This is a genomic window from Vibrio sp. CAU 1672 (assembly GCF_029223195.1).
Taxonomy (GTDB): Bacteria; Pseudomonadota; Gammaproteobacteria; order Enterobacterales; family Vibrionaceae; genus Vibrio.
In genome coordinates this window covers 1-57,671 of the sequence record NZ_JARHUF010000007.1, presented here as the reverse complement: position 1 = coordinate 57,671, position 57,671 = coordinate 1, and the positions used below count along the sequence as shown (strand labels likewise).

The 57,671-nt window shown below is 50.2% G+C and carries 56 protein-coding genes (1 of these 56 running past the window's edge); 7 read left to right on the top strand and 49 right to left on the bottom strand.

Annotated elements, in window-relative coordinates:
• A protein-coding gene (gene smrB, locus P2G85_RS08670) for an endonuclease SmrB (RefSeq protein ID WP_275863702.1) crosses the window boundary here: on the top strand, positions 1 to 424 show its 3' portion. The gene continues 107 nt to the left of window position 1, outside the view; 424 of the gene's 531 nt are visible here — the last part of the coding sequence; the start codon falls outside the window, past its left edge; the stop codon is at positions 422 to 424.
• Positions 425 to 544: 120 nt separating this feature from the next.
• On the opposite strand, the gene sixA is transcribed toward smrB, so the two are convergent.
• A complete protein-coding gene (gene sixA / locus P2G85_RS08665; protein WP_275863701.1) occupies positions 545 to 1,009 on the bottom strand; it encodes a phosphohistidine phosphatase SixA in 465 nt (154 codons plus the stop codon).
• 451 nt (positions 1,010 to 1,460) lie between these two features.
• Here sixA and P2G85_RS08660 point away from each other — a divergent pair, with 451 nt between their 5' ends.
• Positions 1,461 to 4,238, top strand: coding sequence for an insulinase family protein (locus P2G85_RS08660; RefSeq protein ID WP_275863700.1), 2,778 nt, complete (start codon positions 1,461 to 1,463; stop codon positions 4,236 to 4,238).
• 54 nt (positions 4,239 to 4,292) lie between these two features.
• Positions 4,293 to 4,547: a CG2 omega domain protein gene (locus tag P2G85_RS08655; protein ID WP_275863699.1), complete on the top strand. Its 255-nt coding sequence runs from the start codon at positions 4,293 to 4,295 to the stop codon at positions 4,545 to 4,547.
• Between the two features lie 62 nt (positions 4,548 to 4,609).
• Here P2G85_RS08655 and fadJ read toward each other — a convergent pair whose 3' ends face one another.
• Positions 4,610 to 6,721: a fatty acid oxidation complex subunit alpha FadJ gene (gene fadJ / locus P2G85_RS08650; protein WP_275863698.1), complete on the bottom strand. Its 2,112-nt coding sequence runs from the start codon at positions 6,719 to 6,721 to the stop codon at positions 4,610 to 4,612.
• A complete protein-coding gene (fadI, locus tag P2G85_RS08645; RefSeq protein WP_275863697.1) occupies positions 6,721 to 8,028 on the bottom strand; it encodes an acetyl-CoA C-acyltransferase FadI in 1,308 nt (435 codons plus the stop codon). The genes fadJ and fadI overlap by 1 nt, the downstream gene beginning before the upstream one ends.
• A 455-nt stretch (positions 8,029 to 8,483) precedes the next feature.
• Between fadI and P2G85_RS08640 the strand changes: the two genes are divergently transcribed.
• From P2G85_RS08640 to P2G85_RS08625, 4 genes are all read left to right on the top strand, one after another.
• Complete coding sequence (locus tag P2G85_RS08640) at positions 8,484 to 9,059, top strand: sigma-70 family RNA polymerase sigma factor (protein ID WP_275863696.1); 576 nt, start codon at positions 8,484 to 8,486, stop codon at positions 9,057 to 9,059.
• Complete coding sequence (locus tag P2G85_RS08635) at positions 9,052 to 9,783, top strand: DUF3379 domain-containing protein (protein WP_275863695.1); 732 nt, start codon at positions 9,052 to 9,054, stop codon at positions 9,781 to 9,783. The genes P2G85_RS08640 and P2G85_RS08635 overlap by 8 nt, the downstream gene beginning before the upstream one ends.
• A 292-nt stretch (positions 9,784 to 10,075) precedes the next feature.
• Complete coding sequence (locus tag P2G85_RS08630; protein ID WP_275863694.1) at positions 10,076 to 11,323, top strand: porin; 1,248 nt, start codon at positions 10,076 to 10,078, stop codon at positions 11,321 to 11,323.
• Positions 11,324 to 11,632: 309 nt separating this feature from the next.
• Positions 11,633 to 12,946: an outer membrane protein transport protein gene (locus tag P2G85_RS08625; RefSeq protein ID WP_275863693.1), complete on the top strand. Its 1,314-nt coding sequence runs from the start codon at positions 11,633 to 11,635 to the stop codon at positions 12,944 to 12,946.
• Positions 12,947 to 13,083: 137 nt separating this feature from the next.
• On the opposite strand, the gene P2G85_RS08620 is transcribed toward P2G85_RS08625, so the two are convergent.
• The 46 genes from P2G85_RS08620 to P2G85_RS08395 form a co-directional block, all read right to left on the bottom strand.
• Positions 13,084 to 13,860 (bottom strand): MlaA family lipoprotein, encoded by a 777-nt coding sequence (locus tag P2G85_RS08620; protein WP_275863692.1) that lies wholly within the window; start codon positions 13,858 to 13,860, stop codon positions 13,084 to 13,086.
• A gap of 119 nt (positions 13,861 to 13,979) precedes the next feature.
• Positions 13,980 to 15,197, bottom strand: a complete 1,218-nt coding sequence (gene ccmI, locus P2G85_RS08615) for a c-type cytochrome biogenesis protein CcmI (protein ID WP_275863691.1) — start codon at positions 15,195 to 15,197, stop codon at positions 13,980 to 13,982.
• Entirely contained in the window at positions 15,197 to 15,682 is a 486-nt protein-coding gene (locus P2G85_RS08610; RefSeq protein ID WP_275863690.1) for a cytochrome c-type biogenesis protein, read from the bottom strand. Before P2G85_RS08610 ends, ccmI begins: the two co-directional genes overlap by 1 nt.
• On the bottom strand, positions 15,679 to 16,233 hold the full coding sequence (locus tag P2G85_RS08605; protein ID WP_275863689.1) for a DsbE family thiol:disulfide interchange protein: 555 nt from the start codon (positions 16,231 to 16,233) through the stop codon (positions 15,679 to 15,681). Before P2G85_RS08605 ends, P2G85_RS08610 begins: the two co-directional genes overlap by 4 nt.
• 1 nt (position 16,234) lies before the next feature.
• On the bottom strand, positions 16,235 to 18,217 hold the full coding sequence (locus tag P2G85_RS08600; protein WP_275863688.1) for a heme lyase CcmF/NrfE family subunit: 1,983 nt from the start codon (positions 18,215 to 18,217) through the stop codon (positions 16,235 to 16,237).
• Positions 18,214 to 18,699, bottom strand: a complete 486-nt coding sequence (gene ccmE, locus P2G85_RS08595; protein ID WP_275863687.1) for a cytochrome c maturation protein CcmE — start codon at positions 18,697 to 18,699, stop codon at positions 18,214 to 18,216. Before ccmE ends, P2G85_RS08600 begins: the two co-directional genes overlap by 4 nt.
• On the bottom strand, positions 18,696 to 18,902 hold the full coding sequence (gene ccmD, locus P2G85_RS08590) for a heme exporter protein CcmD (protein ID WP_275863686.1): 207 nt from the start codon (positions 18,900 to 18,902) through the stop codon (positions 18,696 to 18,698). The genes ccmE and ccmD overlap by 4 nt, the downstream gene beginning before the upstream one ends.
• An 11-nt stretch (positions 18,903 to 18,913) precedes the next feature.
• Positions 18,914 to 19,657 (bottom strand): heme ABC transporter permease, encoded by a 744-nt coding sequence (locus tag P2G85_RS08585; protein ID WP_275863685.1) that lies wholly within the window; start codon positions 19,655 to 19,657, stop codon positions 18,914 to 18,916.
• A 103-nt stretch (positions 19,658 to 19,760) separates the two neighbouring features.
• Entirely contained in the window at positions 19,761 to 20,429 is a 669-nt protein-coding gene (gene ccmB / locus P2G85_RS08580; protein ID WP_275863684.1) for a heme exporter protein CcmB, read from the bottom strand.
• 1 nt (position 20,430) lies between these two features.
• Positions 20,431 to 21,048, bottom strand: coding sequence for a cytochrome c biogenesis heme-transporting ATPase CcmA (gene ccmA / locus P2G85_RS08575; protein WP_275863683.1), 618 nt, complete (start codon positions 21,046 to 21,048; stop codon positions 20,431 to 20,433).
• 193 nt (positions 21,049 to 21,241) lie between these two features.
• Positions 21,242 to 21,733: a DUF2802 domain-containing protein gene (locus tag P2G85_RS08570; protein ID WP_275863682.1), complete on the bottom strand. Its 492-nt coding sequence runs from the start codon at positions 21,731 to 21,733 to the stop codon at positions 21,242 to 21,244.
• Entirely contained in the window at positions 21,733 to 22,227 is a 495-nt protein-coding gene (locus P2G85_RS08565; RefSeq protein ID WP_005438733.1) for a chemotaxis protein CheW, read from the bottom strand. Before P2G85_RS08565 ends, P2G85_RS08570 begins: the two co-directional genes overlap by 1 nt.
• Before the next feature lie 34 nt (positions 22,228 to 22,261).
• Positions 22,262 to 23,353 (bottom strand): chemotaxis protein CheW, encoded by a 1,092-nt coding sequence (locus tag P2G85_RS08560; protein WP_275863681.1) that lies wholly within the window; start codon positions 23,351 to 23,353, stop codon positions 22,262 to 22,264.
• Entirely contained in the window at positions 23,343 to 24,122 is a 780-nt protein-coding gene (locus tag P2G85_RS08555) for a ParA family protein (protein ID WP_275863680.1), read from the bottom strand. Before P2G85_RS08555 ends, P2G85_RS08560 begins: the two co-directional genes overlap by 11 nt.
• 8 nt (positions 24,123 to 24,130) lie before the next feature.
• Positions 24,131 to 25,240 (bottom strand): chemotaxis response regulator protein-glutamate methylesterase, encoded by a 1,110-nt coding sequence (locus P2G85_RS08550; protein WP_275863679.1) that lies wholly within the window; start codon positions 25,238 to 25,240, stop codon positions 24,131 to 24,133.
• 29 nt (positions 25,241 to 25,269) lie between these two features.
• Positions 25,270 to 27,522: a chemotaxis protein CheA gene (locus P2G85_RS08545; RefSeq protein ID WP_275863678.1), complete on the bottom strand. Its 2,253-nt coding sequence runs from the start codon at positions 27,520 to 27,522 to the stop codon at positions 25,270 to 25,272.
• Positions 27,523 to 27,531: 9 nt separating this feature from the next.
• Positions 27,532 to 28,272, bottom strand: a complete 741-nt coding sequence (locus tag P2G85_RS08540) for a protein phosphatase CheZ (RefSeq protein ID WP_275863677.1) — start codon at positions 28,270 to 28,272, stop codon at positions 27,532 to 27,534.
• A gap of 117 nt (positions 28,273 to 28,389) precedes the next feature.
• On the bottom strand, positions 28,390 to 28,758 hold the full coding sequence (gene cheY, locus P2G85_RS08535) for a chemotaxis response regulator CheY (RefSeq protein WP_275863824.1): 369 nt from the start codon (positions 28,756 to 28,758) through the stop codon (positions 28,390 to 28,392).
• 45 nt (positions 28,759 to 28,803) lie between these two features.
• Positions 28,804 to 29,538 carry an RNA polymerase sigma factor FliA gene (locus P2G85_RS08530; protein WP_275863676.1) on the bottom strand — a complete coding sequence of 245 codons (735 nt, stop codon included), beginning with the start codon at positions 29,536 to 29,538 and terminating at the stop codon, positions 28,804 to 28,806.
• Entirely contained in the window at positions 29,531 to 30,418 is an 888-nt protein-coding gene (locus tag P2G85_RS08525) for a MinD/ParA family protein (RefSeq protein WP_275863675.1), read from the bottom strand. Before P2G85_RS08525 ends, P2G85_RS08530 begins: the two co-directional genes overlap by 8 nt.
• Positions 30,419 to 30,432: 14 nt before the next feature.
• Positions 30,433 to 31,944, bottom strand: a complete 1,512-nt coding sequence (gene flhF, locus P2G85_RS08520; protein WP_275863674.1) for a flagellar biosynthesis protein FlhF — start codon at positions 31,942 to 31,944, stop codon at positions 30,433 to 30,435.
• Between the two features lie 28 nt (positions 31,945 to 31,972).
• On the bottom strand, positions 31,973 to 34,072 hold the full coding sequence (gene flhA, locus P2G85_RS08515) for a flagellar biosynthesis protein FlhA (RefSeq protein ID WP_275863673.1): 2,100 nt from the start codon (positions 34,070 to 34,072) through the stop codon (positions 31,973 to 31,975).
• Between the two features lie 214 nt (positions 34,073 to 34,286).
• The gene (flhB, locus tag P2G85_RS08510; RefSeq protein WP_275863672.1) at positions 34,287 to 35,417 is read right to left on the bottom strand and encodes a flagellar biosynthesis protein FlhB; all 1,131 of its coding nucleotides are present in this window, start codon (positions 35,415 to 35,417) and stop codon (positions 34,287 to 34,289) included.
• 9 nt (positions 35,418 to 35,426) lie between these two features.
• Positions 35,427 to 36,209 (bottom strand): flagellar biosynthetic protein FliR, encoded by a 783-nt coding sequence (gene fliR / locus P2G85_RS08505; RefSeq protein WP_275863671.1) that lies wholly within the window; start codon positions 36,207 to 36,209, stop codon positions 35,427 to 35,429.
• Positions 36,210 to 36,221: 12 nt separating this feature from the next.
• Positions 36,222 to 36,491 carry a flagellar biosynthesis protein FliQ gene (fliQ, locus tag P2G85_RS08500; RefSeq protein ID WP_275863670.1) on the bottom strand — a complete coding sequence of 90 codons (270 nt, stop codon included), beginning with the start codon at positions 36,489 to 36,491 and terminating at the stop codon, positions 36,222 to 36,224.
• Positions 36,492 to 36,519: 28 nt separating this feature from the next.
• A complete protein-coding gene (gene fliP / locus P2G85_RS08495; protein WP_275863669.1) occupies positions 36,520 to 37,389 on the bottom strand; it encodes a flagellar type III secretion system pore protein FliP in 870 nt (289 codons plus the stop codon).
• The gene (gene fliO / locus P2G85_RS08490; RefSeq protein WP_275863823.1) at positions 37,376 to 37,792 is read right to left on the bottom strand and encodes a flagellar biosynthetic protein FliO; all 417 of its coding nucleotides are present in this window, start codon (positions 37,790 to 37,792) and stop codon (positions 37,376 to 37,378) included. The genes fliP and fliO overlap by 14 nt, the downstream gene beginning before the upstream one ends.
• A gap of 2 nt (positions 37,793 to 37,794) precedes the next feature.
• Complete coding sequence (gene fliN / locus P2G85_RS08485; RefSeq protein ID WP_275863668.1) at positions 37,795 to 38,205, bottom strand: flagellar motor switch protein FliN; 411 nt, start codon at positions 38,203 to 38,205, stop codon at positions 37,795 to 37,797.
• A 23-nt stretch (positions 38,206 to 38,228) separates the two neighbouring features.
• On the bottom strand, positions 38,229 to 39,275 hold the full coding sequence (gene fliM, locus P2G85_RS08480) for a flagellar motor switch protein FliM (RefSeq protein WP_275863667.1): 1,047 nt from the start codon (positions 39,273 to 39,275) through the stop codon (positions 38,229 to 38,231).
• A 7-nt stretch (positions 39,276 to 39,282) separates the two neighbouring features.
• Positions 39,283 to 39,780, bottom strand: coding sequence for a flagellar basal body-associated protein FliL (gene fliL, locus P2G85_RS08475; protein WP_275863666.1), 498 nt, complete (start codon positions 39,778 to 39,780; stop codon positions 39,283 to 39,285).
• A gap of 68 nt (positions 39,781 to 39,848) precedes the next feature.
• Positions 39,849 to 41,816 carry a flagellar hook-length control protein FliK gene (locus P2G85_RS08470; protein ID WP_275863665.1) on the bottom strand — a complete coding sequence of 656 codons (1,968 nt, stop codon included), beginning with the start codon at positions 41,814 to 41,816 and terminating at the stop codon, positions 39,849 to 39,851.
• A 212-nt stretch (positions 41,817 to 42,028) separates the two neighbouring features.
• Positions 42,029 to 42,472 (bottom strand): flagellar export protein FliJ, encoded by a 444-nt coding sequence (gene fliJ / locus P2G85_RS08465; RefSeq protein ID WP_275863664.1) that lies wholly within the window; start codon positions 42,470 to 42,472, stop codon positions 42,029 to 42,031.
• Positions 42,473 to 42,478: 6 nt separating this feature from the next.
• Complete coding sequence (fliI, locus tag P2G85_RS08460; RefSeq protein WP_275863663.1) at positions 42,479 to 43,798, bottom strand: flagellar protein export ATPase FliI; 1,320 nt, start codon at positions 43,796 to 43,798, stop codon at positions 42,479 to 42,481.
• Positions 43,799 to 43,801: 3 nt separating this feature from the next.
• Positions 43,802 to 44,596 (bottom strand): flagellar assembly protein FliH, encoded by a 795-nt coding sequence (gene fliH, locus P2G85_RS08455; RefSeq protein ID WP_275863662.1) that lies wholly within the window; start codon positions 44,594 to 44,596, stop codon positions 43,802 to 43,804.
• Between the two features lie 174 nt (positions 44,597 to 44,770).
• On the bottom strand, positions 44,771 to 45,829 hold the full coding sequence (fliG, locus tag P2G85_RS08450) for a flagellar motor switch protein FliG (RefSeq protein ID WP_275863661.1): 1,059 nt from the start codon (positions 45,827 to 45,829) through the stop codon (positions 44,771 to 44,773).
• Positions 45,822 to 47,564 carry a flagellar basal-body MS-ring/collar protein FliF gene (gene fliF, locus P2G85_RS08445; RefSeq protein WP_275863660.1) on the bottom strand — a complete coding sequence of 581 codons (1,743 nt, stop codon included), beginning with the start codon at positions 47,562 to 47,564 and terminating at the stop codon, positions 45,822 to 45,824. The genes fliG and fliF overlap by 8 nt, the downstream gene beginning before the upstream one ends.
• 14 nt (positions 47,565 to 47,578) lie before the next feature.
• Positions 47,579 to 47,890, bottom strand: a complete 312-nt coding sequence (gene fliE / locus P2G85_RS08440; protein WP_275863659.1) for a flagellar hook-basal body complex protein FliE — start codon at positions 47,888 to 47,890, stop codon at positions 47,579 to 47,581.
• Between the two features lie 124 nt (positions 47,891 to 48,014).
• Entirely contained in the window at positions 48,015 to 49,424 is a 1,410-nt protein-coding gene (locus tag P2G85_RS08435; RefSeq protein ID WP_275863658.1) for a sigma-54 dependent transcriptional regulator, read from the bottom strand.
• 31 nt (positions 49,425 to 49,455) lie between these two features.
• Complete coding sequence (locus P2G85_RS08430) at positions 49,456 to 50,487, bottom strand: ATP-binding protein (RefSeq protein ID WP_275863657.1); 1,032 nt, start codon at positions 50,485 to 50,487, stop codon at positions 49,456 to 49,458.
• 143 nt (positions 50,488 to 50,630) lie between these two features.
• On the bottom strand, positions 50,631 to 52,097 hold the full coding sequence (locus tag P2G85_RS08425) for a sigma-54 dependent transcriptional regulator (protein ID WP_275863656.1): 1,467 nt from the start codon (positions 52,095 to 52,097) through the stop codon (positions 50,631 to 50,633).
• A gap of 278 nt (positions 52,098 to 52,375) precedes the next feature.
• The gene (gene fliS, locus P2G85_RS08420) at positions 52,376 to 52,786 is read right to left on the bottom strand and encodes a flagellar export chaperone FliS (RefSeq protein WP_275863655.1); all 411 of its coding nucleotides are present in this window, start codon (positions 52,784 to 52,786) and stop codon (positions 52,376 to 52,378) included.
• 12 nt (positions 52,787 to 52,798) lie between these two features.
• Entirely contained in the window at positions 52,799 to 53,101 is a 303-nt protein-coding gene (locus tag P2G85_RS08415) for a flagellar protein FliT (protein ID WP_275863654.1), read from the bottom strand.
• A 6-nt stretch (positions 53,102 to 53,107) separates the two neighbouring features.
• Positions 53,108 to 55,141 (bottom strand): flagellar filament capping protein FliD, encoded by a 2,034-nt coding sequence (fliD, locus tag P2G85_RS08410; RefSeq protein WP_275863653.1) that lies wholly within the window; start codon positions 55,139 to 55,141, stop codon positions 53,108 to 53,110.
• Positions 55,142 to 55,161: 20 nt separating this feature from the next.
• Positions 55,162 to 55,590 carry a flagellar protein FlaG gene (flaG, locus tag P2G85_RS08405; protein ID WP_275863652.1) on the bottom strand — a complete coding sequence of 143 codons (429 nt, stop codon included), beginning with the start codon at positions 55,588 to 55,590 and terminating at the stop codon, positions 55,162 to 55,164.
• A gap of 79 nt (positions 55,591 to 55,669) precedes the next feature.
• Positions 55,670 to 56,800, bottom strand: coding sequence for a flagellin (locus P2G85_RS08400; RefSeq protein ID WP_275863651.1), 1,131 nt, complete (start codon positions 56,798 to 56,800; stop codon positions 55,670 to 55,672).
• 318 nt (positions 56,801 to 57,118) lie between these two features.
• A partial coding sequence (locus P2G85_RS08395; protein ID WP_275863650.1) for a flagellin occupies positions 57,119 to 57,671 on the bottom strand: 553 nt, incomplete at its 5' end.

Sequence of the window (57,671 nt, the reverse complement as noted above, 5' to 3'; positions counted from 1 at the left end):
AAATACTAAACAGAAAGAAGTCACCCGGAGCCGGCGAGAAGCCAGCGATGCCGAGTTCTACTTCTCCGATGAGTTTGTCCCTTTACTCAGTGACGAGGGACCGACCCGCTACGCCCGCGATGACGTATCGCAATATGAAGTCAAGCGTTTGCGGCGCGGTGTGTACGTGCCGGACGTTTTCCTCGATATGCACGGCATGACCCAGCAGGAAGCCAAACGCGAGCTAGGGGCGATGATCGCTTACTGTATCAAAAACGATGTGCATTGTGCTTGCGTACAGCACGGCATCGGGAAACACATTCTTAAACAAAAAGCCCCGCTGTGGCTGGCTCAGCACCCTGACGTGATGGCGTTCCACCAGGCTCCGCTGGAGTTTGGTGGCGACGGCGCGTTACTGGTGTTGCTGTCAATCCCGGAAAAATAACCGCCGTCGGAAAAACACAAAGGCAGGAATATACCCTGCCTTAGTTTATGCTTTCCCGTGCGAGATAAACCCTGTCAACCTGAGAATGCTGCGGCTGAACTTACTCCCACCAATATTTTTTTACGGTGTAATATGCCAGAGCAGTTCGCCATTACCGGTGTAAGGATCGTACTCCAAACACACCAAACCAGAGGTCGGAAACATCGGTGGCGCCATGTCCTTAACAAATTCTGCGGTTAAGTAACCGACCAGCGGCAGGTGTGAAACCAGCAATAGTGAATCCAGATTACCAATTTCAATCAAAGCGTTAGTGTAGTCAAACACCACATCCGATTGACCATAAGGGGTAATGTCTTCACAAGTTTCAATTTCTGCGGAAGAGAAATAGGCACTGATTTCCTGCCAGGTTTGTTGTGCACGAACATATGGGCTGACCAGCACTTTATCAAACTGGGCAAACCCCTGCTCTTTGCATGCCCGCGCTACCGCTTCTGATTCTGAACGGCCTCTCTGGGTAAGTTGCCTTTCTGCGTCAGAGTCAGCAAAATGCTCTGCTTCACCATGACGCATAATGAATATTTTCATGTTGTTTCCTAGGGATAGCTAACGCTACCAAAAGGTTGACTGCTATCTTTAATGATAGTTGGGCTAAAATACTGATAAATTTGTTGGCGTATTATACCAATTCGCTTGCCAAAGATAGCGACTTTCTTAACAATCTATTTAAAAGATGACGTTCAGTAAGTCACAAACTGCCCGGCTGGCGATGATGAAATGACATCAAGCACAGCAGGTGAGTGGCAAAACTGAGAGGCAAGGCACAGTCTTAACGCCCTCTCTGTAACAAAGTGATACGCGACATCAGCCAGTGAGGATGCAATATTGTACGCATCACCTTGAGTGATCACCGCGCATTCCTCAGCAGCAACCCAACGCCATTAGCACAGACCAATGGTTACCAGTAAAAGCAGTACTCTTATAAATAACAAATACGCGGCAAGCTGTTATTGTCGAAAGCGAACTCTGGAGACGCATCGTGCATTTAAGTCCTAACGATTCAAATCAATACCGCTACCTTACATTAAGTAATGCCCTGCGCGTGTTGCTGATTCAATCTGACAAAGCCAAACAGTCGGCGGCAGCACTGGCGGTTAATGTCGGGCACTTTGATGATCCTACGGATCGTCAGGGGCTCGCACACTATCTTGAGCACATGCTTTTTTTGGGTACGGAAAAATACCCTAAAGTGGGCGAGTTTCAAAGTTTTATTAGCCAGCATGGCGGAACAAACAACGCCTGGACAGGCACCGAACACACCTGCTTCTTTTTCGACGTGTCGCCCAACGCCTTTGAAAAAGCACTTGATCGTTTCAGCCAGTTCTTTACTGCGCCACTTTTTAACGAAGAAGCGCTGGACAAAGAGCGCCAGGCCGTCGATTCGGAATATAAACTCAAGCTGAATGATGATTCGCGGCGCTTGTACCAGGTAAGCAAAGAGATCGTCAACCCTGACCATCCGTTTGCCAAATTTTCGGTCGGCAACATTGAAACTCTCGGGGACCGCGAGGGTCAGTCGATTCGCGATGAGATCGTCGAGTTCCACCGCAACCTGTATTCAGCTGATTTAATGACCTTAACCTTGTTCGGGCCACAGACACTGGATGAGCAACAGGCGTGGGTTGAGACGATGTTTGCCGATATAACCAACCACCAGCTCAGTCCAAAATCCATTCAGGTTCCGGTTACCGGCGATAACAGTACCGGGGTACACATTCAGGTTGAGCCACTCAAAGAACTGCGCAAGCTGATCCTGACTTTCCCGATGCCAGGGATGGATCAGTATTACGCCATCAAGCCCCTGTCGTACTTCGCCCACCTGCTGGGTTATGAAGGGGAAGGCAGCCTGATGCTCCAGCTAAAAAATAAGGGCTGGATCACCTCACTCTCAGCAGGAGGGGGGGCCAGTGGCAGCAACTACCGCGACTTTACCATCAGTTGTGCCCTCACACCTGAGGGACTCAGCCATGTCGACAGCATCGTCCAGGCGGTTTTCCAGTACCTGGCAATGATTAGGCAAGATGGCTTTGCCGAATGGCGCTATCTGGAAAAGCAAGCCGTGCTGGAGTCGGCCTTTCGCTTCCAGGAGCCATCGCGGCCACTGGATTTGGTCAGTCACCTGGTGATTAATATGCAGCATTACCAGCCGCAGGACATCATTTATGGTGACTATAAAATGTCTCACTATGACGAAGAGTTACAACGCTCGCTGCTGGAATACCTGACGGTCGACAATGTGCGGACTACGCTGATTGCCAAAGGGTTAGACTACGACCGCACCGCACAGTGGTACTTTACCCCTTATTCAGTGACCCCTTTTTCCGCCGAGCAGCGCCGTTTCTATCACCATATTGACCCAGGCTGGCAGTTTGTTCTGCCGGACAAGAACCCCTATATCTGTTACCAGCTTGACCCTCAACCACTTGAAGAAGGCAGTTCACTTCCCGAACTGATCGAAGATCTCGAAGGGTTCCGCTTATGGCATCTGCAAGACGATGAATTCAGGGTGCCCAAAGGGGTATTATACGTCGCGATCGACAGCACCCATTCTGTCGCCTCGCCAAAGAATATTGTCAAGACCCGCCTGTGCGTCGAGATGTTTCTCGACTCATTAGCCAAAGAGACCTATCAGGCCGAAATTGCCGGCATGGGCTACAACATGTACGCGCATCAGGGGGGCGTCACTTTAACCCTGTCCGGTTTCAGCCAGAAGCTGCCTCAACTGCTGGAAATGATTCTGCGCCGCTTTGCCATGCGGGAGTTCAGCCCCGCTCGGTTTGATACCATCAAACAACAATTACTGCGTAACTGGCGCAACGCCGCTCAGGATCGTCCGATTTCACAACTGTTTAATGCATTAACCGGGCTGCTACAACCGAATAACCCGCCATTTTCCACCCTGGTGGAAGCGTTAGAAGAGATTGAAGTGGATGAACTCTCAGTGTTTGTCGAATCGGTACTGGCTGAGTTGCACGTTGAGATGTTTGTCTATGGTAACTGGCAGCGGCAGCAAGCCCATGACATGGCTACCACGCTCAAAGATGCACTGCGTGTGAAGGAGCAGCGCTATGAAGAGTCACTGCGCCCATTGGTCATGTTGGGTGAACACGGCAGTTTCCAGCGTGAAGTGCATTGCGACCAGCAAGACTCAGCGGTAGTGGTTTACCACCAATGCACCGACATCAAACCGCGTAGTATTGCGCTCTATTCTCTGGCCAACCATTTGATGTCTGCCACCTTCTTCCATGAAATTCGCACCAAACAGCAACTCGGTTATATGGTCGGTACCGGTAACATGCCTCTCAACCGCCATCCCGGAATCGTTCTGTATGTCCAGTCACCCAATGCAGCACCTGCCGAACTGGTAACCTCGATCGACGAGTTCCTTAATGCTTTTTATATGGTGTTGCTCGAGCTGAACGAATACCAGTGGCACAGCAGTAAACGGGGATTGTGGAACCAGATCGCCACCCCGGATACCACCTTACGCGGGCGTGCCCAGCGGCTTTGGGTCGCGATCGGTAATAAGGATTATGAGTTTAACCAGCGGGATAAAGTGTTGGCAGAACTCAAAGCTTTGACCCGGACAGATATGATCCGTTTTGTGGTCAATGAACTCAAACCACGCACTGCGAACCGCCTGGTCATGCATACTCAAGGTATTGCCCACGCTGATGCCGCGCGTATTCATCTTGGCCAGGAGATCGGCTCCATCGAAGAATTTCAGTTGAGGCCGACAGACTGTGGCCTGGGATAAACCATCCGGCGTAGGTTTACCTGCGCGTTCACTCACCAGACAGATGAGGACATGATGAAAAACCTACTTTTAATCGCGGCCCTGCTTGTTCCTGTGGCAACGGCGTCTGCTGAGGTCAAGGTGTCAGGAAAAGGCATCGAACTGAGCAAAGACTGCGTTCGCGTTGAGGGCGAGAATGTATCGATCAAATCCGATGACTGTAAGTCTGGCAAGTACGGTGACCGGGAACACGAAAACCGCAGTATTCATGGTGACAACAACCCGGGACAAGGTCACAACAAAGATAAAAAAGGCAAGAAAGATAAATAGCCCGGCGCACTGTGCGCTGAGACAAAATGAAAAGGCTTGCCGGAGCAAGCCTTTTTTATCGGTTAATAGAAGGTTTGATCTTCACCAGCCCGAGTCAGCAACCCGTCACATGGCGCATAACGATCGCCATATTTCGCTGCAAACTCATTCATTTTCTCCACCAGTTCTTTCAGGCCAAACTGGTCCATATAACGGAATGGGCCGCCTGAGAACGGAGGAAAACCAATACCAAAGATTGCACCAATATCGCCGTCTCGTGGTGAACGGATGATCCCTTCATCGAGGCAGCGTACCGCTTCATTGAGCATCGGCAGTACGCAGCGTAAGGCGATTTCACTGTCAGCCAGTTTTGACTCTGGCTTCAATTTCAATAGCTTATAAACGGACTTATCCACCTGCTTCTTCTTACCTTTATAGGTATAGAAACCTTTGCCGCTTTTACGCCCTTTTCGGCCATCATTGAGCAAGGTATCGAAGACATCCGGCCCCTTGAAGCGCTCGCCCAGTTCATTGACCAGAATCGGCATGATTTTCGCGCCAATATCGACCCCCACCTCATCAAGCAAAGTGATCGGTCCGACCGGGAAACCGAAATCAAGCAGAGCACCATCCAGTGCTTCGATCGGCTCATTAGCCAGCAGGATATGCGCGGCTTCATTCATGTACGGAGCAAGAATACGGTTGACATAAAATCCGGCCTTGTCTTGCACCACAATCGGAGTTTTCCCCTGTAGCTTGGCCAGTGAAACCACGGTTGAAATGGTTTCATCCGAGGTGGTTTCATGCGGGATCACTTCCACCAACGGCATTTTTTCCACCGGGCTGAAGTAATGCAAACCGACTATATTTTCCGGCCGCTCCGCTTTTTCAGCGATCTTGTGGATCGGCAATGAGGAAGTATTGGTGGCAAAAATGGTATTTGCCTGCGCGTTGGCTTCGATATCCGCGACCATTTGTTGCTTGAGATCCAGATCTTCAAATACGGCTTCAATCACCACATCGGTATGATTAAAACTGGTAAAATCAACACCACCCGACAACTGCAGCATTTTAGCCTGCAGCCCGGCTTTAGAAATAATCCGCCGTTTGCGCTGCTTGTCAAACAGCTTGAAGTTGTAATTGAGTGCATTCAGCACGCCATCATTACTGACATCTTTGATCCGTACCGGAATCTTGGCCTTGGCCACAGTAACATGACTGATCCCGGCCCCCATCAAACCGCCGCCCAGCACACCAACATGTCGCACCTCGGCCGGCTCAGCGTCACTGCCATGCTCTTTTTTCATCTCGGTGGTGGCAAAAAAGATCGAACGCAGCGCTCTCGACTCCGGGCTCATCACCAGCTCACCAAAGCGTTTGGTTTCCAGAGCCAGCCCCTGATCAAAACCTTTTTCCAAGCCATGCTGAATCACTTCAAGGATCGCCACGGTCGCCGGATAGTTACCGCGGGTTTTTTGCTCAGTTTTTTTAGCCGCCTGTTCAAAGACAAACTTACGCCCGAGACTGCTGCCTGACATCAGTTTCTCTTTGGTGGTTTGCTTTTTCTTACCCTTATTCTTACCTTTATCCAGCAACTGTTTTGCTACGTCCAGCAAAATACTTTCCGGTACACATGCGTCTACGACACCAAGCTTCTTGGCTTTCTTAGCCCGCAACTGCTTACCGGTCAGGATCAAATCCAGCGACGGCAGCAGGCCAATCAGGCGCGGCAAGCGCTGAGTCCCGCCAGAGCCGGGTAATAGCCCCAATTGCACTTCCGGTAATCCCAGACGGGTTTTATCCGATTCAGTACACACGCGGTAATCACAGGCTAATGCCAGCTCCAAACCACCGCCCAGGCACGGGCCGTGAATAGCCGCCACTACCGGGTAAGGCAAATCAGACAACTGTTGAAACAGCTCTTGCCCCTGCCTGGCCAGGGCTTCGGCTTCTGCGGCGCTGGTGCAGGCTTCTAGCATCCGCACATCCGCACCAGCAACAAAATTATCCGGCTTGAGGGAATGAATGATCAGGCCTTTGATACCACTGGTGTCATTAAGCTGAGCGAAAATTTCGTTCATCTCATCAGCAAATGCGGCCTGCAAGGTGTTCATCTTTTCGTTCGGCACATCAATGGCCAGCCAGGCAATGTTCTGCTCGTCAATGTCTAGGCTAAATGCTTTCTGCTCGCTCATTATTCCACCTCCAAAATCATTGCTGCGCCCAGGCCGCCTGCGGCACAAGCGGTATTTAATGCCAGCCCGCCACCACGACGTTTTAACTCTCGCAGGGTCTGTGTCATCATCCGTGCCCCTGTCGCCGCAAACGGGTGACCATAGGCGATAGAGCCCCCCAGGACATTAAACTTGTCCATGTCTATCTCACCGATCGCTTGCGAGCGGCCCAAATTTTGTTGGGCAAACTTATCCGATCCAAACATTTTCACATTGGCCAGCGCCTGCGCCGCAAACGCTTCATGCATATCAATCAACGTCAGATCAGAGAGTGCCAGACCAGTATTATCTAATACTTTGGCCGTGGCATACGAAGGTCCCATCAACATATCCATCTCCACACCAATTGCCGAGAATGCATAGCCGCGGATATAGCCCAGGATTTCCATCCCCAGTTCTTTGGCTTTGCCTTCACGCATCAGCATGACGGCTGCGCCACCGTCGGTCAGCGGCGTACTGTTCGCTGCGGTGACACTGCCATACTGGCGATCAAAGGCCGGGCGCAGTTTGGCATAGCCTTCAACTGTTGAATCATGGCGAATGTTATTGTCTTCAGCGATCCACTGCTTATAAGGTTCAGGAAAAGCCGTCATCACCTCGCCCTGGATTTTGCCTTCTTGCCAGGCTTGTGATGCGAGAGTGTGAGAGCGGTGGGCCAGTGCATCTTGGTCCGTTCGGGAAATATTGTGCGATTTCGCCATCTGCTCCGCCGTTTGTCCCATCGACAACCCCGTGGAGTACTCGGCGACCGCCGGTGGTACCGGCAATAAATCTTTCAAGCTGAGATTTTTAAGGATATTGAGCTTTTGGCCCAGTGTTTTAGTTTTACTCAGGGCCAACAAATTGGCAGCCAGCTTCTTAGATACTCCAATGGGCAGAACTGAAGAGGAGTCTGCCCCTCCGGCGATGCCGATATCAATATTGCCGGCCATAATGCTTTCCGCCACATTTACCGCCGCCTGGAAACTGGTCGCGCAGGCGCGCGTGACGCTATAGGCATCGGTATGGATATCCATCCCGGTACCCAATACGATTTCACGCGCGATGTTGGGCGCTTCCGGCATCTGCACAACCTGACCAAACACCACTTGTTCAATTAACTTCGGGTCGATGTCTGTGCGAGCAAGCATTTCGCTTACTACCATTTTGCCTAAATCGACCGCCGGCACTTGGCTGAATGCGGTACTTTGACGCGCAAATGGAGTCCGAAGCCCCGCGACAATAGCAACACGTTCACCCTGACGTGTTTTCACTTCCTGCTTGCCCATTATTTCTCCTTAAACACAAGAGGTCTGACCTGATGCATTGTAATCAGTTTGTTAAAATTATCAAACATGCGTTTAAATAAACGTGAGGCGAGTAGATCTATTGTTCTAATTGATTGATTTTATTTAACTGGACTATAGTTAAGACAACCAGAAATGATTAAGTAAGGGCAAAAATGAAGCAAAAAAAAACCACACAGAACTGTGTGGTCGGAATATCTATAAAACAATTAACTTACGCCAATTGATAAATAATCAGTTTCCTGATTAGGAGAAAGTAAAGTCAGCCTTCAAAAGGAAGTGTCATCTTGCTCAACATGTCGGTCACAAAGACCAACTAGATGACAAGATGTACTATAGCCCCTTCACTATAAGAGATTTTGAAATAGATCAATTTTATAGTGATTTTACGATTACCCAGGCGACACAATAACAATAAATGCATTCACAGAGCGAATATGGAGGCTCGTGTGGCGATTTTTACCCTGTTTGGAAAGAAAAATTCCGATCGTCCGGTCAACTCAGATATGGACAAACAAAGAAAATATGAAGCGCTTGTTCGCGGCTATCACAGAGACTTGTATCGCTACGCTTACTGGTTATGCAAGGATAAGACGGTTGCAGAAGATCTGGTTCAGGAAACCTGTCTGCGTGCATGGAAGTCTCTCGACAGCCTGCAAGACGAAAAGGCGGCCAAATCCTGGCTGATTACAATTTTGCGCCGAGAAAATGCTCGCCGCTTCGAACGTAAACAGTTTGATCTGGTTGATATCGATGATTATGGCAATGATGCTAAAGTCAATGACGATCCTCATCATCAGCAGGAGTGGCTTCAGGCCCAGATCATGAAGCTCGATGTCGAGTACCGTGAACCCCTGTTTCTTCAGGTTGTGGCAGGGTTCAGCGGTGAAGAGATCGGTGCGATCCTTGAACTGAACAAAAACACGGTGATGACACGGTTATTTCGTGCGCGCAACCAACTAAAAGAGATGTTGGATTCTCAAGATACTCAGAGAGGACAAAAAAATGGATGATCTCGAATTTCGTCGTCGTATTTTGTCGGATCCAAAGCACCGGGATAAAGAGGTTTTGCAGGCTTTGGCTGGTAGCGACGCCAACAATAAGTTTGTTGAGGACGTTTTGGATCTCGACATAAAAATCAAGCAGGCGATGAACATCGACGTACCGGAAGATTTGGCGGATAAGATTTTGTTCAGCCAGACCTCCAGCACTCTTGACAGCAAAGTGCTACGCCCCAACTTCATGAGAAAGGCGATGGCACTCGCCGCTTCTGTCGCCTTTACCGCTGGTTTGTTGGTGGGTCAGATCAACTGGGGCGAGCTGGTTACTCCTCCTGCCTATGCCAGTTTGGCTGATACCGCAATCGAGCATGTGATCACTGAAAGCCCGTTCGTCAACACGCTTGATGAAAATGTCAGCCATGGTCAGCTCAATACCAAATTGCAGCCTTTCCACTACCAGTTTAGTGGCGGGTTTCCCTACCATGTCTACTATCTCAACCACTGCGGTTTTGGTGAAGAGAACGCCATTCACTTAGTTTTTCAGGGAGAAAAAGGCAAAGTCACGTTATTCCTCACCGGGATACCAAGCGATAAGCCATTCGACTTCAATCAGCAAGGCATGATCGGTATCGTACAGCCTGTCGGTGAAGCAAGCATGATCCTGGTAGGCAACCAAGGTGAAGATATGGCAGCCATAGCAAGTACGCTAATCCCGTTGATTCAGCCGATGAACTAATTGCATTATATTGCTGATATATACTAAAAATGCTGCCTTATCACCGACAATGGCAGCATTTTTATTATCACTTACCACCTTTACATAAACCCCACCAATAACTAATAGAGTCAATACTCTAATTTTTGCACTTTAGTCACCACTTCACGACATTTAGCCGTCATTTCTTATATTTTTGTTTATTTTTAGCCAATGGTCGGATTTGTCTTAGCGGTGCAAAAGACTACTATCAGCGCCACTGAGTAAAAGCTCAAACTATCGCCCACAGAGGCGAAAAAATAGGAATAAGAAAATGACTCAAAAAATGCGTCTGTTTAACAAAACTCTCCTGGCGACGACCGTCGCACTCGTCTCCGGTCAAACCATGGCAGCCGGCTTCCAGCTGAATGCCCAATCGGCGACCGGTATCGGCCGTGCGTTCGCCGGCGATGCAGTAATTGCCGACAACGCCTCTGTAATGGCACGTAACCCGGCAGCAATGGCACTGTTTGATAAAATGGAACTGTCGTTGGGTTTTGAAAGCATCACCTCAATGATTGAAGTTAGCGACGCCAAGTACTGTGGAACAGCTTGCCAAGCAGGCTTTGGGCAGCCTCAAGAGGCTAACTATGATGATGCGGGTGATACCTCTATTGCGCCCAATATCCATCTTATTGTGCCAGTAAACGATAAGTTCGCCTGGGGTATCAACGCCTACTCAAACTTTGGTACCAAAACTGAGTTTTCAGACAGCTATGTCGCTAGAGAATACGGCGGCTTAACCGATGTTAAGAGCGCAAACTTTGGTCTTGCCGGCTCTTACCGTTTGAATGACCAGTGGAGCTTTGGTGCCGGCCTGGACATCATCTATGGCCAGGGGACGATGAAGCGTGAGCATGCTCAGATTGGTACTTTAATCGATGTCGATAAAGCTGACGGCTGGGCGCTGGGCTTTAACCTTGGTACCGTCTACGAGCTCGATGAAAACAACCGCTTTGGCCTTTCATACCGTTACAGCCCGGAAATGGAAGCGAAAGACGATAAAGGCCAGAAGATCACCCTGCCGTTGCCAGATATGGCAGAGTTCTCCGGTTTCCATAAAATGGCAGACAAGCCATTTGCGCTGCACTACAGCATCCAATACATTGGCTGGAGCGCGTTTAATCAAATCGAATTCCGTAACCTGCAAGGCTCACCGCTTGGTGCTAGCTACGACAAACAGTACCAGTGGCAAGACGGCTGGCACTACTCTATCGGTGGTACTTACTACATGAACAGCGACTGGACCCTACGCGCCGGCTACATGTACGACACCAGTGCCCAAGATAAGCTGACTTCGGTATCGGTTCCTGATTCAGACCGTCAGTGGTTCTCGGCAGGTTTTACCTACCATCTGAGCAGCAAGTCTAACCTTGACTTTGGCTTTACCTATTTGATGGGTAAAGACGTTGAGGTAAATGAAGCCACACCAAGCCCTATTGGTGGAAACTTATCTACGCTGTCAGCGACCACGCGAGCTGATGCGATCCTGTTCGGCTTACAATACAGCCGCAGCTTCTAAGCACAAGATAAAGAATAGGCAGAAATACACTGTGTATAAAAGGCTGGTATTCCAGCCTTTTTTTGTATCTGCTGTTTTCAATTTGCCTGATTTAGGCGTACACGTGTAATCAAAAGTGGCGTTTAAGACTCACAGTTGTTCGCTGAAGTTCATTCTCCCTTATAATACTTACAGAAAAATAAGCTAAATAATCAAACCTAAGCAGACAAATAACCTAAAAACACTGTTTTATTGGATTTTCATTTTTAAAGTAATAACTCTAGCTTTAAACTTTCGCCCTACGTTATAAATAACTCAGCGAACATTATCATGAAAACCAATAAGACTCTTCTTTCTACTGCAGTGGCACTCAGCCTGCTTGGCACGACAGGTGTTGCAAATGCAGCAGGCTTTCAACTAGCAGAGTATTCAGCAACAGGCTTAGGCCGCGCTTATGCCGGTGAAGCCGCGATGGCAGACAACGCAGGCTCACAATGGCGTAACCCGGCAATGCTGATGTACCTGGAGGGCACCCAAGTGTCTGTTGGTGCTATTTATGTAAACCCGAACATTGATGTCGACGGTGAGGTTCACTTCTACGGCAACAAAACTTCGGCAAGCTCGCATGATTTTGCCCATGATGCGGTGATCCCGAACTTTTACCTGTCGCATAAGTACAACGATAAGTTTGCCGTAGGCTTGGCACTTGGTACCAACTACGGCATGGAAACCGATCTGGGCAAAGACTTCGCTGCCTCCCATTTTGGTAACGAGGCCAGTGTGACCTCAATGGAGGCCAATCTGAACATGGCATACCAACTTAACCAGGCCATCAGCGTGGGTGGCGGGCTTCGCTACGTGATCGCAGACGGCAGCTTCGGTGCCAGCACACCGCAAAACAACGTAGTGGGTATCCACCCGGAGCATGGTCCAATCAGCGCACCGAAAGGCACCACTCTGAAATACATGGAAGGCGATGACACCGCATGGGGCTGGCAGTTGGGTGCTGCCTGGCAGGTAAACCCGCAACACCGCATTGGCTTTGCCTATAAATCAGCCGTTGACCTGACACTTGAAGGTTATGCCACCGGATTTGCATTCAACCCGGCGAACCCGAGCGCGCACAAAAACGGCAGCATGGACCTCACTTTGCCGGCAACGGCGGAACTGGCGAGCTTCCACCAACTGACTGAACAACTGGCCGTTCACACCAGCATTAACTGGACCGACTGGAGCAGTTTTGAAAAGTTGGTTGCCGATTTCCCGGGAGAGCCATCTAACCTGATCAAAGAAGAAAACTGGGACGACAACTACCGTTTTGCCGTAGGTACAACCTACCAACTTGATAGTAAGTTCGCGTTGCGCTCTGGTGTCGCGTACGATATGTCTGCAGTAAGCGATAAGAACCGTACCGCAACGATTCCGGAAACCGATCGCCTGTGGCTGAGTATCGGTGCTGGCTACCAATGGTCTGAGCAACTGACGCTGGACGCTGGCTTTACCTACATCTTTGCCAAAGACGCGACCATCAGTGAACCGCGTGATGCATCAGATGGACAAGCAGCCCAAATTGGCGGCACCTTCAATGGTGAGGTAACCGGTAATGTTTGGCTGATTGGCGTACAGGCTAACTACCACTTCTAACGGTTCATCCGACAATGAACACAAAAAGGCTTAGCGGGTGCTAAGCCTTTTTTCTCTCTCCGGGGAAAACTGCTCACCGGCTGCCCTGTGCCAGTAACGATCTTGACGAACCTGACTGACACCTGATGGTTTACGCTTTAAAAATCTTCCAGATACTGATCCAAGTAATCTTCTTCGTCCTCGTTGATCTCCGTATGAGTATCGACTTCGGCCTTATAGTTCTGCCGTTGGATATAAATATCACGCGTCAGCAGGTATGGATCAGGCGAGGCTTCCAGCTGCGCTTCCTGTGGTACGACTAACGCCCGTTTTTCCATACCTTCCAGGGCCCATTTGCCTAATCCGGCCCAGAAGTTGAAGTACGACAATGGCACATACATACCATCCACCGTATCCGTCACCTCACGTAAGGTGTAGGGGCCATAACCGGGGATCATAAAATACGGTCCGTGACCAACATCGTAGTGCCCGATCGCATCGCTGAACGCTTTATCATCGTACTTGGTGATCCCTGCAGCGGTGGCAATATCAAACAGACCAAAAATACCAAAGGTTGAGTTGATCCAGAAACGGTTGAAATGATTAACGGCCTTTTCTCCGTTACCCATCAGCAGGTTGTTCACCATGCTGGACGGCTCGTCTAGATTTGACAAAAAGTTAGCAATACCGGTTCTAAGCGGTACAGGGGTATAATTGACATAAGCCAGCGACACCGGACGAACTAAATATGGGTCAAGATAATCATAGTTGATCGCCCACATTGTGCGGTTGAAGTCTTCCAGGGGATCAAACACTTCCACACCAGATGATGAGTAGAACTGATTGTCCTCTGAAGTCTCATCCGGGGCACTTGCACAGCCAACTAACGCAACCGTAAACAATAACAGAAACGTGGTTTTAACCTTGTTATACATTTTAAGTTCCATTAATAAAAACAAAGGCCAGCAAGAGCTGGCCTTTATCATTTTACTCGATAGTCTTTGCCCGTACCACCCCGACTGTATAACCAGTCTCATTTGTGGCTCGACCAGGACTACGGATACTGACTGCTGATGGTAACAGCCACCGGTTCACCCGATGTGATGATATCGCTTTCCCCATACCAGTCCTGCTCCCGGGTCGCCACATTGCCGTCTGAGTCAATCCGTACGCGTACAATTAACTGCTCCAGATCAGACAGTTTTTGCCCTTGCATCATCGCGTTGCCGTCATCAAGCACCACGGTCCTCGGGAATGTACCAAGCGGGTAACGCGCCGCCGCCACAGGCATCGGCGAACCATCAGCACGGTGCACCGACACAATCAGTACCGAACCAGGCTCTGGTTCAACTTCTGGCGCCAACTGAATAGTAACCGCAACGCTCTTACCCGGAGCAACAACATCACCCAGCTGTTTTCGTGCGTTTTCAATACTACGTGCCAGCATTTCATAACGGCTGTCTTGCGGGCCAATCATCTGCTGCATAATGCTCCAGTACCTGATTGCCGCAGGGAAATCCTGACGCTCAAATGCATCAAATGCCAACAAAGAAAACACGCGCAAGTCAACGTAATCCTGTTGAACCAGTTTCCCAAGCAGGGAGCGTGCTGTCGCTTGATCCATTTCTTCTCCGGAAAGCATCAAAGCCTGCGCATAACCGAGTTGAACATCAGGGTCTTTAGGCTCAAGTTTATAGGCCTTCTCCATTGCATCAATGGCCGTGTTCACATCACGGTTTGCCAAAGCAATGCGCCCCAACAACAGCCAGCCGGTTGAATCTTCAGGCTGATAATGCAAACGCGTACGAAGTGCCAAGGTTAAATCGGCCATTTCGTCATCACTCAAAGGCTCTGCAGATGCTGACATCAGTTTCTTTGACAACTGGGGTAAGTTAGCCGACACTTTTTGCCATTTAGCGATATCTTCAGAGGCTCCAAACTTAGAGTACAGGCCGTAACTCATCACCACGGTTAAAATAACCGAAGGGATCAGAACCGCCATCGGCGACACTTTGGTCTCCTGGCGTGCCTTCTCAGCAGGAATATCATCCAGCAGCGATTGTTTCAAATCAGAAATCAGATCATCCTGACTCTCAACCAAACCTTCTTCAGCTTCCTCTTGCAGCTCTGACAAACGGTCTCTGTAGAACGCTTTGTTGAGCTCATCACGTAACACATCATCATTATTTGCTTTGTGTTTTAGCAAAGGCAGCGCCACCAATGCGCATGCAATCAGCGTCAGAGCAACGGTGGAAATCCAAAATAATGCCATTACTTGTTATCTCCGTCGTTCTCTTCATCAAGTAGTGCTTTCAGACGCGCTTCTTTTTGCTCATCCCACGGCTCGTCTGAGCTTTGCACCGCTTTTGCTTTTGACTTGCGACTACGCAGAACAATCAAGCCAAAGCCGACCAATACCACTGCAATCGGTCCTAACCAAAGCACCGCTGTCGCCGCAGTAAATGGCGGGTTATAGGTAACGAAGTTACCGTAACGATCAATCATATAATCAACAATTTCTTGCTTTGACTTACCCTCTTTGGTCATTTCATAGACCTTATGTCTCAAGTCCTGTGCAAGCTCGGCATTCGAATCAGAAATGGAATTGTTCTGACACTTGGGACAACGCAGCGTGTGACCCAGTTCTTTAAACTGCTGCTCTTGTTCTAAGTTATCAAACTCATACACCTCGATAGCCGCAAATGCGGATAACGAGAAGGTCAGCGCAGCAGCCAGCGTGATTATCCATGTTTTCATTGTTGTGCCTCCGCCAGCAGAGAGTTGTACAACGGCTCAAGCGTGTCAGCCCAGTTACGCGGATTGACATCTCCCACATGGCGGTAGCGAATCACGCCATTGGCATCAATCAGGAAGGTCTCCGGTGCGCCATACACGCCCAGATCCAAACCAAGCATGCCGCTGCCATCAAACAGGCTGATCAAATACGGATTACCAAGATCATTCAGCCAGCCGACCGCTTTGTTGCGGTCATCTTTATAGTTCATGCCAATGATCTTTACCCCGTTACCGGCCAGCTGATTAAGGTACTGATGCTCGGCATAACACGTCGGGCACCATGTCGCCCACACATTCAGCAGTAACGGCTCACCCTTGAAAATCGACTGGTCATACTGTTTGCCGGGCTCAGCCAGATCTTCCAGATGGAATTTTGGCACCGGCTTGCCAATTAACACCGACTCCAGCTTAGTTGGATCATCACCTTGCTGGTTGCGGATCAACTGCGTGGTAAAAATCACAGCTAACACCATGAAGGCGAGAAGCGGAATAAACAGCACTTTTCTATTCATTTTATCCCTCCTGTCCCTTTAACTTTGATTTGCTGGTGCCCTTAGCCGACTTACGGAAGCGATAGCGCTTATCCGAAATTGCCAGTCCGCCACCCAATGACATGATCAACGCGCCTGCCCAAATCCAACGCACAAATGGCTTGTAGTAAATCCGCACCGCCCATGAGCGGTTGTCACCAAGGCGTTCACCCATCGCGATGTACAAATCACGCGTAATTCCGCGATCAATCGCGGCTTCGATCATCATTGACTTGGCTGTACGGTAAAAGCGCTTTTCAGCATGCAGAGTGTTGACGTAACGACCATTGTGGGTGATTTCAAAGTCAGCAATGTAGCCGTCGTAGTTCGGGCCATCTTTGTCACGCAAACCAGAGAAATAAAAATCATAGCCCTGGATTTGGAAGTGCTCACCGGGAGCGAGGCGAACGTCGCGCTCAATGCTGTAGTTCTGCACCATGGCGATGCCAATCACGCTCACGGCCAGGCCGATATGGCCCAGCATCATTGCCCAATGGCTACGCTGCAGTTTACGCACACCAACCATAAAACTATGACGGTGCGTCGCGCGTTGATACAACTCAAACCCGTGCATAGCAATGATCCAGATCGCCATCACCCAGCCAATATAGGCCATCAGCGAAAAGAAATCGGCAAACAGGAATACACACAATCCAGCGAGTACCAACGCCAGCACGCCAGAAGCCAGCATAGGCTTAATCAGGCTTGCGAGTTCGTCTCGTTTCCAGCGGATCAGTGGGCCAATACCCAACAAGAATGCAAATGGCATCATCAGCCAGGCAAACAACATATCAAAAAACGGTGCGCCGATTGAAACCGAGCCCAGGCCCAGTTGTTTGTGGACCAACGGCAGCAAAGTACCGACCAACACCACCACCAGCGCCGCGATCAGCAAGACGTTATTGGCCAGCAAGGCGTTCTCACGCGAAAAGAGGCTGAAGTTGCCACGTACCCGCACCGATGCGCCTTTAATGGCAAACAGCAGTAACGACCCACCGATGACAAAGATCAGAAAGCCAAGAATAAACATGCCTCGCGACGGATCTGAGGCAAACGCATGCACTGAGACCAAAATGCCGGAACGCACCAAAAAAGTGCCGAGCAAACTGAGCGAAAAGGCCGAAATAGCCAGCAGTACTGTCCAGGCTTTGAACGTGCCGCGTTTTTCAGTGACCGCAAGTGAATGCATCAGCGCGGTACCAGCCAGCCATGGCATAAATGACGCGTTTTCGACCGGATCCCAGAACCACCAGCCGCCCCAACCGAGTTCGTAGTACGCCCACCACGAGCCCAGTGCGATACCCAGGGTAAGGAATACCCAGGCGGCAGTTGTCCAGGGCCGTGACCAACGAGCCCAGGCGGTATCAAGACGGCCGGTCATCAGTGATGCGATAGCAAAAGCGAAGGCTACCGAGAAGCCAACGTAGCCCATATACAGCATAGGCGGATGGACAATCAGTCCGGGGTCTTGCAGCAACGGATTAAGGTCTCGCCCGTCAACCGGGAAAAACGGTAAGGTACGCAGGAACGGGTTAGAGGTGACGATAATAAACAGCAAGAAGCCGACCGTGATCATCCCCATTACCGCCAGTACGCGGGCCACCGACTCCTGTGGCATCCCACGGCTGAAAGTGGCTACGGCGACGGTCCAGCCTGCCTGAATTAACACCCAAAGCAATAGGGACCCTTCGTGCGCGCCCCACACCGCAGTTAAACGGTAATACCAAGGCAACTGGCTGTTGGAGTTACTCGCCACATACTGAAGCGTAAAATCATTAACATAAAATGCCCATGACAACACCGCAAACGAACCAAACAGCATGATGAACATCGACCATGATAGCGGCCTGGCGGTGTTCATCAGCATAGTGTTATTGTTGGCCGCTCCCCACAGTGGCAGAATACTCAGCAGTACCGCCATCGCGAGAGAAATGATCAGGGCAAAGTGACCGATTTCAGCAATCATTGGCCGCTTCCTTGTAGTTGTTCATCAGAATATTCCAGTGGAGCATGGGTTTTCTTCATCGCCTCAGCGATTTCTGGCGGCATGTATTCTTCATCGTGCTTGGCCAGGACTTCAAACGCTTCTACCGTCGTGGCGTTTTTCAGTACCCCTTGCGCGACAATCCCCTGCCCTTCACGGAACAAGTCCGGCAAGATACCATCGTATTCAATCGTCACCCTCGGGCCGACATCGGCCAGTTCGAAACTCACCCGCAGGGATTCCGGATCACGGCTGACCGAGCCGGCGACCACCATACCGCCGATACGTAAGCGCTGGCCGACTTCCGGTTTGCTCCCGTCGTCTTTACCATTAACCAACTCAGTTGGGGTGTAGAACAAGTCCATGTTCTGGTTCAGAGCGTAAAGCATCAAACCAATGGTGGCACTGATACCGACAAAAATGGCTAAGACAATACCCAGTCTCTTTTTACGTCTCGGATTCATAGTGTATTCTCCATGTTCTTCGCCGCATCAATACGTGCCTGGCGGTCAATTTTCGCCTTCACTTCTTTCAATAACGCATCCCCACGACGGACGCTGGTGATCAGGAGGATCAACATCGATAAAAAGGTAATCCCAAACGCACTCCATACGTAAGATCCATAGCCACCCATGGCCAATAATTCGCTCAGAGATTCAAAATGCATAACTAACTACCTCACTGAGTTTTTTCAGTCGCGAGTTTGCGCACCCAAGGACGGTGGCTTTCTTTACTGATAATTTCATTGCGGAAACGCACCATTGTCACCGCACCAAAGAAGAACGCAAAACCAAAGATGTTGAGCAGTAACGGCCACAACATATCAGCAGAAATGGATGGTTTTTCAAATTTGGTGATCGTGGCGCCCTGATGCAGGGTGTTCCACCACTCCACAGAGAAGTGAATTATCGGCAGGTTAACCACACCGACAATCGCCAGGATCCCGGCCGCTTTAGCTGCGGTCTTTTGGTCATCGAAAGCGTGGTAAAGTGCAATAACCCCGAGGTAAAGAAACAAAAGGATCAGTTCAGAAGTCAAACGTGCATCCCATACCCACCAGGTTCCCCACATGGGTTTACCCCAAACCGCACCAGTGATCAGGGCGATAAAAGTAAACACCGCACCAATCGGTGCCATCGCTAACGCCGCCATATCAGACAAACGCACCTGCCAGACCAGGCCGATAAATGCCGCAATTGCCATCGACATATAGACGCCCATTGACCAGATAGCCGCCGGGACATGAATATAGATAATCCGGAAGCTATCGCCTTGCTGATAATCTGCCGGCGCAAACGCTAAGCCCCACACCGTACCAACACTCAGGCAGATCAAGGCGAAAACAGAAAACCAAGGCAGAAACTTACCACTTAACCGGTAAGCCGTTTCAGGTTTGGCGTAGGGGTGTAGCCATTTCCACATGTTTGTTTCTCACTCTTACTTCAAATGCGCTATCGGGGGTTAGGAGTAGATAGCACTTTAATCATTACTTTTATTAGCAATTACTTAATTAAAACACAAGCAGTTAATTCACACTAACTCGCAGCGCCGCACTAATAGCAAACGGGGTCAGCGTCATCGCGCCCATCAACATTGCGCCTAAAACGGCCAGTTGTCCGTTATACGCCATCCCCAGTGCCGCAGCATCAATTGCTGAGGTGGCAAAAATCAAAATTGGGATATACAGCGGCAGGATCAGCAAACTTAACAGCACCCCACCCTTTTGCAGGCCAACTGTCAATGCTACGCCAATGGCACCGATAAAACTTAGTGCTGGCGTACCCACGGCCAGCGTCAGTAACACGGCAAGCCAGGTATTAAAGTCCAGCGACAGAAGTACAGCCAAAAGCGGGCTGATCAAAATCAGCGGCAAACCAGTTAGCAGCCAGTGGGCAACAACCTTCGATATCACCACCAATTGTAATGGAACCGGCATCAGCATCATTTGTTCCAGCGAACCATCCTGGAAGTCATCGCGGAACAAACGCTCCAAAGACAGCAACGCTGACAGCAGTGCGGCAACCCACACTATGCCTGCCGCAATCCGGGCTAACAAGTTGGGCTCAGGGCCGATACTCAACGGGAACAAGGTGATCACAATAATAAAAAACCACAGAGGGTTGAGAATGTCTGCTTGACGACGGTACGCAATGAGCAGCTCTCTGTGAATGATGGTAGACATGGCCGAGATCATTTTAATTACCCAGTTTTATTTTTCTAAGTGTCGGGTTATCCGCAAACATGTCCTGGTGGGTTGTGAGCAACACTATCCCCCCCTGGTCAACATGCTGAGTGAAAAGCGATTCCAGGACTTTAACGCCTTGCTTATCGATCGCCGTTAGCGGCTCATCCAGAATCCACAACGTTTGAGAGCTTAACCACAAGCGGGCTAATGCCACACGACGCTGCTGGCCAGCAGACAGTTGTGCAACCGGTACGTCTTCACGTCCGGCAAGCCCCACCTGGGTCAATGCGGTATAAAGATCATCGTCAGATGAACGATTATTATGGATAGATTGGTAAAAACGTAAGTTTTCCAGTGCAGTGAGTTCACGTTTCACCCCGGTCTGGTGGCCAAGAAACAGCAAATCCTGATGGAAGATATCCCGGGCTTTTTCGATGGGCTCGCCTTTCCAGCGGATCATGCCATCCTCTTTGTCACCCAACCCGGTAATAATGCGCAACAGCGTCGTTTTACCGGTACCGTTACGGCCTTCAACTTGCACCAACTCTCCGGGCTTGATTTGGAAATGTAGGTTTTCAAACAGCACCCGCTCATCGCGAATTGCAGTCAGGTTAGAGACTTCCAACATAGGGCTTCACTTACGTATTTCATGAACGGTTATATTAGCACAGCTTAACTACGACAAAACAGGATAAGAACGCGATGAATTATGTAAGTTCGTGAGTTTTTGTTAACCTATTGTCACATTTTTATAAAATTAACCATAAGTGACTATAAGTTTATATTTTACATATAAAAAAGGAGCCGAAGCTCCTTTTTCTCTAACGCCGCCGCCCCCGGGTAGGACGGGGTGGCTGTTCAGCAGGACGCCCGCTCAACGGTGGCACCTTTTCCTGCCCGGCCAGCTTTTTCTGCAGTGACAGCATCAACTCAGCTTCCGCTTTCGGCAACTCACATTCTTCAATCAACTCGTTAATATCCGCGCCGAGCTGAACCATCTTAGTGGCACGACTGTAAAGCCGCCCGTCGGTATCGGCATGTTCCAGTTCACGAATGCGTTCGCTTAAGTGCTGAATGATATCTTGTTGCTCGGTGACTTTTTGCCCCAGGCCAATCACCACAGAGCGCACTTCCAGCAACTGTTTGTTGAGGCTTTGTGTCTCTTTTTCAGCCTGCCTTTGCTGGGCACGCTGGCGATCCAACTGCTTTTGCAACCCCGCACGGATACGGATTTGCAGCAGAAGGAGCACAACCACAACAAAAGCAGCCCCACCGAGTATCAGTGGAGCAGACAGCAAGATATCACCAGTCATTACAGATGAGCCATTTCATCCCATTCGTCATCGGTCAGTAGCTTGTTCAAGTCTACCAGAATCAACAGCTTACCATCACGGTTGCTGACACCTTGAATAAACTTGGCACTTTCATCAGTACCAACTGACGGTGTGGTATCAATTTCAGAAGAACGTAGATAAACCACTTCCGCCACACTATCAACAAGAATACCAATCACCTGACGCTCAGATTCGATCACAATGATACGGGTATTATCTGTCACTTCGCCTTCCATCAGGCCAAAACGTGAGCGGGTGTCGATAACCGTCACTACGTTACCACGCAAGTTAATGATACCCAGAACATAATCCGGGGCACCCGGTACCGGCGCGATTTCAGTATAACGAAGCACTTCACGTACTTGCATCACATTGATGCCGTATGTTTCTTCTTCTAGCTGGAACGTCACCCACTGAAGAACTTCGTCATTTGATGTATCTTTCTTCACTTCTACTTCAAAAGCTTGAGACATAGTAAATCCTCGTTAATGTCGTTCCCGACTAAAACTAATTCAATGATTTTACATCTAAACCTGCGTTTAGCATGTCAATTAGTGCCTGGACATGGATCAAAGCACACATTTTGTCTTTCACCATGCCTGCGAGCCAAGGGCGTTTTCCCGCCTGTTCTCTCCAACGAACCTGACCCGCTTCGAGCGATTCCGTGCCCTTTAATTTATTACTGGCCAATCCCCACATGCTTTCACCGAGCATAACCACATATTCGTAGCCATCTTTATACTCTTCACCACGCAGTTTATCGGCCATTACCCATTTTGCGGTATCTACCACATCAAACTGTTGCTCACGACTGGTCTGTAATCCCAGATACCATGCTGGCCGTCCAATAAGATGATTAAGCTCAACCAAGCGGTGTATGCCGCCAAGCTCATCCAGCGGCACTGCAAAAGTCACTCCGTTAACGTCAAAATAAAGCACGGGGAAAGCCTCACTGCGCTGGGTCGCCCGCCAATCCATTGATAACATCGCACCCGGCTGGGTCTGTGGCTCACTTTCAACATGCTCAACCTGACAGTTTTGTTCGTTGACCTGCTCTGTTGGCGCGGGTTCCCCTACAATGCTGTCTGCCGCACTCACATCCCAGTCTTGAAGCTCCTCAACCACTTCGACACTCTCGGACGGCCGCGGCAACTCAGGTTCAGCTTCCGGTGTCGATGCTAAGGCAATCTCTGCGGTGTTTTTTTCCAGTAACGCGTCAATATCAGACTCAGCGACTACGTCAGACTTTTGCATCTGACTCAATAGCCGTTGTACCTCATCGAGATTCGGCACCTCAATGTCAACCGTGTCTAGTTCCTGATACGGATACGGATCTGGTTGGGCGAGCTGTGCTTGTGGCACTGGCTCTGGCTCTGGCTCTGGCTCTGGCTCTGGCTCTGGCTCTGGCTCTGGCTCTGGCTCTGGCTCTGGCTCTGGCTCTGGCTCTGGCTCTGGCTCTGGCTCTGGCTCTGGCTCTGGCTCTGCAGATGCTAACTCACGCTCAAGCAAGTCAACCATTTCATCCTGCTCACCAAGCAGAGCACTGAAGTAATCGTCTAACGCCTGTTCACTGGAGAGGATCTGCTCGTTATTGCTCATCTATGGCTAGCCTCTCCAAATAAATCAACAACTGCTTATAGGCAAAGACTCCTCGGCTGCCAGACGCAAAATGCGACGCAGGCAAATGCCTTAAGCTGGCATCGCGAAATTTGGTGTCGATAGGCACTGCCGATGTCCACACCTGATCCGGATAGTCACGCTTTAGCTGTGTCAACGTCTGTAATGAAGCATTGGTGCGCTTATCGTACATTGTCGGCACAATCGTGACTTTAAATCCGTCCGGGCGAGACTTCTGCATAATACTCAGGGTACGGATCATCCGTTCCAACCCTTTCATTGCCAAAAACTCAGTCTGTACCGGGATCAGAATACGATCGCTTGCCGCCAGCGCATTAACCATCATCACCCCAAGGATCGGCGGACAGTCGATCAGCACGTAATCATAATCGTCTTCCACAGCCTGCAAGGCACGTTTTAAGATCAAGCCCATACCATTGCGGTTGCCCATTACCCGGTCAAGAGTGGCAAGGGACATATGAGCCGGTATGATATCAATGCCGTCCAAATCAGAGTCAATGATCCGTGAACGCACCGCGTCACGGCTAAAGCTCTTCAATTGAAACAAATCGAACAGACTCGAAGTGACGTCATCCGGGTCATAGCCAAGATAGGTCGTCAACGATGCGTGCGGATCCGTATCCACCATTAAAACGCGGTGACCTTTCTGACTGAGCAAGCCAGCCAGCGTCACCGTCGAGGTCGTTTTGCCTACCCCACCTTTTTGGTTTGCTACACTCCAAACGATCATGGTAATTCCTACGCTAACCCTACTTCGACCAGCATTCGCTCAGCAATGCGCTCTAGCGGCAAATCTTCTGATGAAATCCCAGCCTTAGCCACTGCCTGAGGCATGCCATATACGACACAACTTTCTTCGTCCTGAGCCCAAATTGTTGCACCGGCGGCTTTAAGCATTCGTGCCCCTTCGCGGCCATCAGCTCCCATTCCGGTCAGCACCATCGACAGCACTTTGTCACCGTAAATCTTAGCGGCCGAGCCAAAGGTAACATCAACACATGGTTTGTAGTTCATTCGGTCGCCACCATCAATAATGCGGATCCGCCCGGCACCAGCCCGACCATCGATCATCATCTGTTTGCCGCCGGGGGCCAGATAAGCCACACCAGCGCGCAGAACATCACCATCTTGCGCCTCTTTTACCTGGATTTTGCACAGGGTATTGAGCCGGCTGGCAAACGCCGCGGTAAAAGTTGCCGGCATATGCTGGACTAACACAATCGGGTGCGGGTAGTTGACCGGTAAACGGGTCAAAATTTTCTGCAGCGCTACCGGCCCCCCGGTAGAAGTACCGATCGCCGTCAGTTGGTAGCTCTTACCTGATGCACGGTATTTCGCCGCCGGTCTTACTGCCGCTGCAGGACTGACATTGGCGGCCCGTGGACTCAGTGTGCGCGAAGCCGTCGGTGTGGCCACCGCAGGCTTAACCACCGGCCGGCGCAAAAACGTTCGTTTGGCAGCAATCTGGATCACGCGCTGTTGCAGGAGCGATACCGCTTCCTCACGATTACGGGCAATATCTTCAAACTTTTTCGGTAAGAAATCCAATGCTCCGGCATCCAATGCATCTAATGTCGCTTTAGCACCATCATGGGTCAGCGATGAAAACATCAGGATTGGTGTTGGTGAAGCCGCCATTATTTCACGCACGGCTGTGATACCATCCATAACCGGCATTTCAATATCCATGGTGATCACATCTGGCTTAAGCGTTTTGGCTTTTTCAACTGCTTCTCGCCCATTCACCGCAACATCAATCACTTCCAGGCGCGGTTCTGAGTTGATGATCTCGCTGACACGACGTCGGAAAAAACTCGAATCATCAACAACTAATACTTTGATCGCCATCTTATTCCTTTTATAAATCGAAACCACGCTTAAATGCGTGAGGCCGCTGCGTATTGTTTAAGCAGATCTGGCACGTCCAGGATCAATGCGATATGACCATCACTGGTGATCGTTGCTCCAGCCATACCCGGAGTACCTTGCAACAGGTTATCCAGCGGCTTAATTACCACCTCTTCCTGGCCGATCAGGGTATCCACGACAAAACCAACACGTTGGCTACCCAACTGCACGATCACAACATGACCATGGCCTTCACGCTTGGCCACCTGTGCTGTTCTTGACGACAACCAGTTTTGTAAATAAAACAATGGAATCGATTTATCACGAACAATGATCGTAAGCTGGCCATCCACTACGTTAGTGCGGCTTAGATCTAAGTGGAATATTTCATTGACCGATGCCAAAGGCAGCGCAAATGGGTGGCCGCCGACGCCGACCATCAGGGTTGGCAAAATGGCCAGTGTAAGGGGAACCTTGATGGTGATCTTAGTGCCCTTACCCAGTTCAGAGTCAATGTCGATTGACCCGTTCAGGGTGTTGATAGCGGTCTTAACCACGTCCATACCAACACCACGCCCGGAAATATCAGAGATCTTCTCTTTGCTGGAGAAACCAGGGGCAAAGATCAGGTTGAAGCACTCTTTGTCCGTCAAACGCGCAGCCGCATCTTCATCCATCATGCCGCGCGTTACCGCAATACCACGCAGCTTATTCGGATCCATGCCACCACCGTCATCGACGATCGCCAGTTCAATGTGATCGCCTTCCTGGGAGGCCGAAAGAATGACTTTACCTGTACTTGGTTTGCCCGCTTTAACACGCTCTTCCGGCATTTCGATGCCATGGTCAACGGAGTTACGTACCAAGTGGATCAGTGGATCAGCCAGTGCTTCGACCAGGTTTTTATCCAGATCGGTATCTTCACCACGCATTTCCAGCACAATATCTTTTTTCAGGTTACGCGCCAAATCGCGCACCACGCGAGGGAACCGACCAAATACTTTTTTGATTGGCTGCATGCGGGTTTTCATCACCGCCCCCTGCAGATCCGCGGTCACCACATCCAGATTTGCTACCGCTTTGGACATCTCTTCATCATTACTGTTAAGACCCAGGCTTAACAAGCGGTTACGCACCAGTACCAGCTCTCCAACCATGTTCATAATGGTGTCCAGTGTCGAAGTATCGACACGCACAGTCGCCTCAGCCTGAGTTTTTTTCACCGCTGGTGCACTGGCTTTTGTGTCGGCTTTTTTGTTTTCTGCTTTGGCAACCACAGGTTTAGCCGCTTCTTGTGCAGCGACTTGAGGTGTTACTGTTGGAGCAGCTTGAGGCGCAGGCGCTTTAGGCTCGGAAACCGGGTTGGCTGAGGCTGGCTTGGTTGCCATTTCCAGCTCTTCCGCTGAAGGACCATTGCCAACGCCGTGCAGTTGATCAAGCAGCTTTTCGAACTCTTCATCAGTCATCAGGTCGCTGCTTGCCTCAGTGGCAGGTGCAGGCGCCTCTTTTTTCACTGGTGTTGCTTCAGGTGGGATGGCTGCATCAGCAGAGGTCGGGCTTTTTCCCACCCCGTGCAGCTCATCAAGCAAGCGCTCAAATTCATCGTCGGTAATGTCACCGTTGTCCGGGGTCGGACTATTATTTGCCGGAGTGCTCGCGACGTTAACAGGCGCGGGAGAAGACGTTGCTCCCGGGGCGCTACCTTTACCGTGCAGCTCATCCAGTAGCTTCTCGAATTCGTCTTGGGTGATTTCATCCACCGAACCGGCGTTAACTTCACTCACTGGCTCAGGTTGCACCGGAGGCGTTACTTCCGGAACCGCCACTTCGGGAATATTCGCTTCCGCAGTAGTGTGCAGGCAGTCACTCACCGCAGCAACTTCATCTTCTGCTTCGGGTTTACATAAACGATGTAACTCTTCCAGCAAATCAGACTCTGCCGCCTCAATAGGCTCTTGATTCTGTACAGCCTGGAACTGGGTGTTGACTGTATCCAAAGCTCTTAGCATGGTATCCATCAAGCTTGGGGTAACAGAGCGTTGACCGTTACGCAGCACGTCGAACACGTTTTCTGCGCCGTGGCAGGTATCAACCAGTTCGGTTAAAGACAAGAAACCTGCGCCGCCTTTTACCGTGTGGAAACCACGGAAAATGGCGTTCAGCAAATCCTTATCATCTGGGTTATTTTCTAGCTCTACCAATTGCTCTGACAGCAATTCCAGAATTTCTCCAGCTTCAATCAGAAAATCCTGAAGAATATCTTCGTCTAAATCGTAGCTCATACGTTACCTTTAAAATCCAAGACTGGACAATAAGTCATCGACTTCATCCTGAGATGAAACTGCATCTTCCCTCAGCTCTGGATGGAGTATCGGGCCTTCCGCGGCGCTTATTTGCTTTTGCTTTGGAGCAGCAGGTTGAGATACGGCTGCAGCCTCACCTACTGGCTTGTTATTGGAAAAGACCGTAAGAATTTCCACCAGGCGATCTTCCACCTCATTCACCAGCGTGATCACCCGACGAATAATTTGACCGGTTAAATCCTGAAAATCCTGTGCCATGAGAATTTCCGTCAATTGACCACGCAACTCTGTGCTGTCGCCTTCCACTTGGGTCAGCAACTCATCAATACGGTGACAGAGGGCTTTAAACTCACTCAGTTCAATCCGGCCGTTCATTAACTCATTCCAGCGCGGCCGAACCTGTTGCAGGCATTGGTGTAGATTGTCAGCCATGGGCAGGCAACACTCTACGGCGTCCATCGTCTTGTTTGCAGCAAGCTCAGTTTTCTCGATCACGTACTTAAGACGATCCCGGGCGTCCGGAATTTCATCGTTCGCAATCTCAGTCATGCGCTGATCGAGGTTGAACTGTTTTAGTGATTCGTGAAGGTCACGGGTAAGCGCACCGATTTCTTGTAGCATCGGGCTTTCCGCACCTTCATAGATGGAAGCAACAAGCACGTTGGCTTGATCTTGCTTGCCATTTTCTAACAATTGAACGAGCGACTTCGCCTGCTCTAGTGAGATCATCCTGAATAGACCCTTTTACGTTTAGTTCTTTCTAATCACTTTGCGACATTGTTCGAGCCACCGTTTAATAATGAGTGTAATTTTAATGGTGACTCGACAACAAAGAGACTGAGAGGCTTATAAACGCTCAAAAATTTTATCTAGTTTTTCTTTTAGTGTTGCGGCAGTAAATGGCTTAACGATGTAACCGTTAACACCGGCTTGTGCTGCTTCGATGATCTGTTCGCGCTTCGCTTCTGCCGTGATCATGAGAACTGGCAGGTGCTTAAGCTCGTTATCGGCACGAATGTGTTTAAGAAGGTCTATGCCCTGCATCCCCGGCATATTCCAATCGGTTACAACAAAGTCGAAGTCACCCTTTTTCAGCATTGGTAATGCAGTTAAACCGTCATCCGCTTCTTGGGTGTTGTTGAAACCCAAATCACGAAGTAGGTTTTTAACAATACGGCGCATTGTTGAGAAATCATCAACAATAAGGATCTTCATGTTTTTATTCAAAATTGCCTCCACTGAATCAAAAAGTCAGTGTTTTTAGTCATTTTGTGTCCACGCGCTGAGCTTAGTACGTAAACGTTGCATCGCTTGGCTTAATATTTGGCTGACGCGAGACTCGCTGACACCCAATACATCGCCAATTTCTTTTAAATTAAGTTCTTCGTCATAATAAAGCGAAAGCACTAAAGCTTCACGCTCTGGAAGCTGTTTTATTGATTCAACCAATGATTTTCTAAACGATTCGTCTGCAACCCCCTTGAATGGGTTGCTATCATCGGTCTCTTCCGCCGGCGAAATAACATCATCCGACACCCCCAGGTCTTCAATGCCCACAAGCCTTGAACAATTAATGTCTGTTAATGCACTGTGGTATTGAGCCAAAGTCAGGCCCATATGTGCCGCTACTTCGGCATCAGATGGATCGCGATTAAGCTGGCCTTCTAATTCAGCAATGGCCTGGTTGATCTCACGATTATTTTTATGTACCGAACGCGGCACCCAATCACCTTTGCGGATGTCATCTAACATCGCACCGCGAATACGGATACCGGCGTAGGTTTCAAAACTCGCCCCTTTCGAACCATCATAATTCTGCTGAGCTTCGATAAGGCCAATCATGCCTGCCTGGATAAGATCTTCGACCTGCACACTGGGCGGCAAGCGGCCTAATAAGTGGTGAGCAATGCGTTTAACCAACACGGAATATCGCTCTATGAACGCCTGCTGGCTGTTGATATTGCCACGTTGGTCATAGGTTAGCGCTTTATTCACCAAAAGGATCCTCTGTGAACTCGTTACGATTCAACAGCCGCTCAACAAAAAACTCTAAATGCCCGCTTGGCGTTCTAGGCAGTGGCCAAGTCAACGCTTTGTTTGCAAGTGAGCTAATCGCTAAAGCCGCTGGTGAACGAGGAAATGCATCCACAACGATTTTCTGTCGCTTGACTGATTGACGTACTTTATCATCTAACGGGATACATGCTACGAGTTCAAGGCTAACATTCAAGAAGCGCTCTGTGACTAAGGTCAACTTTGCAAACAATTCTCGCCCTTCTCGGTAACTTCTGACCATATTTGCCACTACTTTGAAGCGCTGTACCTGGTGTTCTTTGCTCAACAGCTTGATTAACGCGTAAGCATCGGTAATTGAAGTTGGCTCATCACACACTACCACAACCACATCTTGAGCTGCACGTGAAAAACTGATCACCATATCAGAAATACCAGCCGCGGTATCGATCAGCAGTACATCCATCTCTTCTTCAATACTACCAAATGCGCGGATCAAACCCGCGTGCTGGGTATGAGATAGCTCAGTCATGCTCTGTGTCCCTGAAGTGGCAGGGACTATCTTTATACCATAAGGGCCTTCAACAATGGCATCTTTTAGCTCGCATTCACCAGAGAGGACATGCCCGAGGTTGCGTTTTGAACGAATTCCGAGCATCACGTCAACATTGGCCAGGCCTAAGTCAGCGTCGAGAACCATCACTTTTTTACCCTGGCGAGCCATACAAATCGCCAGGCCAAGAGTTACATTTGATTTACCCACACCACCCTTACCACCAGTCACGGCGATCACTTTCGTTAATGAGGGTTGGGTTAAGCGGCGCAGGCCGCTTGCTTGATCGTGTATCATATTCTCAGTCATAGTAATCCGCCGTCCTAGAGTCCTTCGCTGTCACTATTCCAGAAGTGAGGTTCGTTCTCTGTCGACTTCTCTAGCAGTTCATTCGCTTTCGCGAGCATGTATTTTGGTTGTGCAATCACAATATCTTCCGGCACGCGCTGGCCGTTGGCAATGTAGGCTACCGGCATGGCGTTTTGAATCACCACACTGATGAATTCACCCAGACTTAACGACTCGTCAAGTTTGGTTAAAATACAACCTGACAAGGGAATCCGCCGGAAATGCTCAATCGTTTCTTGCAACACGCGACGTTGCGCGGTGGCTGGCAGAACAAGATAGCTATGAATGACCTCCCCACTCTCTTGCATCAGGGTATCCAGTTGTTCAGAAAGCCGCACATCCCGCTGGCCCATCCCGGCGGTATCAACCAAAATCAGCCTTCTATTTCTCAGCTGATATATAACATCGGCCAATTCATCAGAATCTTTAGCAACTCTTACCGGACAACCCATAATTCGGCCATAAATTGAAAGTTGCTCGTGCGCACCGATACGGTAGGTGTCGGTCGTCACCAGGGCGACATTATCCGCGCCATACTCCATCGCTGCACGGGCCGCCAGCTTAGCGACGGTGGTGGTTTTTCCGACCCCGGTAGGGCCAAGCAGGGCGACGACACCACCACGCTTCAAAATATCTTGTTTTGGTGTGCTGACTTGATCCGAAACCAGAGCCAATAAGGCTTTCCAGGCACGCGCTGGTTTGGTGTCCTCCGGAATGTAACAGGCCATTTGATCGGCGAGTTCCGGAGAAACGCCCATACGCTCAAGTCGTTTAATCAGCATCGCTCGCAAAGGTTCGCGGCGTTCCACTTCTTGCCACATTAAACCGGAGACTTGATGTTCTAACAGGCGTCGGATTGAGGTCATTTCCTCACGCATGTCTTCCAGTTCACTCGTCTCGTTATCATGCTCTTCCACCCGACGACGTCGCTCATAGCGGGTCGGATCAAGCTTTGGTTCAGGCCGGGCTAAGCGGTTATCCTGGGCGATCAGCTTCGCTAACGGCGAGTCTGACTGATAGGGATCAGGGGCATTGTGACGAAAATCTTCGCGTTGCTTGCTTTGGCGCTGCAACAGAGCTGAGAGGGAATCTTCATTTTCCGCCGTATGTTCATCAGTGTCTGCTGCGCCGCCACTGTACTGCTTGAGCATATTGGCAAAACGCTGCGTCATCGAGCCGGATTTTTCTTGATTGTTGTTTAAGCTGATCTTGTCTTCGTCCAGACGTCGTTGGGCAAAGCCTTGCTCCATAGAGGGAGAGACTTGTCGGTGGTTGCTGTAACGCTTTGCTTGGCCAGCACTCGGTTTAGGCCGTGACAAGCCCCCTCGCGATGCACTCGCATTCGACTCTCCGTCAATTGCTGCAACGATCTCGACGCCACCTGCCACTCTTTTGTTTGACATGATTACGGCTTCAGCACCCAGCTCCTCTTTTACTTGCAGCAGTGCTAAACGCATGTCTTTGGCAAAAAATCGTTTTATCTTCAAACTATGAATCCATTAGTTATGGGTGGTGTTAGTTACCCACGGCCTGCACAATCCTGATCTGTTTCTCATCCGGTATTTCCTGGTAAGAGAGGACACGCAGGTTTGGAATTGTGTTTTTAACGAACTTCGCTAAAGTGGAACGTAAAACGCCGGACGTCAGCAGAACAGCAGGCTCGCCTTTTAGCTCTTGCTCCTGAGTTGCCTGACTCAGCGACGACTGCAAACGTTCGGCAAGTCCAGGCTCAATGCCTGCCGATTCTCCACCCGATGCTTGCATCGTTTGATGCAAAATTTGTTCCAGCTCAGGGATAAGGGTAATCACTGGCAACTCCGGCTCTATCCCATTGATTTCCTGAACAATTAATCGTTTCAAACTGATTCGTACCGCCGCAGTTAGGATGTCAGGTTCTTGACTCTTACCCGAGTACTCCGCCAACGTCTGAACGATGGTCCGAATATCACGAATCGGAATAGCCTCATTCAGCAGGTTCTGCAGCACTTTAACCACCACACCCAGTGGTAATTGCTCCGGAACAAAATCTTCCACCAGTTTAGGTGCGCTGCGTCCCAGCATTTCCAACAGGTTGGTCACTTCTTCATGGCCAATTAACTGGGAAGCGTTATTGGTCAGCAACTGGCTTAAATGCGTTGCCAGTACGGTTGACGAGTCCACCACTGTGTAACCGAGAGCCTGGGCGTGTTCACGTTGGTCCTCACGAATCCAGACAGCTTCTAAACCAAACGCCGGGTCGATTGTGGGTTCGCCTTCAATCATGCCATACACTTGTCCGGGGTTAATTGCCAGCTCTTGATCGGGGCGAATTTCTGCTTCACCAACCGCGACCCCCATCAAAGTGATCCGGTAGCTGTTAGGTGTCAGCTCTAAGTTATCGCGGATATGCACCGCTGGGATCAAAAAGCCGAAATCTTGCGAGAGTTTCTTCCGTACCCCTTTAACCCGTTCGAGCAACTCGCCACCTTGATCCCGATCCACCAGCGGAATCAACCGGTAGCCCACCTCAAGGCCAATAATGTCGACCGGCTGCACATCATCCCAGGACAGTTCACGCTGCGAGATCGCTTCTTTCCCTTCTTCAACCTGCGCGGGAAGGGATGGCTCTTTGGCTTTTTGTTTCTGCTTTTTATCAATAAAGTAGGCACTCGCGCCCGCTACCACCGCCAGGGAAAGAAATGCAAAATGCGGCATTCCCGGCACAATACCCATTATGCCTAAGATGGCGGCGGTGATAAGCAGTGCTTTCGGGTTATCGAACATCTGGAACACCAGTTGCTCGCCCATGTCTTCATCAGTATTTTGCCGGGTCACCATCATCGCGGCAGCGATGGACAGCAACAGCGATGGAATCTGTGCCACCAAACCATCACCAATGGTCAGCAGGGTATAGATTTCGATTGCCTCACCAAAGCCCAGACCATATTGGGCCATCCCGATCGAAAGTCCACCAATGATGTTAATGAACAGGATCATAATACCCGCGATGGCATCCCCTTTAACAAACTTGGACGCACCATCCATCGAGCCGTAAAAGTCCGCCTCTTTGGTGACTTCAAAGCGTCGCAGCCGCGCCTGGTCCTGATCAATCAGCCCCGCGTTTAAGTCGGCATCGATGGCCATTTGCTTACCGGGTAAAGCATCCAGGGTAAAGCGGGCACTCACTTCAGAGATACGCCCTGCACCTTTGGTCACCACCATAAAGTTAATGATCATCAGGATAAGGAACACCACCAGACCCACGGCATAGTTGCCGCCAATCACGACGTTACCAAATGCCTCGATCACGTTACCGGCCGCACTGCCCCCTTCATGACCATGCAACAAAACCACACGGGTTGAAGCGACGTTCAGTGCCAGACGCAACAAGGTTGCAATCAGCAGTACAGTCGGGAAGGCCGCAAAATCCAGCGGGCGTCGGGTGTAAACGGTCACTAACAACACCACCATGGCTAAGGCGATGTTGAAGGTAAAAAACATATCCAGCAGGAAAGCAGGTATGGGTAGGACCACCATAGCGAGGGTGGCGAGAACCATAACCGGCGCACCAACGGCAGGCATGGAGCGCTTTGGAATGCTTGGTAATTTATCTGCAAATGGCAGGTTTAATTTCATAACTGCGGGAAATCTCAATCAATCTTTGGGGCATCTCGTCAGGAGGCATGACAAAATGGCAATGGCCGAACTACTCTACGGCCCGTTATTGTTGTCAATTACGCGAGTTTAAGCAATCTATGTACCATGAATAACGCCAAAATAATGACTCACTGCGCAAATAAGTCTCCCCCGAGGGGTAGAGAACTAGCCCGATTGGTCAATCCGTTTGAACTTAGCGGCGATACTCATCAGGGATTGGCAGCGCGTAATCCTGAATTTTCGGGCGCTGGCCGCCGCGTTTCCGGTACTGCTTGAGCTGGAAAACAAACGCCAATACCTGGGCAACGGCGGTAAACAGACCATCGGGAATTTCTTGCTCGAGTTCGGTAGAGTGGTACAGGGCCCGGGCCAATGGCGGTGCAGGCACAATGGTGATGTCATGTTCTCGTGCCACTTCACGGATTTTCATTGCCATATGATCGGTGCCTTTGGCGATAACCACCGGCGCCCGGTCAGTCTTTTGTTTATAGCGTAGCGCCACTGAAAAGTGCTCCGGGTTAGTGACAATCACATCGGCCTGGGGGACGTCGGCCATCATCCGGCGTTGGGCAGCCTCGCGTTGCAGCATCCGGATACGGCCTTTAACTTCAGGCTTACCTTCGGTTTCTTTGTATTCGTCTTTGACTTCCTGCTTCGTCATTTTCAACTGATCGCTGTGCTGCCAGATCTGAAACGGTATGTCGATCGCGACCACGATCAATAACGAACAGCTGATCAACAGGACAAAATTCAGCAGGATATCGAGGGCGTGGAAAATATTCTGCGGGAAAACATCCATACTCAGTTGAATCAAATCAGCCTGGGAGGCCTGGATCAGGTAGATGGCAAACCCGGTCACCAGCAACACTTTTAATATCGATTTAAGTAATTCGACCAGGCTCTGCATCCCCACCATCCGCTTTAGCCCGCTGAGGGGGTTCATTTTGGACACTTTAGGCCTGGCAGCCTCAGCAGAAAAACTGATCCCGCCTAACCCGGCAGCGCCGCCGATGGCGGCGACAAACAGAGTCACCAGGATCATCAGCAGTGGCAGCACCAGTGCAGACAGGGCACCACCGGCAATATCAAGCAGTTTTATCGGATCAAAGATCTCTTCCCTTGTCAGGTCAAACAGCCGGCTCATAATAGAAAACAGCGCGCGCGACAATGCTTCGCCGAACCACATCAGTGCGACGGCCCCGACAATCAATACCGACGCTGAAGCCAGCTCTTTCGACCGGGCTACCTGGCCTTTTTCTTTGGCCTGTTGTAACCGTCGGGGGGTGGCTTCTTCGGTGCGTTCCTGACCGTCTGACTCTGCCAAACCAGCCTCCTAGCAATCCAAACGAATGAGGCGGCACAATTGCTCCTCACCCACTAACCAAAATAACTGGTAATGGCTGTATAAGCCGGCCAGGATATACCAGCACAACAACAAGCCGACCATTAAAGCAAACGCAAAACCAAGCGAGAAAATATTCAGCTGCGGGGCAGCCCGGGTCATTACGCCAAACGACAGGTTGATGGTCAACAGCGCAATGATCCCCGACAACGACATGCTCAGTGCAGTTTTAAACATGATCGCCAGCCAACCGGCCAGCTCTTTAAAATCCACCGCGGTTAAGGTACCCGAACCGATCGGCAGGGTCTTAAAGCTAAACACCACCAGTTGCAGCATTTTCAGGTGGCCATCGGTAGCGAGGAAAAACATCGTGGCCAAAAACATAAACAGCTGACCCAACAACGGCGTATTCTGGCCGTTGGCCGGGTCCACCATCGAGGCAAAACCCAAGCTCGATTGCATGCCAAGAATTTGTCCCAGCAAAACAAAGGTCTGAATCATAAACTGGGTCACCATCCCCATCGCAACACCGATGATAAGTTGCTCGGCAATGGTCATAAAGCCGCGGAACGACAACAGCTCAATATCTTGTGGCACCGCCGGGAGCATTGGCATAACCGCAAAGGTGATCGCTAAACCCAAATACAACCGGATACGAGGAGAAACAAAACGTGCACCGGTTACCGTCATCACCATCAACATGGCTGAAATACGCACATAGGGCCAAAAATAGTTGGCAACCCAGTCAAGGACGAGATCGGTTGGGTATTCCATCACACGGCCTCGCTAATACAGTACCTGAGGCAGGCGCTCAATCAGGCTGAAAAAGTATTCCATCAGCATTTGCGTCATCCAATGACCAAATAGCATCAGTGCAAGCAAAGTAACGATCAGACGGGGTAAGAAGCTTAAGGTTTGTTCGTTGATCGATGTCGCTGCCTGGAAAATAGCCACCACCAGGCCAATCAGCAGGCTGGGGATAATAATGGCACAAACCATGATCAATACCATCCACAACGCACCGCGGAACAGCTCGACAAACATTTCTGGTGTCATGTCCAACCCTCTTTCATTCTATGCCCACCTATAAGGCGAAGCTGCCGGCCAGTGTCGACAAGATCAGATTCCAGCCATCCACCAAGACAAACAACATCAGCTTGAATGGCAACGATACAATCATCGGCGACAACATCATCATACCCATAGCCATCAACACCGAAGCCACCACCAGGTCAATAATTAAGAAAGGCAAGAACAGCATAAAGCCGATCTGGAACGCGGTTTTCAGCTCCGAGGTAATAAACGCCGGGATCAATACCGCCATCGAGACATCTTCCGGGTTACTGACCTGCGCGCCGGACATGTTGACAAACGTTTCCAGGTCCTTGATCCGCGTCTGTTTGAGCATAAATGCTTTCATTGGCACCTGTGCGGCATCAAACGCTTGTCGGGCCGAGACTTGCTCGTTCAGATACGGCTGTATCGCCTGATCGTTGATCTGATTAAGCACCGGTGACATAACAAAAAACGTTAAGAACAGTGCTATGCCAATGATCACCTGATTCGACGGCGTTTGTTGCAGGCCCATGGCCTGGCGCAGGATCGACATCACCACCACGATACGAGTGAAAGACGTCATCAGAATGACCATCGCAGGCAAAAAGCCCAGCATGGTCATCAGGGCGAGAATTTGCAGGGTAACCGAATAATCCTCACTGCCGTCAGGATTAGTGGTCATGGTAAAAGCCGGAATACCGCCGGTATTCGATACTGAAAGCGAACGGCTGGCACCACTGTCGCTTTCCATCGCCTGCACCGTTACGCTGCCACCTTGAGCGAGATTGTCCGGTAGTGGTGATTCTTCTGCCTGGGCAAAGCTCAGTGTAGAGAATAATACGCTCAACACCAGTAAACAGGCTCGGAACCAAACCGAGATAGCGTTACCTTTTGTCATGATTTTTCTTAATCAGTTGACTGAATTGACTGGCAAACGCACTGGTCGTCAACTCTTCTTCTTTCAATGGCTTATCCAGTTTTGCCAACATCTGGATCGACTGACTGGTGATCCCGACCAGAAACTGCTCGTCACCCACCTGAACCACCGCGATCCGTTCTTTGGTACCAACCGGTAACTGGCTGATGATGCGCATGCCTTTCTGCTGGCCAAGGGCCGGCACCTGCATCCGCTTGAGCAGCCAGGCGAGTAGAATGATCACGCCGATCACCAGCACTAAAGAGCCCAAAGTGGTGGCCAAATCTAAGTTAGTTGGCGGCGCTGCAAACGCATAAGGAGCACTCAGCCCTAGGCCCAGTGCTCCTGTAAGTTGCTGCAAACGCCGTTTGGTTGTACGGTTCATCATCAACGTAGCTTTTTAATCCGTTCGGTTTGGCTGATCACATCAGTCAAGCGAATACCAAACTTGTCATTGACCACCACCACTTCACCGTGGGCAATCAGCGTACCGTTAACCAGAACGTCCAGTGACTCACCAGCCAGACGATCCAGCTCCACCACCGAGCCCTGGTTCAGTTGCAGCAGGTTGCGGATACTGATCTGTGAACGGCCCACTTCCATTGAAATGGTCACCGGAATGTCCATAATGGTGTCAAGTTTACGCCGCTCATCGTCGGTGATCGGGCTGGAGGTATCCTGCAGCTCTTCCAGCGGTGCAGCCAGTACTTCATCTACATCAATATCAGGAGCAGAAGGGTCTTCTCCAAGAGCAGCCGCCCATTCGTCTGCAAGCTTTTGATCGTCACTTGGTTCCATGATTATGTCCTGTGTTTAATGCATTAATTATCAATATCATCGTCACTTTCCAGCTCTGACATGATGTCTTTGCTGAGGAAAGCCAAATCAGTTTTCACCACATGCGGGCGTTCAATTTCTTCTGAGACTTGCACCGCCAGTTTGTCTTCTTTGCGGCCCATTTTAACCCGGTAAGTCGGCAGCTCTTCAATGAACATGGTGGCATGTTCCGGCATTTCTATCGGGATAATGTCGCCTGGCTGCAACTCCATCAGGTCGCGTAGCGAGATGTCTTTTTCCAGCAAATTAACCCGGAAGTTGACCGGACAGTCCATGATCTCTTCGCGCAGTGCAGAGCTCCAGCGCACGTCGGTTTCCATCTTGTCAGACTGTACCCCGGCATCGAGCAGTTCTCGGATCGGCTCGACCATGGAGTACGGCATGACAACATGGAAATCACCGCCACCGCCATCAACTTCGATATGGAAAGAGCTGACCACGATTACCTCGGTCGGGCTGACAATGTTGGCCATACTCGGGTTCACTTCCGAATCCAGGTACTCAAACTCAACCCCCATGACCGGCGACCATGCCTCTTTATAGTCCTCAAAGACGATTTTCATCAGCAACTGAATAATCCGGCGCTCAGTCGGGGTAAATTCCCGCCCTTCAATCTTGGCATGGAAGCGTCCATCACCACCGAAAAAGTTCTCCACCAGAATAAACACCAGGCGCGCTTCCATGGTGATCAACGCCGTCCCTTTCAGCGGGCGAAAACGTACCATATTCAGACTGGTGGGGACATACAGCGTATTTTGGTACTCGCCAAACTTCATCATCTGTACGCCGTTAATCGACACTTCTGCCGTTTTACGCAGCATGTTGAACAAACTGATCCGCATATGTCGTGCAAAACGCTCGTTAATCAGCTCGAGCGTCGGCATGCGACCGCGGACGATACGGTCTTGAGATGAAAAATCGAAACTGACGGCACCATCGCTGCCGTTACCAACGCTTTCTTCTACGTCTTCGACATCGTCTACGCCATGTAACAGCGCATCAATCTCGTCTTGGCTTAATAGATCGGTCACGTTCTACCTATTGAATAACAAAATCTGTAAACAGTACTTTTTCGATCACCGGCTTGCCGACCGCGGCATTGAGCGACGCTTTGATGTCTTCCGTAGCCCGGTCTCTCAACTCGACTCGCCCGGTTGGTGAGCGTAACTGATCCACAGTGGCAGACGCAAAGGTCGAAAGCAATGAGCTTTCAATCAAAGGCGAATGATAGCGGGCAAGGTTTTCGTTTTCCGAACCCCGAACCATAAGCTGGGCTTTAATCTGTATCAGGCGATCACGCCGGTCACCGGTTACATTAAAAACAAACGGCTGCGCTATGTTTACGTAAGCGATCGGCTCCCCGGCCGGAGCGGGTTGCTCAGCCTTACTCGCCTCCGCTTGTGCTGGCTCATCTGAGCCCATGAAAAAGAACGCTCCGGCACCACCACCGAGCAACAGTACAACTGCAATGATGATGATCAGCAGTTTCTTTTTTCCTTTTGGCGCGTCGGCCGCTTGTAGCTGTTCTTCTGCCATGGTTCTCTCTTGTTGTTTATTCTGTTCATGCCCGATACCAAATGGTTTTAGGGCGAAGCCTCGCTATTTTAAGCGTAAAAGCTGATTCCATCACGCTTTGAAACCACATTCAAATCAAGATTTGCGTCAGCATCAAAGTTTTCACCTGTCTGACCGCCAAAACCCCGTCCCGCAGCCTGTTGACCGGCCTGATCTGACGCGGCGTATTGCCGTTGCTGCTGACCGCTGTTTTGCTGCTGAACAGATGAATCCGCCAGTTGCATCCCTTGCTGCGCTAACATCTCACGCAAACGTGGCAAAGTTTGCTCAATGATCTCTCGTGCTTGCGGGTTGGTGACAGTAAAGTGCACATTGGCTAAGTCATTATTCATCGTCATGCGGATCTGCATCCGGCCCAGCTCGGGTGGATCCAAACGAATATCCAGATTTTTGAGGTTTTTGGACATCATCATCTGGACTTTTTCTGCCACCTGGTCATTAGCCATCTCCCGCGTCAGCTGCATAGAAACTTGCGCTTGCTGCGCAGGATCGGTACGCATCACTTGCGCGGTAGTCGTGACCCCTTGCTGACCAGCCGCAGCCTGCAGCTGTCCGGCTAAACCATGCTGAGCTTCCGGCTTATCCTTTTGCGAGGACAAACCTTTTAGACCTCCCGCGGCAAAATTATTGCTCAACACTTTCTCATTGACCGGATTAGCCGGGGCGGAACCAGGCAGTGTATGAGGCACTATTGGGCTACTGGCCATCATCCCGGCATCAGCCAGAGCCGCTTGTCCGGGTTTATCACTCCCTTGAACGATCACTTGTTTGTTATCTGGGCCGATCACCTGAGCGGCGGCATGTGGTGTGGCCGATGGCGGTGTCTTAGGTTTTACCGCCTGATGATCTGGTGTCGAAGTTTTCAAATCTGCGCTCAGGGCCGTAAACTGTACCATTGGCAGTTCTGATGCTTCCACCACGATGTCGCCGTGGCGTAATCCTTCCACTATAGCTACTTCGCTCTGTGATAATGGCTGTTCACTGGCCAGTTTGGCATCAATGGCAGCCACCTCCTCGACTGTCACCGTCTGCTGGAGCTGTAACCCAGGCTCTTGCAGAGCAAGGCTCGCCAGCACTTCGTCTGCAACCTGTCCGCTCTCACTGATAACGACCGACTCTGTTCCCGCTACAGGTATTTTTTCTGCTGCGATTCGCGACTCTTGCCCAGGCGCCCGAATGGCGCTGATTCCTGTATAAGGAAGAGACGCCATCTCCGTTGCTTGGTTTGGCATCGGTGCCATCGGTGAAGAATATACCGGTTTAAGCTCCGCACTATCCGGGGTGGCAGGCGATACTTCGCTTGCGGCAGGCTTCAGGCGTGCAAAATCACTTTCTAGTGGCAAGGCTTTGCCACTTGTCTCTGCCTGTTCATTTGGCTGGCGCTGAAGTGTCCTATTTGCCTGTTCCAAACGCCCCAGAAGCTGTTGCCCTTCACCAAGCGTGCTGCGGACATGCTGTTGATGAACCTCTGCCTCCTCGCTACTCTTGTTAACGTCATCATTACGCTGGGATTCGAGGGTATTTTCCGCGGTTTGTACCGGATTTGAGGAACCCTGCACCGTCACAGGCGATGATGCTGATTCCGCTGAAGTCTTGTCACTATTACTTTGTTCTAACAAATTATCGGCAGAGGCAGACCGTTGCGTTTGCTGTACTTGTTGATTAGCCGCAACCGTTTCTCGATCTGAACTTTGCGCTGTTACTTTTGCCTCAGTTCCAGAATCTTCGGTTACCTTTGCCTCAGTGGCAGAATCTTCGGCTCCGGATTCTTTACCTGAGTTAATGGTGTCATCACCATCCACACCGCCCTCTTCTCCGGTCACGCTTTGAGCGGTGTGGGGCTGGCTGACTTGCTCGGCCGACGACGAACCAGAAAAGGCCTGCAACAACGCTTGCATAAATCCATTATCTTCAGTGTTTTCCGTCTCGGCTTTGGCCGGAGATTCTGACGCTGAGATCGGTTTAGCGGCAGAAACATTGGACACATTCACATTCATAAATGACTTTCACCCTTGGTTCGCCAGATACACTCCGCGACCTATCAGCACTCTGTTTCGTTGATTAGCTTTTATGACGTTTTCTGTGCAAAAATCGCGCCAAAGGTAAAGAAGAGAATTCTATCGGAAGGGCATGGAGAAACCTGCATCACGTAACCACAATACGATTCACACCAGACACGGCTCATAGTCAACACCGCCAGTGGCATTCACTACAGCGGCTTTGTCATACGACCATAACTGAGAGTGGCAAACTCATCCATTTGCTTTTGTTCGCGTTTGGCTTCGGCTTGCTGACGCTCGCTGGCCCGTTTTTCGATCATCCACTCATAAGACATACGCTCTTTACGTGTCTGTAACCAGTGTTCCTGACAGTTGTCCACTTGCTGCTTAAATTGCACTTCTGCCTGCTTCTGTTTGGACAGCGTTTCATCCAACTGAGTTAAAAATCGGTTTAAATGGCCATACTGGCTGGCGGTCAACCCTGCCATCCCCCGATCGACTAACTGCTGACAGTAATCCAATCGGTACTTTTCTATTTGCTCCACCTGGCGGTAATAATCGTCCAGCTCGGCCCGGGCTTTGTTCAGCGCCAGCACGGCTTGATTCTCTCGCTCTTTGGCCTGCTCCAGCAGAAAATCCATCGCATTTTCCATACTCTACTACCCGGTCAGAATGTTTTTCAGCATGTTGACACACATATCGTACGGAACCGACTCTTTCATGCTTTGTTGCAGGTATTCATCCAGCTTAGGTTTCAGCGTAAATGCGCCATCGATCGCCGGATCAGTACCAGGTTTATACGCACCAATTGAGACCAGATCCTGGTTTTTACGACAGGTCGACAACACCTGCCGCACGGCTTTAGACATCAGTACGTGTTCTTCAGTGGTGATTTGCGGCATCACCCGGCTAACGGATTTTTCCACATCAATCGCCGGATAATGTCCGGCATCGGCCATTTCACGAGATAACACAATGTGGCCATCCAGAATTGCCCGTGACGCATCGGCGATCGGGTCTTGCAGATCATCACCTTCGGTCAACACCGTAAAGAAAGCCGTAATCGACCCTTGTTCCGGGCTGCCGTTACCGGCACGTTCAACTAAGGCAGGCAGCTTGGCAAAAACGGATGGCGGGTAACCTTTTGTCGCAGGCGGTTCGCCTACAGACAAGGCGATCTCACGCTGCGCCTGGGCAAAACGCGTCAGCGAATCCATTAAAAGCAGGACATCCAGGCCCTGATCACGGAAATACTCGGCGATGGTCAAAGCAGTCTGGCAGCCTTTCAATCGCATCAGTGGTGAGGCATCCGCTGGCGCGGCCACCACTACCGAGCGTCGGCGACCCTCTTCGCCAAGAATCTCTTCAATAAACTCTTTGACCTCCCGGCCCCGCTCACCAATCAGGCCCACCACGACCACCTGCGCGGTGGTACCCCGGGTCATCATGCCCAGCGTCACCGATTTACCTACACCGGAACCGGCAAACAAGCCAATACGCTGACCTTTACCCACGGTGAGCAAACCATTAATGGCTTTCAGCCCGACATCCAACGGCTCTGAAATCGGTTTGCGAGCCAATGGGTTGATCGGTTCAGCATTGAACGAGGCACGCTTTGCGGTATACAGGGCCCCTAAACCATCAAGTGGGTTACCAACACCATCAATCACCCTTCCCAGGAGCTCCATACCGACCGGCAGGCCCGCTTCACTAGTTAGCGGCGTCACTTTAGCGCCGGGTAAAATCCCGTTGATCTGCTCACTCGGCATCAGAAACAGGTTATCGCCGGAAAAACCGACGACCTCAGCTTCCATCTGCCCGGACATGGTTTCGACCAGACACAGGCTGCCAATGGGAGCACGGCACCCCGTCGCCTCCAGCGTTAACCCCACCACCCGAACTAACTTACCGGATGCGACCGGACGCGTGGTCAGCCCTTGGACCTGATAACCTTTAAGTCGCTCTGCCAATGCCAACATACATCAATCCTCCTGATGGCGGTTGGCACCACAAAAACTGTGTAATACCTGCTTAACCCGTTCTTCCATGCGGTAGTTAATGCTCGATTCACCGGCTTCGATCTGTACATCACCACGGTTTAGCGACGGCTCGCTGACCAAGGTCCAGTTGCGGCAATCCAACTCGGCCTCTCCGTAGGCAGAGCGGATAATCGCTACGTCTTCAGGGTTGAGGTGTAACGTGATCGGGTGTCCGGAAATTGGCAGCACTTCAACCGACTGTTTAACGGTATCTAAAATCACTTGTGGATTAGTCTGGACTTCCACATGCACCACCTCTTTGACCAGGCACAACACCATATCCACCAGTTGCTTTTCCACTTGAGCATTCATCAACTCCAGCGGCTGGGCAAACTGGTTGGCGAGGTTCATAAAGGTTTCGACCTGTTGTTGAATGTACTCCTGACCTGTGGCAACACCTTCGGCTTTACCGAGCTCGAGCCCCTCAGCATGGCCCGCTTGCAGTCCCTCTTCCTTGCCTTTGTCATAGCCCTGTTTAAAACCTGCTTCCTGGCCTTGATACAATCCTTCCTGGTAAGCCCCCTGCTTAATCTGCTCAATCTGCTCTTCTGTCAGTTCAAGGGCAGGTTCTTCTTCAGGCAGTTCGAAATTGGGCACCCAAGCCGGATCGTAATTTAACGCGGACGGTTTTGCCTGCTTGGCCTCCGATTGACCATAATCTGGCAAGCCCCATCGCTGTGGCTCGATCAGTGCGTCATCTTCATCAGGACGGATAAATCCACGTTTTCTGTCGCTCACTTTGCGTACCTACCATAAATCGAGTGGGTTACTGAACATTATTCAGTAGCTATTCAGCGCTGAGTCTGGGAAGAGTGGCTAACCCACACACCAAGTTGTCAATGATGTGCAGGTGCATACTCTATTCGCCGTACACAAAAGCCACCGGTCAAATAAATCATAACTAGTCGCTGATTAGAGGAACTCGTCCGCGCCACCAGACAGCATCAACTCACCGCTGTCGGCCATGCGGCGTGCAATGGCCAAAATCTCTTTCTGCGCAGCTTCAACATCCGCCACACGCACCGGAGGCATCGCTTCAATATCGTCACGCATCATCTCAGCCGCACGTTTCGACATGTTCTTGAAGATCTTGTCACGTAGTGCATCGTCGGCGCCCTTAAGTGCACGCTGCAAGACATCTTGTGGCACATCACGCAGCAATTTTTGAATGCCCTGATCGTCGACCTCGATAAGGTTCTCGAAGACAAACATCAAATCCTGGATCTGGGTAGCCATATCCTCGTCCTGATCGCGGATCTGCTCCATCAGCAGACCTTCGACGTTGTTGTCGAGATAGTTCATGATCTCGGCTGCCGCTTTCAGGCCGCCAATCTTGGCCGCTTGTGCCCCCGCCTGACCGGCAAACTGTTTCTCCATGATCTCGTTCAGTTCGGCCAATGCCGATGGCTGAACCTCTTCCAGGTTGGCGATACGCATCATCAGGTCGAGGCGCACACGTTCCGGGAACTGAGACAGGATTTCCGCCGACTGATCCGCCTCCAGGTAGGACAGTACAATGGTCTGGATCTGCGGGTGCTCGTTGACAATGATGCTGGCCACCTGGCGCGGATCCATCCATTTGAGTGAATCGAGGCCTTTTGAACCGGTGCCAAGCAGGATCTGGTCCACCAGGTTATTGGCTTTGTCTTCACCCAATGCGGTAATCAGTGCGTTACGCATAAAGTCTTCGCTGCCCATACCGATATTGGTGTACTTCTGGATATCTTCCAGGAAAGTCCGGTGTACTGCCGACACTTTATCCTGGCTGAGATCCTTGGCCTTGGCCATCGCACTACCCACTCGCTGGACTTGCTTTGGTTCCAGATGGCGGATGATGCCCGCCGCATCCTGCTCATTCAGGCTCAGCAATAAAATCGCGGCTTTGTCTTCACCACTGATGGTTGAAGCATCAAACTCCACAGGCATGCCTGCGCCATTATTTTCGTCTTGAGCGACAATATCGTTAGGCATTTTCGTTCATCCAGTTTTTCACTACTTGCGCTGCTAGTTCCGGCTCATTCGCCACCAGTGCACGCACCGCTTTCAGCACATCTTCATCTTTATGCAAGTTAGGTAAATCAATGCTTGAACCAAATTCAAACAGCTCTCCACCTTCAATATCACTGCCAATCAGGCTGGTCTCACCATCGCTGCCAATCGGTAATCCATCCGGACCATACAACTGTTCTTCTTCATGCGCCGTCGGGTTAAGCAGTTTCTTCATCGCCGGTCTCACCAGTACCAGTACCACAACGATGATCACCAGGGCACTTGCAAACCAGCGAACCCAATCATTGAAGTTTGGATGCTCCCAAATAGGCGGTTCCACCATTTGCTCCAGTTCTGGCTCGGCAAATTTAACACTCAGGACATTAAGCAGGTCACCGCGTGACTGATCAAAACCGACCGTACCAATCAACACCTGACGGATGGTATTAACTTCTGATTCAGACAGTGGGGTGTAAGTCACTTCACCGGTGTCCGGGTTGACACTGCGGCGCTCTTTGATCGCCACCGAAACCGTCTGACGATTAACCACGCCAGTCTGTTTGCGCTCGTGACTGATGGTGGTATCCAGTTCAAAGTTTCGCGTCGACTCTTTACGCACTGACCCCTGCCCTAACAGGCTGCCATCTTTCATCTGCGCCACATCCTGAGGGATAGAAGCATCTGCTGGCGGTTGGTTGCTTAATGCGCCCGGAACGCCCGCAACCATATTGCCATTGTTATAATCTTCCAGCGCATATTCACTGCGTGTCGCCGGGGTGTTGGGATCAAAGCGTTTACGCGTCTGTTCCACCGCACTGAAATCCATCTGGATATCCACTTGAGCGGTATAGTTGCCAAACCCGAGTATCGGCAACAACACAGAATCGATTTTTTCGCGTAATGCCTGCTCCTGACTGCGCTCTAACTCCTGCTCTTTACGCCGCGCTGCTGAAGCAGGATCTTGGGTGCCAGAATTCAATAAACGTCCATGCTGATCAGTGACAGTAATGCGCGAGGTTTTCATACCCGGTACAGCACTTGCCACCATATCGACAATTGAGTCGACTTCCTGCTGCCTGAGGTTAGCCCCGGTTGACAGGGTAAGAAACACGGACGCCGACGCTTCTTGATTATGGCGTACAAATACGCTGTGCTTAGGCAGAGCCAACAGAACACGCGCCTTGCGCACCTGCTTCATGGCCTCAATCGCCTGAGCGAGTTGCCGCTCACGACTCAGTTTGAGACGTTCTTGTTCCAGACGCTGTGAAACGCCAAACCCCATATCCTGCAGCAGAATATCGTCACCAGCTTCAGTCGCCTTATTTACACCGGCGCGAACCATACCTAACTTGATCGAGTTGTACTCAGTCGCCTCGACGTTAATGGTATTGCCATCCAGCTTATAGTTGATTTTTTGTTGATCAAGATAATCCAGTACCGGGATCAGTTCCTCGGTTTCGTAGGCCCCGAGAGGACGCATTTCTGGTTCTTTAACCCAGAAAAACAGCATCACAATCAGAGCGACACAGATTGAGATCGACAGTACCAATACTACCTGGCGTAATAGATCAAGATCCCCTACGGCCATGTCAAATTTAGAGGCACTGCGCTCTTCGAGATCCGGATTCTGGCTTTCCACATCCAAATCAGAACTGGCTATCAGTGCACCATCGGTACCACCATCAGTGACGGTTAAATCTGTAGACTTGTCTGCCACACTTATTCCCTACATTACACTGGCATATTCATGAGGTCTTTGTACGCCTCAATAAGCTTATTGCGGATTTGAACAGTGGCGTCGAATGCGACACTGGATTTGTTGCGTGCGATCATCACATCAGACAAAGACACATCCTCATCACCACGATCAAAACGGGTTTGCAGATCACTGGATGATTTTTGTAATGAGTTCACATTGTTGATGGCGCTGGTTAAAAGATCGCCAAAGTCGGCACCAACTTTTGCTCCGGTTGCTACCGGAGCGGTGTTGGTGGCTTCCACCATCATGGCGCGCATCTCTGCTTGCATACCATCGACTTTCATTGTCACCTCTGAGCCAAAAATTTGACCATTTACAAAAACTGATTATTGACGCGGCAATTTCCGTGCCATATGGCTAAACTGACAGTGTACCTATCCTTTCGCCTCATGGCTATGCACAGGAGAATTAGCTTGGTATATCTATACCCGCGTCACGCATTTTAGCGAGTTTATAACGCAATGTGCGTGGGCTGATACCCAACTTTTCTGCCATTTCTTTACGACGGCCATTACATTCCACTAAGGTTTCCAGAATGATGGCATACTCTTGATCACGAAGCTCGCCACCTAAGCCCTCACCAGCATTTGCTGTGCGCGCCATAGGATCCACCTCAGCCACCGGCTTCACGTCCGGAACAATCACATCACCATTTTGTACGGCGTGCTGCAAGCTGTTGGCATCTTGCCAGTCGACACCTTCAAGCAAAATATGCTCAGCCGAAATATCACCGTTTTCACTTAAGATAAGCGCACGTTGCACAACGTTATCCAGTTCACGTACGTTACCCGGCCATGGGTAACAGAGCAATTTTTCGATCGCTTGCGCAGAGAAACAGGGTAACGGCATGCCCATTTTACTGCAGTGACGTTCAGCGAGGTGTTTGGCCAATGGTTCAATATCACCGCGGCGCTCGCTCAGTGCCGGCCATGCGATTGGGAATACGTTCAAACGGTAGTACAAATCTTCGCGGAAGTTGCCCTCATTAACATACTGTTTCAGGTCACGGTTACTGGTGGCCAGAACACGCACATCAAGTTTGATGCTCTTACGGCTACCCAAACGCTCCACTTCACGCTCTTGCAGCACACGGAGCAGTTTAGCCTGCAGGCTGAGATCCATTTCACTGATTTCATCCAGCAGAATAGTACCACCTTGCGCTTGTTCAAATTTGCCCGGACATGCCTGTACCGCGCCGGTAAAGGCACCTTTTTCATAACCAAACAACGTTGCTTCCAACATATTGTCGGGAATTGCCGCACAGTTGATCGCCACAAACGGGCCATCTTTGCGGTTCGACGCGTTATGAATGTAGCGCGACATGACTTCTTTTCCCGATCCGCTCGGACCAAGGATCATCACGTTGGCGTCGGTACGCGCAACCTTGTCTGCCAGGGCGAGCAACCGGAGGCTTTTCTCATCTGCCACGACTGCGTCACCGTTATCGTCGTTTTTAATCGGTGCATAACGGCTCACCATATTCAGCAGTACTTCCGGGGCAAAAGGTTTAGCCATGTAATCAATGGCTCCCTCTTTCATTGCCGAGACGGCATCTTCAATATTGGCGTAAGCGGTCATCAACAGCACTGGTAAGTTCGGCCAGTTCTGCTTGATGCTGCGCAGCAGCGCCAGGCCGCCCATCCCCGCCATCTGAACATCAGAAACCACGATATCAACCGGGCTGGTTTTCAACTTTATCAACGCGTCTTCTGCACAGTCTGCTTCTAACCACTCATACCCTGCCAGAGCCAGAGTATCCACTAATGCCTCACGAAGACCTTCATCATCTTCGACGATCAGCACTTTGCTTTGCGCCATTACGATTCTCCAGTAATTGTTATCCACAGCATCATTGAGACGCTGCTTGCACTCGCTCCAGCGGAATGCACATGGTAAAGCAGGCGCCATCGTCCTGCTCGGAAATAAGTTCTAATCGCCCCTCATGGGCACGACACACCATTTGGACCACCGCCAGCCCCAACCCGGTTCCTTGTGAACGGGTGGTAAAAAATGGCTCCATGATCTTGCTCTGCAGTTCTTTGGGCACCCCTGGTCCGTTATCCTGTACTGAAATACGCAGCTCATCTTTTACCGGACGGAAGAAAACATCAATCTGTGCCGCTTTACCGGCGATCTGAATTGCATTCATCACCAGGTTGCTCAACGCAGACGCAATCGCATTAGCGTTGCCCAACAGTTGGGTCTGGTCTTGCTCAACTTCAAGGAAGTAGTCAATACTGTTATTTTTTAGTGCCGTTTCCACCATTGGCTGGTACTCAGAGACTAACTGCTCGATAGTAAATGGCTGAATGACTTTATTATCACCACCTTTGGCAAACAACAGCATATCATTGACCTGCTTTTCTAAATCGTGCAGGCGATCCATTAATTTGGTTTGAAAGCGCTCCCGGGTCGCAGATGGAAGGTTTGGTGCCCCTAAATTGGAGGCATACAGCATGGCACTCGACAAAGGCGTACGTACCTGATGAGCCAGAGAGGCAACCATCCGGCCTAACGATGATAACCGCTGCAGGTCACTGACACGTGATTGTAGCAAGCGCGTCTCCGTCAAGTCGGTGATCAAAATCAACTGGCCGGTTGTCGAGGCCGAAATCGCTAAACGAACTTTACGACCATTGCGTAAAGAGACTTCGTGGCCGTCATCTTCACGCGGGTCAAAGGCACTTTGAATGATATTGAACCATTTCTCATTGATCAGCGGCACCTCTAAGATACGGTGCGCTTCCGGGTTGGCTTCATGCACCACACCATAGGTGTCTAATAAGATCACCCCTGCCGGCATCACATCCAGAACTTGCTTGTATCTCTCTACCTGATTTTCTACTGAGTCTAATTGGGACTGATTGGTCTTGTTATCCATCCACTGCCTGTCGAGATATCGCCGTCTAAAAACTAAAATAGCTTGGTAAGCAATTAGCATACCAAGCTATTTTATATATTTATCAAAGGGTTAGCCTAACGACAATAACTTGACGCCAGTAAGGAGTGTGATCTTGCTTCGGATCAACGATGCAAATTGTACTTGCGCATTTTTTCCACCAGCGTCGTACGGCGCATACCCAGCATATCAGCCGCACGGGCAACAACCCCACCCTGAGCTTCTAATGCTTGGCTAATCATATTAACTTCCATATCCGCCAGCAGCTCTTTCAGGTTAACCCCCTCCGGTGGCAAGGCCTGAGGGGCGTTGACGTTATGCTCAAAATCACTTTGCTCTTCAAAGCAGAACTCTTCGGCAAAGATATCCTGGAAGACATCACGCTCTTGATCTTCAATCGAACTGTACTGGCTCTCTTCCGGCTGAAACTCCGGAATATCGCTGTAGCGGTACTTGGTTGGCAAGTGATTCACATCCACCAGGCTATTGGGGTATAAAATCACCATCCGCTCAATCAGGTTAGCCAATTCACGCACGTTCCCCGGCCAATGGTGTTCCATTAGCGAGTTAATCGCACGAGGCGTAAAGCAGATCGGCTGGCCGCCTTCCGCTTCGAGACGCGTCATCAACTCTTGCAGCAACAACGGAATATCTTGCTTGCGCTCTTTTAATGCCGGCATCTCAATCGGAAACACATTCAGGCGATAGTACAAATCCTCACGGAAGGTACCGTCATCAATCATGCTTTCCAGGTTACGGTGGGTAGCCGCCACAACACGGACATTCACTTTTATCGTCGTATTGCCACCAACACGTTCAAAACAGCGCTCTTGCAGTACACGCAGCAGTTTCACTTGCATCGGCATCGGCATATCACCGATCTCGTCGAGGAAAATGGTTCCGCCTTCTGCCAGCTCAAAACGACCTTTGCGCGCCGTCAATGCGCCGGTAAAGGCGCCTTTTTCATGGCCGAACAGTTCACTTTCCAGCAGCTCCGCTGGAATGGCACCGCAATTAATCGGTACAAATGGGCCATTACGATGTGAGGAATGGTAATGAATATTGCGTGCAACCACTTCTTTGCCAGTACCAGACTCGCCTAAAATCAGTACGTTTGCTTCTGTCCCCGCCACCTGTTCAATCAAATGACGTACTTCCTGTATGCCTCGGCTCTGGCCGACTAAACTACGGAACAGGGTGTTTTTACGCGTACTGGCAACGACATTGACCCCTTTACGACCCAAAAAATCTTTGCAATGTCGCAGGGCTTCGCTGAGCTGCAGGTAATTAAGCGGCAACTCAAGTTCACCGACATAGTTTGGCAGATCATCAACCGGGTGGGACAGCGATCCCATAACGAGAAGGGGAATATGATGAGAGTCATTAAGCTGAGACAAAACAGCGGTAATAGTACTCCCGCCGTTGATATTACCGACAATGCAGCCAGACCAAACCGTAGACCAGTCGACATGATCCAACTGATCAGAGCTGATAGCTTCGCAACTTTCTCCAACAAATTCCAATATATTGCTTAAATTGAGACGACTCTGGGCGTCATCATCAATTACAAGCAGTTTTGCCAAACCATGCATAATTTAGAATAATTGCCTTTATTTTCGGTACGTTGCGGCCAAACCTTGATATGCGAAAAAGAGTAAAGAGGAGGAACCTACTCTATTAACGATAGAAACAATGAGTAATCAGCAACAAAAAAGCCATTAGGGCCACTAATGACTTCTATTTTATTTGAATAAAAAAATAAGGCAACCAAGCAATGGCGAGGTGTGAAGTTGATTGAAAGATTGATCAACTTTATCTGATTCAGTCAGTTGCCATACTTAGTATAACAACTGACCCATCGTGAGGATAATTAAATCCCGACTTCAGTAGCGGTAAGGTTATGGTACTCGGCTGGGATTTGGTCCCAGGCAGACTTGATTTCGCGAATAATATCAATCACGTCATCAATAGGTTGCGGATCATTCTGATGGTTAGCCGCCGAGATTTGCTTGATCATGAATTCATACAACGCATCTAAGTTTGACGCAATCTCACCACCATCGTCCATCGACAAGCAGCTGCGTAGAGAAATAATGATATCCAGCGCTTTACCCAGGCGCTCACCCTTCGCTGGAATGTTGCCTGCCTGCATTGCCGCTTTGCCTTGGATCAGACGTTCAATCGCGCCTGCCATCAGCATCTGAATAACTTTGTGCGGAGAAGCAGCACTAAGCTGGCTGTCGACTGAAACCTTTTTGTATGCCTGTAAAGAACCGCGCATGGTATTCCTCTTTTATATAAATTTTTTGTACTGCTGCAATGAGCGCTGACCATGGCGAAATTTTTGTAACTCTCGGCCAACTCGCAGGGTCTCTGACTGCATCAGTTCAACAATCTCTTGGGTCCGGGCAACCACTGTCTGCCACTCCGGATCTTGCCGTGCCTGTGAATTCTGCTCAATGGTTGGCAGCAGGTTTTGCAATATCTGTTCCCTGATATCGACCAAACGGAGAATTTCTTCAGTATTTAAATCGACTTTTTCCAACTGGAGTGAAATTTGTTGATCGACATCACGTAAGTCGTTGAGTGTAAACAACTCTCATTACCCTCCCAACGCGTTCATCAGCGCACCAAGCTGGCCCTGCATTTTGCCCGTGGCATCCTGCATGGCGGTAAACTTCGCGTGGGTGCGTTTTTCCAGGCCATCCATGCGGCGATCCAGTGCCGCCTGATCATCATTAAGACGGTAATTTTGCTCCGTCAGGCTTTTTTCCCGCGTGCGTATCGAGCCGGTGATACCTGTAATACCGTGAATCGCGTCTTCTACCCGCTTGGCAAAACCGTTGTTACCACCGAAAAATTTTTCCAGTTCATTGAAATTGTTATTCAGCTGTCGATCAAGCATCTGGTAATTGATTTCCAGCGTACCTTGGCGGGTAGTGGTAATACCAAACTCCGTCAACGACTTAAGGTCTTCAGGTGCTTGGTCAATTTGAGTTGAGAAGACCGCTTTTAAACGTGAGTCTGCACTGCGGACGGTGCTATCGCCGGCTAGTGGCCCTTTCTGACCGGTAGCGGGGTCCACACCAGCCAACGCCTTGGAAGTTTTGTAAAAACTGTTGTAAGCCGCAACAAAGCTCTCAATATCGGAACGTACGCTGCGGCGATCGTACTCCACCCCGATTTCCGCAGGTAACTGATCGGGTTTGGTTTCCCCTTTGATGGTCAGGTTAACCCCTTCAATCGCATCCTCAATCACGTTATTGGAGCTGGAAAGCTTAGCCACCCCATCCAGTACAACCAGCGAATCCTGACCCGGCTGAACCTCTGTCATTCCCATGTAAGTTTCAAACGCAGCCTGTGCTTTGGCAAACTTTTCCTCCGCCACATCAATCTGCTCCAAACGCTGCCTCTCTTCCGGTGCCAGTTTGGCCCGATGCAGCTGTTTGGCTTGTTGTTCAGAAAGCTCACCGCGCGCTACTTTTTCATCCAGCACGACCTTGTCATCAGCGATTTTCTGTTCGATCTCAGCTTTCTCTTGTTCCAGTTGTTGCTGCGCTTCTTTTGCCGTGACATAAGAATCGGTCAGTGTACCCGATGCCGTGTTGGTCCATCCGGGAATGTCCGGCGCTTTATCAATCGATTTTTGATCCAGCTCCAGCTCTGGCTCTCGGTAGGAATCGAGCAGCGTGCCCGATGCAGTGGCATTCCAGCCCGGAATGGTCTCCTCCGGCAACATACCCGAACGCTGGTTGGCTTCCTCCAGTGCCGCTTGGCCAGCTTTTGCCGCCGCAGCCCCAAATGATGAAATCGGCTCGCCATTCTCTGCCGCGCCCGGTTGAGAAACAGATTCGTCAGAAGTTTGGTTATCGAGCGGGTTGACCGGTTGGCCTTGCTCATCTAACTGAGAAGACCCTGCTTCTGCTGCTTCTGCTGCTTCAGCAGTTGGCTCAGACAGTGGCCCCAGTACTTGCTCTGCAGCAGCGCGGGCTTCTTCCAGAGCTTTAACGCGATCTTCTAAGGTTTTGTATTCGAATTTCTTGAGTGGGTTACCGGCTTCGGCTTCCACATTGACACTTATCTGGTGCTCTTTGCCCGGCAAATTGGAGGCCAGGATCAAACGAGGCCCGGCGACATCATTGATAAGCGAAGCGCGAATGCCGGGATTGCTTTTATCGCCGTTTATACCGCGAACCACATCGATCAGTTTGGCATGCGAACGGACATTAACGTCAAAGGTGTCGTCACCAAGGGAAATCTGCAGCTTGCCCGGGCCAAATTTAGCGTCTTCCGGTACAACATCGGAAGCAATTTTATGGCTTTGGGCAAGCTGCAACACATCGACAGCGTACTTACCGGCTATAGCGTCGGTGGTCGCCGTTGCTGACACGACATGATCGTCAGTGGTTTCTACAGTACGCACAGCAAAGGCTTTTTCCTGACGAAAACTCGCCATCAGATTTTTCATCGTATCGAGTGATTCTCTGAGCCGCCCATAGGCACTGATGCTGGCATCGATTGTCACGCGCTCGTTGTCGATACGTTGCTGCTTCGGTATACGCTCTGCATCGACAATTTTGCTGACCATGGCATTGATATCCATGCCGCCAGACATCCCCAAAGGGCCTAAACTCATTTAACCACCTCAATAACGACTTACACCTTTTCTAACAACAAACCACTGTTGGTAGAGTGCTCAGCTAGGCGCCTTAAAATCACAAGCATTTCTTCATCCGGGATCTGACGAATTATGTCGCCGGTGCTGGCTTCATAAATCGTTACCACATCACGCCCCGACTCCTCGTCAACTCGAAATGATACCCCTTTATTCATGGACGCGACAAATTCATTCATCTGCTCGACCAGTTTGTTCCGCTCCTCCCTGTTCAACTGCTGGCGCTGTTCCGCCATTTCAATCACAGTCTCAACAGAGTAGTCGTGGTCAGTATCTTTCAACCCTTCAGGAGAAGAGGCCCCATTAGAAGAAGAAACGCTTGCTGCGCTTACACCGTTATCTTTAGCAACATTTGTGCCATTCGGTGAGCCGTAAGGCTGGATGTTCGATGCATAGGAGGATATATCCATAACAATCTCCCTTCCACCTCATGAACTAGCGATAAAGTATATCGCTATGGCGACTAAGCACAAGGCTTAGTCAACCATATTAGCCCAGTAAGCTTAGCGCGGCAGAAGGTGACTGCTTCGCTTGAGCCAGAATCGAAGTACTCGCTTGCTGCAGGATTTGCGACTTGGTCATCGACGTAGTTTCTTTCGCATAATCTGTATCTTTAATACGGCTCTTCGATGCATTAACGTTCTCGTTAATGTTGTCTAAGTTGCTGATCGCATGGTCGAAACGGTTCTGGAATGCACCCAGAGAGGCACGTTGGCTGTCTACTGATTTCAGAGCACCATCGATAACCGCTACCGCTTCTTGCGAGCCCGCCACGGTTGTTACGTCGATATCTTTAACCGTCACATCTTTCGCATCACCGAAACCGATCTCGCCGGCAAGGCCACCTGAGAACTCCACTTCACCGCTTACTTTCTGCGTAGCCGCGAACACCTGTAACTTACCATCTTCGCCAACTGACGCTTTTACATCATCGTTCTGACCATTGATGTAAGTCGCAAGCTGTTCAATGTCGTCACCTTGCTTAGCTTGGATCTTGACTTCTTTTTCTTCACCCAGCTTAGTGGTGTACTTCATACTAAGTTCAGTATTAGAGCTGACGCTCCACGAGGCATCTTTACCTTCCTCAGCAGCATAGCTCTTACCGCCCATCGCTGACGTATCAGAACGTAAATTACCCATAGAAAGCTTCACGGCCTCACCTGAGTCAGCACCAATCTGGAAAGATTTATCGCCAAATGTTCCGTTTAACAGTTTGTTACCACCAAACGATGTGGTTTCCGCAATACGGTTCAGCTCATCATTAAGGGCGGTGACTTCTTCTTGAATAGCAACACGTTCAGCTTTGGAGTTTGAACCATTCGCCGACTGAAGCGATAGGTCACGCATACGTTGTAGGATGTTGGTAGATTCATTCATTGCACCTTCTGCTACCTGTGCAATAGAAATACCGTCGTTCGCGTTTTTCACCGCCATGTCCAGGCCACGGCTCTGGGCATTCAAACGGTTAGAAATCTGTAGACCTGCAGCATCATCTTTCGCGCTATTGATTTTATAACCCGAAGACAAACGCTCCATGGATTTTTGCTGACCTTCAGCGGCTTGGTTCAGGTAACGCTGTGCGGTCATCGCAGAAACGTTAGTATTAACGTTAATCGCCATAATTGATCTCCTTAAGGCTTTGATTGATGTACCGTCGTGTCTCTCACCTCACTCGGGTACATCTCATTTCTCTCAGTCCCTTTAACGGCGACCAATAAACATCCTTTAGGAGAAATTTAGCAATTTGGGCGATTTTTTTATTCAAGTAGTGGAAGTGTGATTCATCTCTTAAAATTCAACCCGTTTAAGTAAGCCACTTATCAGTCAATAATCGCCTTCATACTGTATTGCCGGAAAAATAAAAAAACCCAGCCGAAGCTGGGTTTATTCGCTCATCTCTCACCACGAGCCAATGAGGGTTCTGTACTGAGCTTAGAATTAGCCCAGCAGACTTAGCGCTGAGTTTGGCGCTTGTTTTGCTTGCGCAAGAATTGAGCTTGACGCTTGCGACAGAATCTGTGATTTGGTCATCTGAGTCGTCTCTTTAGCGAAGTCGGTATCTTTAATCCGGCTCTTCGACGCGTTGACGTTCTCGTTGATGTTGTCCAGGTTATTGATCGCGTGGTCAAAACGGTTCTGGAACGCACCCAGCTCGGCGCGGTGGCTATCCACGTATTTCAGCGCCGCATCGATGATCGCTACTGACTCCTGGGCACCGCCCACTGACGTCACATCAATGGTATCTACCGTCACGGCTTTACCGTCGCTCAAACCCAGTTCACCCGACAGGCCACCAGAGAACTCGACTTCACCTTCGACTTTGTTGTTGCCGGCAAATACCTGCAGCTTACCGTCTTCATCCACTGACGCCTTCACCAGGTCTGTCTGACCGTTGATGTAGGTTGCCACTTCTTCAATATCATCACCCGCTTTGGCGTTGATTTTAATTTCCTGCTCCTGACCAAAGCTGTCGGTCAACTTGATGTTCAGA

What these genes read in the sequence shown, in the direction of transcription:
- sixA (WP_275863701.1), bottom strand. Translation starts at nt 1,009, where the DNA reads ATGAAAATATTCATTATGCGTCATGGTGAAGCAGAGCATTTTGCTGAC.
- P2G85_RS08655 (WP_275863699.1), top strand. Translation starts at nt 4,293, where the DNA reads ATGAAAAACCTACTTTTAATCGCGGCCCTGCTTGTTCCTGTGGCAACG.
- fadJ (WP_275863698.1), bottom strand. Translation starts at nt 6,721, where the DNA reads ATGAGCGAGCAGAAAGCATTTAGCCTAGACATTGACGAGCAGAACATT.
- fadI (WP_275863697.1), bottom strand. Translation starts at nt 8,028, where the DNA reads ATGGGCAAGCAGGAAGTGAAAACACGTCAGGGTGAACGTGTTGCTATT.
- P2G85_RS08640 (WP_275863696.1), top strand. Translation starts at nt 8,484, where the DNA reads ATGGAGGCTCGTGTGGCGATTTTTACCCTGTTTGGAAAGAAAAATTCC.
- P2G85_RS08635 (WP_275863695.1), top strand. Translation starts at nt 9,052, where the DNA reads ATGGATGATCTCGAATTTCGTCGTCGTATTTTGTCGGATCCAAAGCAC.
- P2G85_RS08630 (WP_275863694.1), top strand. Translation starts at nt 10,076, where the DNA reads ATGACTCAAAAAATGCGTCTGTTTAACAAAACTCTCCTGGCGACGACC.
- P2G85_RS08625 (WP_275863693.1), top strand. Translation starts at nt 11,633, where the DNA reads ATGAAAACCAATAAGACTCTTCTTTCTACTGCAGTGGCACTCAGCCTG.
- P2G85_RS08620 (WP_275863692.1), bottom strand. Translation starts at nt 13,860, where the DNA reads ATGTATAACAAGGTTAAAACCACGTTTCTGTTATTGTTTACGGTTGCG.
- ccmI (WP_275863691.1), bottom strand. Translation starts at nt 15,197, where the DNA reads ATGGCATTATTTTGGATTTCCACCGTTGCTCTGACGCTGATTGCATGC.
- P2G85_RS08610 (WP_275863690.1), bottom strand. Translation starts at nt 15,682, where the DNA reads ATGAAAACATGGATAATCACGCTGGCTGCTGCGCTGACCTTCTCGTTA.
- P2G85_RS08605 (WP_275863689.1), bottom strand. Translation starts at nt 16,233, where the DNA reads ATGAATAGAAAAGTGCTGTTTATTCCGCTTCTCGCCTTCATGGTGTTA.
- P2G85_RS08600 (WP_275863688.1), bottom strand. Translation starts at nt 18,217, where the DNA reads ATGATTGCTGAAATCGGTCACTTTGCCCTGATCATTTCTCTCGCGATG.
- ccmE (WP_275863687.1), bottom strand. Translation starts at nt 18,699, where the DNA reads ATGAATCCGAGACGTAAAAAGAGACTGGGTATTGTCTTAGCCATTTTT.
- ccmD (WP_275863686.1), bottom strand. Translation starts at nt 18,902, where the DNA reads ATGCATTTTGAATCTCTGAGCGAATTATTGGCCATGGGTGGCTATGGA.
- P2G85_RS08585 (WP_275863685.1), bottom strand. Translation starts at nt 19,657, where the DNA reads ATGTGGAAATGGCTACACCCCTACGCCAAACCTGAAACGGCTTACCGG.
- ccmB (WP_275863684.1), bottom strand. Translation starts at nt 20,429, where the DNA reads ATGATCTCGGCCATGTCTACCATCATTCACAGAGAGCTGCTCATTGCG.
- ccmA (WP_275863683.1), bottom strand. Translation starts at nt 21,048, where the DNA reads ATGTTGGAAGTCTCTAACCTGACTGCAATTCGCGATGAGCGGGTGCTG.
- P2G85_RS08570 (WP_275863682.1), bottom strand. Translation starts at nt 21,733, where the DNA reads ATGACTGGTGATATCTTGCTGTCTGCTCCACTGATACTCGGTGGGGCT.
- P2G85_RS08565 (WP_005438733.1), bottom strand. Translation starts at nt 22,227, where the DNA reads ATGTCTCAAGCTTTTGAAGTAGAAGTGAAGAAAGATACATCAAATGAC.
- P2G85_RS08560 (WP_275863681.1), bottom strand. Translation starts at nt 23,353, where the DNA reads ATGAGCAATAACGAGCAGATCCTCTCCAGTGAACAGGCGTTAGACGAT.
- P2G85_RS08555 (WP_275863680.1), bottom strand. Translation starts at nt 24,122, where the DNA reads ATGATCGTTTGGAGTGTAGCAAACCAAAAAGGTGGGGTAGGCAAAACG.
- P2G85_RS08550 (WP_275863679.1), bottom strand. Translation starts at nt 25,240, where the DNA reads ATGGCGATCAAAGTATTAGTTGTTGATGATTCGAGTTTTTTCCGACGT.
- P2G85_RS08545 (WP_275863678.1), bottom strand. Translation starts at nt 27,522, where the DNA reads ATGAGCTACGATTTAGACGAAGATATTCTTCAGGATTTTCTGATTGAA.
- P2G85_RS08540 (WP_275863677.1), bottom strand. Translation starts at nt 28,272, where the DNA reads ATGATCTCACTAGAGCAGGCGAAGTCGCTCGTTCAATTGTTAGAAAAT.
- cheY (WP_275863824.1), bottom strand. Translation starts at nt 28,758, where the DNA reads ATGAAGATCCTTATTGTTGATGATTTCTCAACAATGCGCCGTATTGTT.
- P2G85_RS08525 (WP_275863675.1), bottom strand. Translation starts at nt 30,418, where the DNA reads ATGACTGAGAATATGATACACGATCAAGCAAGCGGCCTGCGCCGCTTA.
- flhA (WP_275863673.1), bottom strand. Translation starts at nt 34,072, where the DNA reads ATGAAATTAAACCTGCCATTTGCAGATAAATTACCAAGCATTCCAAAG.
- fliR (WP_275863671.1), bottom strand. Translation starts at nt 36,209, where the DNA reads ATGGAATACCCAACCGATCTCGTCCTTGACTGGGTTGCCAACTATTTT.
- fliQ (WP_275863670.1), bottom strand. Translation starts at nt 36,491, where the DNA reads ATGACACCAGAAATGTTTGTCGAGCTGTTCCGCGGTGCGTTGTGGATG.
- fliP (WP_275863669.1), bottom strand. Translation starts at nt 37,389, where the DNA reads ATGACAAAAGGTAACGCTATCTCGGTTTGGTTCCGAGCCTGTTTACTG.
- fliO (WP_275863823.1), bottom strand. Translation starts at nt 37,792, where the DNA reads ATGAACCGTACAACCAAACGGCGTTTGCAGCAACTTACAGGAGCACTG.
- fliN (WP_275863668.1), bottom strand. Translation starts at nt 38,205, where the DNA reads ATGGAACCAAGTGACGATCAAAAGCTTGCAGACGAATGGGCGGCTGCT.
- fliL (WP_275863666.1), bottom strand. Translation starts at nt 39,780, where the DNA reads ATGGCAGAAGAACAGCTACAAGCGGCCGACGCGCCAAAAGGAAAAAAG.
- P2G85_RS08470 (WP_275863665.1), bottom strand. Translation starts at nt 41,816, where the DNA reads ATGAATGTGAATGTGTCCAATGTTTCTGCCGCTAAACCGATCTCAGCG.
- fliJ (WP_275863664.1), bottom strand. Translation starts at nt 42,472, where the DNA reads ATGGAAAATGCGATGGATTTTCTGCTGGAGCAGGCCAAAGAGCGAGAG.
- fliI (WP_275863663.1), bottom strand. Translation starts at nt 43,798, where the DNA reads ATGTTGGCATTGGCAGAGCGACTTAAAGGTTATCAGGTCCAAGGGCTG.
- fliG (WP_275863661.1), bottom strand. Translation starts at nt 45,829, where the DNA reads ATGCCTAACGATATTGTCGCTCAAGACGAAAATAATGGCGCAGGCATG.
- fliE (WP_275863659.1), bottom strand. Translation starts at nt 47,890, where the DNA reads ATGAAAGTCGATGGTATGCAAGCAGAGATGCGCGCCATGATGGTGGAA.
- P2G85_RS08435 (WP_275863658.1), bottom strand. Translation starts at nt 49,424, where the DNA reads ATGGCGCAAAGCAAAGTGCTGATCGTCGAAGATGATGAAGGTCTTCGT.
- P2G85_RS08430 (WP_275863657.1), bottom strand. Translation starts at nt 50,487, where the DNA reads ATGGATAACAAGACCAATCAGTCCCAATTAGACTCAGTAGAAAATCAG.
- P2G85_RS08425 (WP_275863656.1), bottom strand. Translation starts at nt 52,097, where the DNA reads ATGCATGGTTTGGCAAAACTGCTTGTAATTGATGATGACGCCCAGAGT.
- fliS (WP_275863655.1), bottom strand. Translation starts at nt 52,786, where the DNA reads ATGCGCGGTTCTTTACAGGCATACAAAAAGGTTTCAGTCGACAGCCAG.
- fliD (WP_275863653.1), bottom strand. Translation starts at nt 55,141, where the DNA reads ATGAGTTTAGGCCCTTTGGGGATGTCTGGCGGCATGGATATCAATGCC.
- flaG (WP_275863652.1), bottom strand. Translation starts at nt 55,590, where the DNA reads ATGGATATATCCTCCTATGCATCGAACATCCAGCCTTACGGCTCACCG.
- P2G85_RS08400 (WP_275863651.1), bottom strand. Translation starts at nt 56,800, where the DNA reads ATGGCGATTAACGTTAATACTAACGTTTCTGCGATGACCGCACAGCGT.